Genomic DNA, 57671 nt, shown 5'->3' with positions numbered 1-57671 from the left:
ACCCCCGCCGCGTTCTATGGCCTGTTCACGCTGGCGGTCGCCAGGTCGCCCTCCCCCGAATATGCCCTTGCGACCTTGGCGGGCTATGGCGTGTTCGCCGCAACAGGTCCGGCCCTGTTCGGCTTCGGTGCCGGCGTCGCCATGGAGCGCGAGCAAGGTCTGATCGAATTGAAGCGCGTGTCGCCGATGCCGGCCGGTGCCTATGTCACGGCGAAACTGGTCGCCGCCGTCGCCACCACCGCGCTGGCGCTGGTGTTGATCGATGCGCTGGCGATCGTCGCAGGTGTCCGCTTGTCGGCGGCAAGCTGGGCCGCGCTGACCCTGCTCCATCTCGGCTCGGCGATCCCGTTTGCGCTGATCGGTTTCGGCACGGGCATGCGGATGAGCGGCAAGGGCGCGGTGGCGGTGGCCAACGCCGTGTTCCTCGGCGGATCGGTGCTGGGCGGCCTGTGGATTCCGACCGTCATGCTGCCTGGCTGGATGCAGACGCTGGGCCAGATCACGCCGTCCTACCATCTCGGCCAGCTCGCCCGCGGGATCGTCGGCGTCGATACGCTTGGCTCGTCCTTCGGCCATGCGACGGCGGTGGCCGCGATGACAGCCGGGGGAATCGTCTAGGCCTGGAGCGGATGGCGGCGGAGCCCGGCTTGACCGAACGCGCCTACAACGCCGACAGTGGCGCGATGCGCACGGCGGAACAGCGATGGTGGGATGGGCCATGGCCGTGGCTCGTCTACCTCGTCTTCCTCCCCCTGCCATGGCTGTGGAAGCGGCCCGACGCGGCGACGCTGATCGCTTCGGCGCTGGCAGTGGCGGTCTTCCTGCCCCTCTACGTCCTGGCGCATCGCTGGCAGGGCGGGAAGCTGTTCGGTGCCTGCGCCGCGATCACCGCGATCGGCATCGCCCTCGCCGCTTGGCCGGTTGGGTGGACCGTCTTCCCGATCTACGCCGCGTCGGCGATGGGGCATGCCCGTCCGCGACGCGTCGCGACCCTTGGCATCGCCGCGATCGCGGTGGCGACGACCGTGACCGGTCTTGTGCTGAGCCAACCGACTTTATGGTGGCTGCCCGGGGTGCTGCTCGTCGTCATGACCGGCGGCGGGACCATCTCGCGCGAGGCCTTTTACGAGCGCACCCAGGCGCTGCTCGCGACCCAGGAAGAGGTCCGTCGCCTCGCTGGCACGGCCGAACGCGAACGGATCGCACGCGATCTGCACGACGTCGTTGGCCGTACGCTGACGCTCGTCGCGCTGAAGGCCGATCTTGCCGGCCGACTGCTCGAGCGGGACATGGTTGCGACACGCGCGGAGGTGGAGGCGATCGCCGACGCCGCACGTGCTGGCCTAGCCGATGTCCGCGCGGCGCTGGCCGGGCAGGCTGGCGGTGGCCTGGCGCAAGAAGCCTCGGCGTCGATCGCCGCGTTGCGAACCGCCGGCGTGCACCCGACAATGAAAGGCGACGCCGCCGACATTCCTGCCAACGCCGGCGCGGTGTTGGCGATGACGCTGCGCGAGGCCGTCACCAACGTCATTCGCCACGCTGACGCCCGGCATTGCACGATCCATATCGTCGCAGACACAGGCCACGCCCGCTTGGTCGTCGAGGACGATGGCGTCGGCTTTTCCCGCAGCGAGGGCAACGGCCTGACCGGTATGCGCCAGCGACTGGTCGCCGCAGGCGGTGCCCTGCACCTCAGTCCTGCCCGACCCGGCACCCGCCTCGAAGCGAGCGTGCCGACATGACATCCATCCGTATCGTCATCGCCGAAGACCAGGCGCTCGTGCTGGGCGCCATCGCCGCGTTGCTCTCTCTGGAGCCGGACTTTACGATCGTCGGTCGCGCGGCCGATGGCGACGCAGCCCTCGCGATGGTGCGGAATCTGGCCCCAGACATCTTGCTGACGGATATCGAAATGCCGGGTCGAACCGGCCTCGACCTTGCCAACCGACTGGCCGACGAGCGATCGCGCACCGCCGTCGTCATCGTGACGACCTTTGCTCGGCCGGGCTATCTTGCCCGGGCACGAAGCGCCGGTGTGCGCGGCTATCTGCTCAAGGACGCACCGGTCGACGACCTGGCCGCCGCGATCCGCTCCGTCGCGGCCGGCGGTCGCGCGATCCCCGCCGATCTCGCAGCAGCGGCCGGTGAGATCGGTCGCGATCCGCTCACCGATCGCGAACGCGATACGTTGCGTCTCGCCGAGCAAGGGCTGTCGAACAAGAACATCGCCGATCGGCTCGGCCTGTCACCTGGGACCGTCCGCAATTACCTGTCCGACGCGGCAGGGAAACTCGGCGCGGCGAACCGCATCGAAGCAGGTCGCACGGCACGGCGGAACGGGTGGTTGTAGCCCATAAAGGCTCAGTCCCCATGTGCGGCCACCTCGCCGATCCCGGGCCTTTGTTCAACATGAAAATATGACCATCGCCGCTCGCCTCCCTCACGGACGGCGAGAGGTTCGAACCGACCACGCGCGCATTTGATCAGGGCGCGAAAGCGACGCCTGCCGCGCTTGAAGGTACACCGCTGACAGCGATGGGCTGACCCGAATTCAGGAATTCCGATGTGCTCGGCGCCCCCCTGAAAGCGGACGCGCGTTAATCATAACCTGGCCGCGATACGTTCAACCGCATGACCTTCACTGACCTTCACCTTCGACGACTATAGCCGTTCCATCCGGAGACCAGGGCGAAACCTTGTGCATGATCCGCTCGAAGCGATCCGAAGCGAGATGGTCGGCCAGCCATGATTGCAGCCGTGGCAGGGGCAAGGCGTCGAACCACCCCCGATCGACCTGGGCGAACTGCCTGATGAACGGTATGAGGGCGGCATCCGTGAGGCCCGCCTTCGTGCCGCAGAGCTGACCGCCTGCCTCGATCCGCGTCTCCAGAGCTTTTAGGAACGAGAAGCCGCAATCGCGATGCCGGACGGGATCCGAGCCGTGGCGATCGGGATATTTATACCGGTCGAGATGGTACTTGAACACGTCGTCGTTCGCCGCGACCAGTGCGGCATCGTCGCGCGCGAGCCAGTCTTCCGGGTCTCGGAACCGCAGCACCCACCGCATGATCGCGAGGCTTTCCTCGATCACCCCGCCCTGCGCCGTTACGAGCACCGGGACCGTGCCCTTGGGGGATGCGGCAAGCATTTCCGCAGGCTTGTCGGACAGCCTGACCTCCCGAAGCTCATGGCGCACCCCGCTGACGTCCAGCGCCAATCGCGCCCGCATTGCGAAAGGACAACGACGAAAGCTGTAGAGGATCGGGTCGGTCATCCCGCCGCCATAGGCCCCATTCCTTGCCGCAAAAATCCCCTGATCGGGAAGAAAGCCCAAGGATGCGTGTGGGATATGCGGATTGCCCTATCCTGGCGGCAATGGAATGATGTACTGATGCGGATACGAACATCAGCAGCTCTCGCCCTCCTCCTGGCGGGTCACGCGAACGCCCAGATCGTCGCCCAGCCTTCGGCCGGCCCCTATTCGCGCGCGGTGGCGGCCGGCTACAAGGCGGCCCTCTATTGCTCGGGGCTCTTCAATGCCGGGCGCACCCCGGCGCAGATCGATGCCGACGAACTGACCGGCATCTATCCCGATTATGAGAAGATCGTGCCGACGCTCGCCGCGCAGATCGACCGCGCGCATGGGTCCGTCGCCGTCGCCTTCGACCCCGCGCTGCCGCCGCGATACGCCATGTGGCGGCGCGGCCGTGGCTGCGTGACGCTGCCGATCGGCAGCCAGCCACCGGCGGGCACCGCATCGGCCGCGCCTCCACCGATTGCGGGCGCGGATCCCCGTCCATGGCCGCAGGGCGATGCCGGCATCGCCGCGCGCCCTGCCGCGCCGCTGAACGCGGCCGTCAGCAAGGCGTTCGCCGGTGGCTATGGTGCCGGCGCCAAGACGGTCGGCGTGCTCGTCGTGCAGGACGGCAAGATCGTCGCCGAACGCTATGGCCCCGGTTTCGGGCCCTATGTCTCGAACCGGACCTGGTCGGTCGGCAAGTCGATCGCCGGAACGCTGATCGGCGTTGCCGATGCCCGCGCCCTCCAGGCCCCCGCCGCCATACCGCAATGGACAGCAGGCGACCCACGGCGATTGATCACGCTCGACCACCTCCTGCGCATGGCGTCGGGCCTGCACAGCGACACCGCCGGCAACCGCACCGACGCCATCTATTTCGGCGGCACGGCCGTGGACGAGCAGGCGGCGTCCTGGCCCCTGGAGGCCCCGCCCGGCACGCGCTTCCGCTATGCGAACAACGACATCCTGCTTGCCGTCTATGCCACGCGACAACGGATCGGTGAGGACCGCTATCGCACATGGCCGAACGATTTGTTCGCCAAGCTCGGCATGGCGCATACCGTCGCGGAGACGGACTGGCACGGCAACTATGTCCTCTCCAGCCAGGTGTGGTCGACCGCCCGCGATCTCGCGCGGCTCGGGCTGTTCTGGTCGCAGGACGGGGTATGGGCGGGCCGGCGCCTGCTGCCGGCAGGCTGGATGCATACCATGACGACGCCGAGCGGACCGCAACCATCCAGCGGCCCCGGCTATGGCGCGACGATGTGGCTGTTCGGCCCCCAACAGGGGCTTCCCGAGGGCAGTTTCGCCGCGCAGGGCAATCGCGGGCAATATGTGATGGTTATTCCGGAGCGACATCTGGTGATCGTCCGACGGGGCGAGGATCCTGGCGCGGCCCGTTTCGACATCGCACGCTTTGCCGCCGATATCGCCGCAGCGCTGCCCTAGCGCCGCGCGCCCTCGCTTGGCGCACGACTGCCTCGTCAGCACGGTAGTTCGTGCCCGGTTAGCTGACAAGGGCTGCGACGCAGACGTCATCCGTGCCATAGCCACCCGCTAAGACCAACTGCCCAGCAGCATCCTCGGCATGGTCCGTCTCACCACCGCCAGATACCGGGTCAAATTTGTTCACGCCGCCGCGCCGGCTGCGCCATCAATATCAGCCTTCTGGCCCGCCTGCGATGTGGGTTGGACAGAGCTCTCGCTTTCGCGCGTGTCTCAATTGATCGGATCGCAGTCGCCGCCGCTGCTATCGCCGTGGCATGACGTCACGCCCCTTCTCCGGCGACCCGCCGCACGAAAGCCCGCTGACCGCCGATGAGCAGCAACGGATTGGCAGCCTGTTGTCGAGCGTTTCGACGCAGACGCTGCTGCAATCGCTGGTCTCGTTGTGCGGGATGAACGACGATGCGAGGCTCATCATCGGCGAGCTGGTCGCCCGCCTGCCCCCGGAACGGCCATCGGGCGACGTCGATTAATTGCCGGTCATGCCGATATAGCGGATCGCGGTATCGGTGCCCCCATTGCTGACCCGCAACGATCCGATCCGCGCGCCGCTTGCCGAGCGGACGACAAGATCGATGTCATAATCACTGCAATATTCCAGCTGGACGAGGTCGTTCATCGGATTTCCGGGGATGGTGTCCCACACCTCACCCGTGACGCGCAGACCGGAACAGCGGACCGCGCGGATGAACTGGCCGTTGCGGCGGCCGCGCAGCGTCACGTTGCGCAGCGTCACATTGCTGCAATCGGTCAGATAGGCGGTCGGCCCGTCCTGTGTCGCCGCGCCGAAATCCAGGTCGGCATTGGCGATCGTCACGCGATCGATCACGCACCCCTGCGCGACGCCGTTGTTCTGCATCACCAGCGGGCAGCCGGTCGGCCCCTGCGTAATTCGGCCCTTGATCCCGGTCAGCGTGACGTTGCGGATCGTCGCCTTTCCCGTCGTGGTACTCGTATAGAATTTGATGCACGAGAAGGCGGCGCTGTTGAGGGTCATCGTCGTCAGCGTGATCCGATCCATCACCGCATCGATCGATTCCTGGTTTTCCGAGGTGAAGGACAAGGCGTCGTCACCGCTCTGCACGGCGATATTCGATCCCGTGACCTTGCTGCACGCGCCGAAAAAATGAAGGCCGTCCGCGCCCGGCCGGGGGACGCCGGAATTGAGCGTCAGGCCGTTGATATGACCACCGGCGGCATTCTTGATCTCCATCGCGAAGCCGGTCAGCGGTCCCTCCGTCCGAACGCCGATAACGGTGAAGCCATCGGTGTCGACGATCCCCAGGCCCTTGCGCGTCGCACCGGCAGGGTCGGATGCCGCGCCGACAAAGGCCCCGCCTGCACCGACGATCGTGACGTTGTTGAGCCGTTTGCCCGAACGGTTGGTCAGGCAGTAAAGCGTGCCGACCCGCGGTCCGTGATCATTGTAAAGGTCGCCGCCTACGACGATCCGCGCGTTGCTGGCATAGCCTAGCCCGGTCGCGGCCAAGCGGTGACCACCGGGTGGAATCGTGAAGGGAAGACGGCTGCCAGCCGCGTCGTCGAGCGCGGCTTGCAGCGTGGCGGTCATGTCGGGATAGGCCATGGGGTTCGTCATTCCCCTGGTTAAGGGCACCGACGGTTAACGTTCCCCAACCACCACCCCGCTATCCGACTTTGTTACATCATTTGATGTATTTACGGGCGATATGCGAAAGGCATTAATATTCTGGCAACGCTGTTTGCCATCTTGGGGCGGCATGAAGTTCAACGACCTTCCCCAAGATCGCCGCCGGTTCCTGCGCCTTGCCGCCGGCTTTTCGACCGGCGCCCTGCTATCGGGATGCGGTGGCGGTGGCGGCTCCGACGACAGCGTGCCGGTGGTCAGCGCACCGGTCGCGGTGGTGCCCGCCGCGCCGCTTTCGGCCGCCGTCACACATCCGCTCAACCTCGCGCTGATGCTCGCCTATCTCGGCGCGCAATATCATGCGGTGGCGTCGCGGGGCAGCGGCCTGCCCGCGACGCTGACCGGCGGCACGGGAAATGCCGGGGCGGTGACGGGCGGACGGCGCGTCACCTTCGCCGACCCGATGATCGCGGCACTGGCGGCCGAACTCGCCGATGAAAAGGCGGCGCAGGTTGCCACGCTGCGCACCGCGATCGGTACGGCCGTGGCGGCGCAGCCGGCGATCGACCTGTCGACCGGCACGACCAGCGCCTTCGCCATTGCTGGCCAGCGCGCCGGCATCGTCGCCGGGGGACAGGCTTTCGATCCCTATGCGGGCGACACGGCGTTTCTGCTCGGCGGCTTCCTGATCGAATATGCGGTCGCTGCCAGCTATCGGACGTTGCTGCTTACCGGCGGCGATAACGCCGCCACCACCGCCGCATCGACGCTCCTGGCCGATGCGATCTATCAGGGCGGACTGATCCGGTCGCTGCTGGACCATCAGGCCGAGGCGAACCCCGCGATCGGCGCGGCGCTGACGCAAATGAGCGCGATGCTGACTGCGGTCGACGGCACCAATGTCGGCGACCAGACACTGAGCGGCAACGGCACGGGTGCCAATCTGCTCGACGCCGATGGCAGGCCGATCCCCTTCACGCGCGCAACGGGGCAGGTGCTGAATGCGCTCTACCTGTCGAACGGCGGGGCGGGTGGGTTCCTGCCGATGGGGGCGAACGGCGTCGCCTGACGCGCGATGCCGAACATGGTGTCGCCGCAGCGATAGAGGGCGAACGACCAGCCCTCTGCCACCCCGCACAGCGTGATGCGATCGCCCCGCCCCTGGAAGACCAGCGTATCGAGCGGCATCGCCAGCCCCACACCCAGCGCCTTGCCATAGGCCTCGCGCAGCACCCAGCGGCCAGCCAGCTCTATCAGCGGATCAGACGCCGCCGCAACGATCCGCCGTTCACACGGTGCCAGCCACGGATCGCCCGGGGCGGCGTTCAGCGCGATCCGCGCCAGCGTCTCGACATCCAGGCCGATCCGCCCCTTGCTCGCCACCATTTCGGCATGACAACCGGGCACGGCGCTGCGGCTGGCAATCCCCCCTGCCCGATCGATAGGTTCGTCGCCGAAGGTCAGCACCCCCTCCGGCAGCACCGCCCGCCACCCCCTGTGGTGCCGGACCGCGACCAGCGGCCGGACGCAGGGCGCCAGCGTGCCGTCCAGGTCAGCCTGCAGGGCTGTCGCGGGTCGGATCGGCACGGTCCGCCAACAGCGCCAGCCGGGGAAAATCGGCGATCATCACGATCCCGCTGCGCATCGTCACCAGTTTTTCGCGACGCAACTGCGACACGATGCGATTGATATGGACCAGACTAAGGCCCAGCAATTCCGCCAGCGTATCCTGCGTCAGAGGCATCGGGAAGGTGCCTGCATGGACGAAGCCGATCGCCGACAGTCGCTGGTGCAGTTCGAGCAACAGGTGCGACACGCGCTGCAACGCATTCTGGCAGCCCAGGCGAACGATATGGTCGAGCAGCCCCATCTCCTCCCCCCGGTCGATCGCGGCCAACGCGCGGACCAGCCCCGGATGATCGTCGGGTTGATGCCGCACCGCCTGCACCAGCCGACCGATGCCGATCGTCCGCACCGGGGTCAGCGCGACCACCGGGTTGAGCGCCAGCGGCCGCCGCTCGCCGCGATCGCCCATCATGTCGCCCGGCAGCAACAGGCCCAGCATCTGGCGGCGTCCATCGGGGAGGATGCGCGGCCGGCACGCCCAACCACCAACGATCAGCCGAGGATGCGGACTGCCATCCTCATGCGGACAGATGCTGGTGCCGGCGGCATGCGGCTTGGGCTGTTCGCCCAGCGACAGCACCAGCTCGATCTCGTGCGACGCCAGCGTGGTGAGATTGCGCAGCCGATACAGCAGCAACTCGGTGCTGAGCGCCCGGCCGGTGCCGCGCGGATCGGCGGGCGTCGCGACACTCACGGTCAATTCGCATAATAGGTGCTGTAGGAGCCCATGAAACGCGCCGGATCGCCATAACCCGATCGCGCCAGCGCATGGAGATCGACGCGGCTCAGCGCCACGCCGCTCACCTTGACACCCAACGTCTGGAGCAGATGGATCGCCATCTCGACCGCCGCATCGGGCGTCTTGCGCCAGCGCACCAGCAGCACCGTCGCGTCCGACTTCTTGGCGACCAGCCGCCCGTCGACCACCGGCAGCACCGGTGAGGCATCGAAGATCACGACATCGAACCGCGCCTTCAGATCGTCGATCAGCGTATCGAAGCTGCCATTCCCCAACGCCGCCGATCCACTGAGGCCCGCGCGCAACATCGGCAGGATGGTGAGCGGCGAGTCCACATCGGGCACCAACGCCTCGTCCAGCGTCGCCGCACCCTCCAGCACCTGTTGCAACCCGACCGCAGGCCGCAGGCCGAGCGCATTGGCGATGCTGGGGCGGCGCATATCGGCATCGACCAGCACGGTGCGAACCCCGCTCATCGCGACGATGCGGGCAAGGCCGATCGAGGCGGTCGTCTTGCCCTCGTTGGGAAGGGCGGAAGTCAGCGCGATCGTCCGCACCGAGCCGCTGGCGGCGGATTGCAGTACCGATGCGGCAAGGTTGCGATAGCCCTCGGCATAGGCCGATCCGCTATGGTCGACCAGCGCACTGATCGGGTCGCTGCCGCCGATATGGCGCACCGCCGAGCCGAGCGTCGGAAGACCCGCGAGATAGGGAAGCTGCAACCGCCCTTCCACATCCTCCAGCGTGCTGATGCCGTGATCGGTGCCCTGCCGCAGGAACACGACGCCTAGGCCGATCGCGGTCGCCAACAGTGCGCCGACCAGCAGGTTGATCGGCCGGTTGGGCGCGCTGGGGCGGGTCGGCACCGCCGCGAAACTGGCGACGCGCGCATCCGACTGGGTGGTAGCCCCCTGCGTCCCGATCTCGTTCAGCCGGGTGAGCAATTGCGCATAACTCTGGTGCGCAGTGTCGGAGCGCAGCTGCAATCCGCCGAGCGCGATCGAGGCGACGTTGTTGTTCACCACCTGCGCGCGCGCCCCCCCGGCGCTACCCGCCAGCGACCCGGTGCGGCGCGACGCCACCTCGCGCTGGGCTTCGAGGTTGGAGATGGTGCGCTTGATCTCGCCCTGGATCTGCGAATCGATATCGGCCACCTGTCGCTGCGCGGCGGCGAGCGGTGGATATTTCGCGCCGTATTTGCCATCCAGATCGGCGACCTGGGCGCTGACGACGGCGCGCTGACTGCGCAATTGCTGGATGACGGGCGAGCCCAGCGCTTCGCCGAGATCGTCCCCCTGTGAGCCACGGGCAAGCTGTTGGCGCGCCGTCTGCAACCGCGCCGTCGCCTCCGCCTCACCGGCACGGGCCAGCGCGACCTGGCCGTCGAGCGACGACAATTGCTGCTCGGCGATCGTGCCGCCCTGCACGCTCATCAGATTGTTGGCGACCTTGTAGCGGCCAAGGGCACTGTCCGCCGCCTCGACCTCGCGGCGTGCGCCGTCCAGTCGGCTGCGCAGCAGCGCCGCCGCAGCCTCGGAGCCCTCGCGCTTCACGGACCCCGACTGCCCCACGAAGGATTGCGCATAGCTATTGACGATCGCCGTCGCCAACTGGCGGTCGTGATGTTCGAACGACAGGGACAGGGCGAAGGTCTGCGCGGTACGATGCACGTCGATGCCCTGCACCAGCCGCTCGATCGCGGCATTGCGCCGCGCCGCCATGGGCACCGGCTTCGGCGTCGCCGCCAGCATCGGCGCGCGATCGAGGATAGGGGCGAGGACGGAGGGCGTCCGCATCAGATCATCGAACCGCGCATCCTCGGTCAGACCCAGGCGGTCGACGACCAGCCCGGCAAGCGTACGGCTGCGCAGCAGCTCCACCTGCGTATCGACGCTCGAATCCGCCGCCGGATCGCTCAACGCGCTCGTCCGGTCCGATCCGATCTCCGCCGGGCGCGGCGCGATCACCAACGTGGCCGTCGCGGTATAGCGCGGCGTCTGCGCCCAGGTATAAGCCGCCACCAGCAGCATGATCCCGCCAGCAACCGCCAGGAACAGCACCAGATGCCGGCGATAGGTCTTGATGAGGTCCATCATCCCGCCATGGGTTGCGGGGCGGTCCTGAACGGCGGGCATCGCATGGATGCCGTCATAACGTGCGGGCAGGCTGGCCATCGTTGCGGCTCCAATCACTTGGGGGATCAATTCTGAAAGGTCAGGGTTGCGGACACGCGATGGTCGCCGAAGTCCGTGACCCCGACGGCGCAGGTGCAATCACGCGCCAGATACCGATAGCCGAGCCGCGCATTCCAATGGTTGCGCGACAGATAGGTCAGGCCCGCATCGACATAAGGCAGCCGGTCGCGCCGCTCGATCCCGCGATAGGTGTCGCGGTAATAACCGACCTCGGTCGACAAGATGATGTAGCGCCGCAGTTCGTGATCGGCGCGCAGCGATCCGCCACGATGCAGCACCCCGCCGGTGCCGGGGACGCCGCTGTCCTGGATGCTGCTCTCCGCCGTCGCGGTGATCGTCCACAAACGGTTGGGGAAATAGACGAGCTTGCCCAGCGTCCCCAGCCCCGACAACGACTTGACCCCGGCAAGGTCGAAATTCTGATGGATATAGCCGACGCGCACGTCACCGCGCAGGAGCGACGTCACCTCGAAACTCGACCCGACATACAGGCCATAGCCCTTCGAATCGCGGTTGCCGGTGGTGGCGAAACGATAGTCGATCGTGTTGACGCTACCCGCGCCATAGATCGACACAGCCGGGCTCAACGCCCGCTCTGCGCGGACCAGCAACTGGTAACGGGTCCGGTCGCGGTCGCGGGTGAACAACGTGCCGCCGGCGGTGTCGGTCGTGTCGCGATAGCGCAGGTTCGCGACGTCGCCACGGACGATGACGCGGGTGCTGGCGCTTTCGATCGTGCCGCTCGCATAGGCGTTGAGCGCGTTATACTCGATCGGCTTGGCGGCGTTGATCGGCGAGTCGGCCGCAAAGCGCGGGGTGATGAACGTGCCGTAGCTGGCCCCGGCCGTCAGCGCGCTGAGCGGCCCCACCGCGACGCTGCCCTGCAATCCGGCCAGCCCCTCCTCGGTATTCTCGCTCGTATAGCGGGCGTAACGGCGTATATCGCCGCGCGCATAGGCGGCGACCTGATACGGCCCGCTGCTGGTGCGCACGGTCAGTTCCGGTCGGATGACGGCGGCGAAATCACTGCGCCGGTCGACGTTGTTGGCGAACAGGTTGGACGTATAGAGCCCCCCGATCGACAAGCCGGCAAACACGTCGAACGCACCCACCGTCGTGCCTTGCGCCGTGAAGGCGGGCAGCATGCGGTCGGCGACGCCCACGTCCCGCGAACGGGTGAAGACCGACTGGGCGGTGGTGATCGGCGGCTCGGGCGGCACGATCACGGTCGGCACATCCTGCACCAGCTGCGCCGCCGCTGGGCCCCCCGTTCCGCATACGAGGACCAGCAGCGATGCGCCGCGCGCCAGGCGCCTGATGTCCAGGGAAAGGATCAAAACCAGCGCTCCTTGATGCGGATCGTGTCGCCCGGGGCGACCATCGTCTTGGCCGTGACGTCTTCCGTCACCTCGGCGTCGGTGCCCGCGTGCTTGATGAGCACCTGCTTGGTCTTGGCGCGATAGGTATAGCCCCCCGCCTGGGCGACCGCGCCCAGCACGGTCAGCCCGTTGGCGAAGGGATATTGGCCGGGCTTGTTGACCTCGCCCAATATGTAGAACGGGCGGGTGGTCAGCACTTCGACCGCGACGCGCGGGTCCTTCACATAGCCGTCCGAAAGCCGTGCGACGATCCGGTCCTGCAATTGCGTCGAGGTGAGGCCGCGCACCTCGACCTCGCCGATCAGCGGCAGCGAGATGAAGCCCGCCCCCCCGATGGTGAATTCACCGCCCAGCGCAGGATCGCCGAACACCACGACGCGCACTCGGTCGCCGCCTGACAGCGCATAGGCATAGATGGGCAATGTCGCGGCCGGATCGGCGGGCGTTGCAGCGCTTGCTGGCACGCCTGTTCGTGCCGGGTCGCCGATCTGTGCCGCCACCGGCCAGGCGAATGGCACTCCGACGATCAATGCCGCCGCCAGCATGATTGCGGACGCACGGAACGGGCCTTGCGTGGACATGCGTTCTCCTTCGGCGGTCACCCGCCTTGCTTGAATGGTCAAATTTTCGGCTCCGCACGGAAATATTCCGCACGTCCAGAATTTACGCGATGATTACATCGAAACAAACGACGCTCGACGAGACGGCTGCTGGCCGCCCGGCTCGCAATTCAACTCTTATGATATGTCTAGTATGCGACATCCACCGGAGCGACATTAACTTATAATGCATTTTTCAAAATCGTTGACAAATCATTACATCATTAGATGTTTGTGGGGCCAGGTTGACCTTTGAAGGCTGCAAATCCCATCAATTGATGGGCTCATGCATGGCGAGGGCGCGTTTTCCTGCGGTTATCACCAGTCGTGAGGTGTCCCCATGATCGCCACCCGAAACCCCTCGCCCTATTTCCACGCCCGTCCCCGCCTGCTCCAGGCGGTGGATGTCACGCTCGCCTTTCTGGCGCTGACGATACTATCACCAGTCATGCTGGTGCTGGCGTTGCTCATCGCCATCGGCAACCGCGGGGGATCGCCATTTTATGGACATCGCCGCTACGGCAAGGAGGGGCGCACCTTCCTGTGCTACAAGTTTCGGTCGATGGCGCTGGATGCCGACGCGCGTCTTGCCCGACTCCTGGCCAGCGATCCGGCCGCGCGCGCCGAATGGCATCGCGACCACAAGCTGCGTCGCGACCCGCGCGTGACGACGATCGGCCGGTTCATCCGCAAGACCAGCCTCGACGAGCTGCCGCAGCTGTTCAACATCCTGCGCGGCGAGATGAGCCTTGTCGGGCCGCGTCCTATCGTCGCCGCCGAAGTACGCCGCTATGGCAAGCATTTCGCCGATTACTGCTCGGTACGGCCCGGCATCACCGGGATCTGGCAGATAAGCGGCCGCAACGACACCAGCTATCGCCGCCGTGTCGCGATGGACAGCCTGATGGCGCGGCGGATGTCGCCCCGTCTGTACGCCCGCGTGTTGATCGGCACGGCGCGCAGCGTGCTGACCGGCCACGGCGCCTATTGAGGACGAAGGACCGTGTCGTAGACCGCGGCAAAAGCGGTCGCGACCGCCTCCGGCGTGGTCCGCGCGATCACCCGGTCTCGCCCTGCTGGCGCGCCGGGGCGGCCCGTTTCGATCAGGCGCGTCATCCGCTCGGCCAGCGCCTCGACATCACCGGGCGGCACCAGCCAGGCGTCGTCGGCAATGATCTCCGCAATCCCGCCGCTGCGCGCGCCGATCACCGGAACATGCGCCTGATACGCTTCCAGCACCGTGCGCCCCAGCGGTTCGGCCCATAACGACGGCGCGACCAGCACGTCGATCCTGTCGAACAGGTGCCTCGGCGTCTGAAACCCCAGGAATTGGACCGGCAGTCCCTCGGCCAACGCCAGATAAGGGGCGAGCGGCCCCAGCGCGGCACCCGCGATTTCCAGTCGCCACCCCATCGGCGGCAACAGCCGCGCCGCCTTCAACAGCGTATCGACGCCCTTTTCCGGGCTGATCCGGCCGAGATAGCCAAAGACGATCGGCCCGTGGAGCGGCGGCTTGGCATAGTCCATAGCCACCCCCTCCACCTTCGCGGTGTTCCAGATCACCCGTCGCCGGTCAGCCGGGATGCCGTCGAAGAATCCATAATGCAGGTGGCGTGCCAGCACCTCCTCGCCGACCGCCGTCACCGCCGATACCAGCCGCTGGTCGAACTGCTTGGCGAAGGTCAGGATGCGGCATTTGAGGTGTCGGTGCGTGCACGGCCCGCTCTCGCGGTACATCGAACTGGCCGCGCATAGCAGGTCGAAGTCGCGCAACGTATGGACGATCGGAATGCCGCGCCGGTGCGCCGCGTGCCAGACACGCGTCGAAATATCGACCATCGAATGGGTGTTCACGATGTCGGGCCGGAAGGCGTCGAGCACGGCGCCGAAGCGCCGCTCAATCGCGAAATTCGCCTGTTGCTTGAACTTGGCCCATTCGCGCTGGCGAGGGGTGTGCTCCAGCCAGTCCTCCAGCCAGAAGTCGTTGCCGTGCGGCATCCGAAATACCTGCACGCCGTTCCGCTCCTCCTCCACGGCCTCTCCCGGCGTCAGGCAGGCGGCGGCGACGTCCCACCCGGCGGCGGCCTGCGCCTCGGCGAGCATGCTGACCGATCGCTCCGCCCCGCCGACGATGTGCGGCGGGTAGAGGCTGGACAGGTGCAGCACCCTCATGCCAGCACCTCGGCGTAAAGCGCGTCATAGCCGTCGAGCATCCGCGTCGGCGTTACCGCCGCCAGCACATTCGCGAACGCCGGTGGCTGGGGCAGCGCCTCCCGGCCCCCCGCCATCACCGCCGCCATCCTTGCCGCCAGCGCCGCCGCATCACCGGGCGCGACCAGCCATTCCTCGCCGACCGCCCCCACCAGATCGGCGATCGCGCCCAGCCGCGATCCGATCACCGGCACGCCGCACGCATAGGCCTCGACCACCGTCAGGCCGAACGGCTCGCGCCAGATCGACGGCACGACGAGCAGGTCGATCGTGTCGAGGAAGGCGTCGGGATCGGCGAACCCCAGGAATTCGACCGGCAACCCCTCCGCCAGCGTTCGATAGGCGGCATCGCCCTCCTGCGCCCGCCCCGCGACGCGCAGCCGCCAGCCGTACGGCGGCAACAAGCGACAGGCGGCGAGCAAGGTCTCGATTCCCTTTTCCGGCACCAGCCGCCCGAGGAAACCGAATGTGATGTCGCCACGCCGCACCGCTCGCGTCCCGGCGGCGGGAACATCGACCGCGTTCCAGATCACGCGCGCCCGATCGTCGCCCAGTTCCCGGAACAGGCCGAAGTGGCGATGCGTGGCGAGCACCGGGGCGGACACCGCCGCGACCGCGTCGATCGACCGCGCAAACCGCCCCTTCCACGCACCTGTGACCCGGCATGAGCTATGCAGCGTCTCGCACGACCGCCCGTTGCGGAACAGCGACGCGCGTGAACAGATCAGGTCGTAATCATGCAGCGTATGGACGCTCTTCGCGCCACTGGCGGCGATCGCCGACCAGATCATCGGGGGCAGTTCGACCATCGAATGGGTGTGGACGATATCCGGCCGGAACGCGGCGATCGCCCGTCCGAAATCGGCGGCGGCACGATAGTCGACCATCTGGCCCAGCTTGTTGGCGGTGCGCATCGCGCGCGGCGCCGCGAACACCTCCTCCATCCAGACGAGGTTACGGCTCCGCTGCGGCAGCACGACCACGCCATGCCGTTCGCCGGTATCTTGCGCTTCGCGCGTAAGATAGGCCGCACCGACCCTATGCCCGCGCGCGACCTGAGCCTCGGCGAGCATGGCGACCACCTTTTCCGCGCCGCCAACGACATGCGGCGGATAGACCGAACTGATGTGCAGGATACGCATCAGCGGCGCATGAACCGGCGGGCGGCGGGCGCCATCAGCGTCAGGTAGCGGTCGCCATATTCGCGCGACGGCTCGATCTCCGACCCCTCGTGCCATTCGTTGAAGCTGGTGACGAGCACCCAGTCGGCATTATGGCGGATCGCGGCATCCCACAGCGTGGTATAGGTTGCGCCATCGAACCGCCCGACGGTCGGCCTCGGTGCCGCTCGGCCCGGCACGCGCGTGTCGTCGAAGCCGGGAATCACGGTGGCGCAGAACAGCTTGCCTCCCGCCATCCGCCGCCAGACCGGATAGGTCCGGTCCGCCCAGGCCGCCATCTGCGGCGGGGTCATCCCTTTCAGATAGGGGGCGAGGACATAGACATGGATGCCGTCCATGAACGGCGCCCAGGCGGCGAAATCATCCGTCTCGCGCGGCGACACGTCACCGACCAGGAATGCCAGCCCCGCCGCCTTGCGCCAGTCACGCGCAGGCAGGTCGCGCAGCGCCTGGAGGTAGAGGAACAGTACCGGCCGCCCGGCGACCTGCAGCCAATTGCCATGCGCCCCGTAGGTCCGGGTCAGATAGGCGATATCCCGCGCCGCGCCTGCCGCACCATCCTTTTGCTGTTCCAGATAGACGGTGACATGCAGCCCCACCGCCGCCGCAGCGGCGAGGATCGCGGGCATCGCCTTGTCCTCGAACGACCCGATCCCCCACCAGCTGACGATCAGCGCGGTGATACCCGCCGCCTTCATCTGCGCGAAATGGGTGCGGATCACCGCCGGATCGTGGCTGTCATACAGGCCGAGCCGCGGATGGTTCAGCGTCGGGCTCTGGCGCGGCGCTTCGTTCTTCGGCCCCTGCCAGTGCGACCACTTCCCGCTGGTCGCGGGATTGCCGTACCAGGGGTAATAGAAGGCCAGCACCTGTCGCGGGTAGCGCCCTCCCCCCTTGCCGATGGCGGGGGCCGCCGCGAGCGCGATGCCGCCCGCCATGATGCTGCGTCGTGAAATCATGAATGCCGCCCCGTGCTGAAGGTCGCCGCCCGCGCCCGGCCCCAGGCCGAACGGATCTGCCCGCGATTGACGGCGAGCAGTGCGATCTCGATCGTCAAGAACAGCAGCAACCGGTTGATCTGCCCCGGCGCGGCGATACTCCACAGCGAGGCCTGCTGGACGGCGAAATAGATCTGGAGGAACGTCCAGACAGCGAAGAACAGGCTGAGCGGAAAGCCCGATTCGAACGCCCGCCGGAGGTACAGCGCGGCGAACGCCACCAACGCGCCGAGCAAGGCCATGATGACCGCGACTCCGGCATAGCCGAACATCACCAGCGCCATCGCCTCGGTCCCCATGGTCAGCTGCACCCAGCCCTGGTTCTTGCGGAAGCTGGCGGCAAGCTTGGAGGGGGAATAGCGCTCGATGAAATAATAGGTCTCTACGCCATTGGCGAAGGCGGAGGCGGGGGGCGACTTGTCGCCTAGCGTATCGATGTTGCGATCGACCAGATGGGCGTCCCAGTTGGTCATCCGCCGCGCGTCGCGGCTGGCGATGAACCACAATTCGCCTTGGCCCGCGATCCGTTCGCCGACCAGCGTCACCGTTCGGTCGAGCGGCAGGCGGCCATAGCCCGAATAGATGTACAGGGTCGCGCCCAATGCCGCGCACAGCAGCGCGCCGACCGGCACCGCCAGCCGCAGCATCGTCCCCGCCAGTCGTCCCTGCCGCGTGAGCAGCAGCGGCATTGCGAAAAAGGCCACTTCGGCCAAGATGGTGAAGAACTTGTCGCCGAACAGGAAATACAAGCCGGTGAGACCGAGAAAGGCCACGATCGCAGCGGTCTTGAGCAGCGGCTGATAGCGCGGGGCGAACGCGACTGCGCCAAGCATAGCGGCGAAGAGAAACTTGTTGTCGAGCAGGATCAGCACCAGCCCGCTGCTATATTCGCGACGATAGAGAAAGCGGTCGACCCCCGCCAACAGCGGAAACCCGCCCTGCAACCCGTGGAGGAAGGCGATGCCGCCCAGCGCCATGCAGAGCAGCACGACCGGCCAGCCGAGCCATGCGACCACCATGTCGAGCAGCGGCGCGCGCGCATAGGCGAGGACCGTCGCCTCGAGCTGGCGGAACACCAGCGCGAAGACGAGGAAGAACAGCGCGGTGAACGCCAAGAACGACGCGCTGGCATCGCCGGGTTCACCCAGCCGGTTGACCTCCGGCATATAGGCCCCGGCCTCGATCACCAGCAACGAGACAAGCGTCGCGCCGCGGGTGATGACCAGCGGCAACAGCAGGATCAGCCCCGCCGGACTGATCCGGCCCACCAGCAGCAACAGACCACCGAACAGCACCAGCGAGCTGCCAGAAAACAATATGTTCGGCAATGCCGCGGCGAGCGACCAATTGGCCGCAAGCAGTGCGACGAGCGTCACTATCGCACCCAACGGCAATGGCCGGGTCGACCGGGCGTCCTTGCCCGCCGCTTCGTCCATGGCGGCCGTGCCGCCGCTGTTCATTGCCCGGATCATGTCACCGGCGGTACGACCGCGACCCGCCGCCCGATGCGTCAAATGAGGCAAGGCCGCGCCCTCCGTCATGGTCAGGGCGGTGCCGCCCACAGGAGTAGCCGTCGTGCTCGGTAAGAATATTCTCTCGATGTCGGGGCTCAGTCTCTACCGCAACGCCATCCAGTTCGGGATGAACATCGCCATCGCCGCCTTCGTCGCGCCCGGCGACTATGGCCTGATCGTGTTCACCACGCCGTTCGTCGTGCTTGTCGCGATGCTGACCGACCTCGGCATGACCAGCGCGATTACCCGCGCGCCGACGCTGTCCCGCGACGAGGCGGGCGCGGCGATGGGGGCGATGATGACCGGCGGGGTTGCCTGCGCCGTATTGCTGGTCGCCGCCGCCTGGCCCTTGGAACGCGCGATCGGCATGGCGGGCCTTGCTCCCGTGATGGCGGCGATGGGGGGCGTCGTCGTGCTGTCGATCTCGGCGGCGACACCCCGTGCGCTGCTGGAGAGACAGCTTCGCTATACGCTGATCGCGCGGATCGAGGCGGGGGGCATTGCGATCGCCGCCGCCGCCGCGCTGGTCGCCGCCTGGCATGGCGTTGGGGTCTGGTCGCTCGTCCTCTATAATTTGCTGGTGCAGGCGATGCGGCTGTCGGCCTTTTGGTGGACGGCGCGGACGGCGTTGCGCCCCAATACCCGCTTTCGCCAGCTCGGCACGCTGCTGTCGTTCGGCGGCTGGGTCCTGGCGAACAATATTCTCAGCTTCCTGGCGCGCAACAGCGACAATCTGCTGATCGGCGCATGGCTGGGGGCGGCGGCGGTCGGCGTCTATGGCCTGGCCTATCAGTTCATGCTCGCGCCGCTGATGGCGATAACCTGGCCGACCAGCGGCATTCTGATGGCGACGCTGCGCGATCAAGACCCGCACGGGGCCCGCGCCCAGGCGATGGTGGAAAGCGTGCTCGCGGCGACCGCGCTCGTGGTCGTGCCGGCGATGCTGTACCTGACCTTCGGCCTGGCCTTTCCCGTCGCCGCGTTGCTGTCGCCGCGCTGGGCGGCGGTGCCGGGGATCGTCGCGTGGCTGGCCCCAGCTGGCGCGTTGCAGGCGATCGCATCGTATAACGGCGCGCTGCTGATGGTCGCCGGCCACGCCCGCGCGCAATTCGCGTTGAGCGTGGTCAACACCATCGTGCTCGTCGCGACCTTCGTCCTCGCGCTGCCATACGGGCTGATGGCGCTGGTCCATGCCTATACCGCCGCGATCACATTGCTCAGCCTGGCATTCATCGCGATGATCGTGGCGCTGACCGGACTGGGCCTGCGGCGGCTTGCCCATGCGCTGTTGCCCGCGCTGTTCGCCAGCGGCGCGGGTGTCGCGGCGGTGGCGCTGGGGATCGGCACGCATCCGGCGAGCTGGCCGGAGTGGATCAGCGCCACCGCGCTCTATGCCGTGGTCGTCCTCGGCAGCTATGCGTGTCTCCACCTCCACGTCCGACGCACCTTGGCGGTGCTGCTGGCACGCGACACCCCGCTGTCCGCGACGACCGACGCGCCGATTACAGGAACGTCGCCGGCAGGAACCGCCCCGTAGCGAATACCGCCTGGCTTTTGGCGGCGCGGAGCACGCCGACCGCATAGTCGCGCTTGTCCGCCTGCAACCGTGCATGGACCTGCGCGATCGTATCCTGCTCGCCGTCGCGCTCGGCATCGTCCAGCACCAGTGCGAAGTCGGGCGGCAGGTCGCCCAGCATCGACAGGATGCCGCCCCGCGAATGTCGCGGCGTGCCGCGTGGCCCGTCGCAGACGATCGCATCGAACCGCCGACCGGCCTGTGCCGCGTTCCAGTCATAGGTCATCATTGTCCGCCCGCCGACCCGCATCCGCCGCAACGGCGTCACTAGCACCTCATGGCCGACCTGGCCTGCGATCCGTGCACCCCATTCGGGGTCATTCTCCAGCGTCAGAACCTCGCCGACGCAACCGCGCCGTTGCAGCATCGCCCAGAGCAACGTGCTCTGTCCCGCGCCGACATCCAGCACCGACGCCGGCTGGAACTCCGCACCGATGCGCAGGATCAGGTATAACAGGCTGTAATTCGCCGCGCCGCCGGTCGGGAAGAAGCGGTCCTCCTCGCCCAGCAACGCCAGTTCGCGCAGAAACAGGTCGCGATAGATCGCCTCCAGACCGGGTTCGGGGGCAAAGGCATCGGCGCGGCCCGTCCAGTGCCGCCATCGTTGGCGCAAACTCGGCATCTTCATTCTCCTGATGGGGTCGCGGGGGCGAACGCGCCTTTGGGTGCAGGCCGCACGAACCGCCGCGCCAGGGCAGCGGTCATGGGTCGTTCGATCCAGCGGTGGGCGGCAAGCGCGACAAGGATCGCCACCGCGACCGTCGCGGCGACCAGCGGCCAACCGGCGGACTTGCGAACAAAGGGCAGCTTCTGCGCGAGCTTCTCGGTGGCTATCAACGCGAAGGGGTGGAACAGATAGAGCGAATATGAGGCATCGCCGATCCGGGTGAACGGCAGGGCAAGACGCGGAAGGCGCGGCTCCGGCCCCAGCACCGCGGCCGCCAGCACCACCGCGACCGGCATCCCTGCGAGCAGCACGCGCGGCCAGGCATTGGCGACGGTCGTGCCGATCGGTCCGTCGAAGATATGGGCGGGATCGGCCAGCAACAGCGCCGCGCCGCCAGCCGCCAACAGGATACGAACCCCACGCGGCAGGATGATCCCGCGCCCGACGAACGCACCCACCAGCATCCCCAGCCCGAAATCGAGGATGATCGGCCGCGTCCAGAACCACAAAGCCGACTGGCCCGGGAGGACGGTCCCCGTCACGACGCCAAGCCCCAGCAGGACGGCCATCGCCGCCAGCGCCCGCCCCCGTGGCAGCGTTACGACCAGCGCGAGCAGCGCATAGAACAGCATCTCGTAATTCAGCGTCCAGCCGAGGTCGAAGACGGGAAACAGCCGCCCGTCCCCATAGGTATCCGCGGGCATGAAAGCATAGGAGGCCAGGATCGCCGCCGCATCGGGAAAGCGGTCGCCCCCCTTCCACGTCGCGACCGCCAGCAATGCGAGGAACAGCGTGGTGACGAGCCAGTAGAGCGGCACGATCCGCACCAATCGCCGCCGCAGGAATTCCGCGCGAGCGCCGGGTCGGCCGAACAAGCGGGTCGAGGCGTGGACAATGATGAAGCCCGAGATCACGAAGAACAGGTCGACCCCCGCCCCCCAAGGCACCAGCGTCGATCGCGCGAAGCCGCCACCGGTCGGGGCGACGATGCCGACCACCGCGCTCTGGCTATGGCCGACGACGACCATCAGCGCCGCGACGCCGCGCATCACCTGCACGGTCCACAGCGTGTCCCCGCGCATCGGCGCGACCGCGCCGACCGGCCGCACTGCCTGCCGGCTTCCATCCCTGTCCCGGCCATCGCGATCCATGACGCCAACCACCACAGCGCAGCGCCGGGCTTCACCTCAAATGACGCAATGCCCCGCCCTTCCCGCCGCTAGATCGATCGACAGCCACCATCGCTTCGGGGACCGGATGAAGATTCTTCACATTGCCGAGTCCGCACAGGGCGGCGTCGGCACCTATCTCACCGAAATCCTGTCCGATCAGGCGCGCCGTTTCGGCGAGGCGAACGTTCGCGCACTGGTGCCCGCGCAACATGCGGCGCATCTGAGCGGCGTCGACCGCCGCCTGCTCGTCACCTGGCAACGGCGCGAGCGGTCCGCGTTCAGCATCCTGAAGCTGGCGGCGGCGATCCGGCGGCAGATCGCACAGTTCAGGCCGACGGTCGTCCATGTCCATTCCAGCGTCGCGGGCGGCGTCCTGCGGCTGATGTACGGATGGGGGAAACGCCCTCCCTTCCGCATCGTCTATTGCCCGCACGGCTGGGCGTTCGACCGCAGTTCGTCGGGGATGAAGCGACGTCTGATCGAACGGATCGAGCGCGATCTGGCGCCCCGCGCCGACCGCATCGTCCTGATCTCGGAACATGAACAGCGCGAAGGGCTGCGCATCGGCATCGCGGCCGAACGCATGACGCTGGTGCTGAACGGTATCGCCGACCTGCACAGCGACCGGCCCGCGCGATGGGTGGACGAGCGGGTGCGCGTCCTGTTCGTCGGTCGGCTCGATACGCAAAAGGGGTTCGACACCCTGCTCGACGCAGTCGCCCCAATCCAGGATCGCGTGACCGTGCGCGTTATCGGCAAGGCGGTGGCCGGGCCCGCCAGCACGCCGCGCCCCCATACGCCGCAGATCGAATATCTTGGCTGGCGATCTTTGTCGGAGGTCGCGACAGAGATCGCCGCCGCCGACGTCGTCGCCATCCCGTCGCGCTGGGAGGGGTTCGGCCTCGTCGCACTGGAGGCGATGTGCGGATCGTGCGCGGTCGTGGCGTCGGCCGTCGGCGGCCTGCGTGAAATCATAGTCGATGGCGTTACCGGCTATCTGGTTCCCCCCGACAGTCCCGAGCGGCTGATGCGCGCCCTTTCCCGGCATGACCGCGCGACTTGGCAGGCCATGGGCCGTGCCGGGCGCCTGCGCTACGAAGAGAAGTTCACCGCGCGTCGCATGAACGCCGAACTTGCCACCCTCTATGCCGACCTGTCTTCGCCCCCCGCCGCCGATCCGCAATATGATCCCGGAACGCCAGCGCTTGCGTAGCGGCAGGGTCGTCCTCCTGTCCGATTATATCGGTGGCGAGGGTCCGGGCAGCGGCGGGGCGGGCCATGCCGCGCTCGACAGCTATCGCGCGCTGCGTGCCGCCGGGGCGGATGTCCGCGCCGTCGCGGGTTTCGGCGGTGGCGGGGGGATCGCAGCGGACCGCTTCGCCTCCCTAGGCGGCGGCGACCTGCGCGCGGGAGGTGCCGGGGACATGCTGCGCGCGATCTGGAATCCCGCCGCACAGGCGGCGCTGGCAGGGGAACTCGCCGATGCCGACCCCGACACGACGCTGATCATCCTTCACCAATGGACGCGCTACCTGTCACCGGCGGCGTTGCGCGTCGTCGGCCGCTTTCCGGCAATGATCTACATGCACGATTACTTCTGGCCCTGTCCCAACGGCCTGTATTACGACTTCCAGCAAGCGCAGCCCTGCACGCGGCGGCCGATGCATGCGGCCTGCCTGACTGCGAATTGCGATCGCCAGGGCCGTGTCCAGAAACTGGGCCGCGTCGCCCGGCAGGCGGTGCGCCAGATTGCCACCCATGGCGATCCCGGCCGACGGCTGTTCCTCCACCTCTCCGAACATGCGCAGCGGACTGCGGCGCCGCTGCTCCAGGGCGAGCGCCACGCCATCCTGTACAACCCGCTGCCGCTCGGCGAGGCATGGCCACCACCGCCTCGCCCCCGGCACGACATCGGCTATTTCGGTCGGCTGGAAAGCGACAAGGGTATCGCCCCCTTGATCGACGCGATCGTCGCGGGCGGTCACACCGGCCTGTTCGTCGGCGAGGGCGCTCTGCAACCCCGCCTTGCGCAGACATCGGGCATCACCCACCATCCGTGGCAACCGCGTGACGCGATGGCGGGGGCGATGCGGTCGTGCGGGGTCGTGGTGCTGCCCTCGCTATGGAACGAGACATGGGGCCTGATCGTGCCGGAGGCGATGGCCGCCGGCGTGCCGGTGCTGGTATCGCAACGCGCGGGATCGGCCGAGTTGATCCGACGCTTCGGCGGTGGCCAGACATTCGATCCGGGGCGGCCAGGCGATCTGGCCGCGAAACTGACCGGAATGCTCGGCACGCCGCCCGTGCCGACCCGGCAACACGACGCTCTGCGCGCCTTCCTGTCGCCCGAACGACATGCGGCGCGCATCATGCAACTGGCCGAAAGCCAGTTCGGCCTCGACCTGCGCGACACCGCGCGCCGGGTCAGCGCGCGGGCTTCGCCGTCGCCAACAGCGTCTCCAGAATCGCCGCCAGCCTGCCCCCCGCCGCCGCCCAGGTGAACGTCGCCGCCCGCGCCCGGCCCGCCGCGATCTTCGCCGCGCGCCATTCGGGCCGCGCCAGCGTCAGCACGGCACGCTCCCACTCAGCGGCATCGTCCATGCCCGCATAGACGATCGCGTCGCGGCATATTTCGGGAATTGCCCCGGCGGGCGCCGCCACCACCGGACAGTCGCACAGCATCGCCTCAACCGGCGGCAGGCCGAACCCCTCGGTCCGCGACGGATAGAGCAGGCAATGCGCCCCTTCGTACAGCGCGCGCAGCCCCGCATCGTCCACCCCGCCGACGAAGACGGTTCCGGCAGGCGGATGCAGCCCCGCCGCTTCCAGCGTCGCGCGCGACGGTCCGATCACGACCAGCGGCAGGTCGATCCGCCCCCGCGCATAGGCCGCGAAGACCACCGCGACGTTCTTGTAATCCGCGACCGACCCGAACATCAGCGTATAGGCCCCCGGCACCAGTCGATGCGTCGTGAGCACGCCGGGGTCGGCCGCCGTCTCCAGAATATGGTCCGCGCCATTGTGCAGCACCTGCGTGATCGCCGCCGGCGCGATACCGAACGTCGCCAGGCTGTCGCGCGCATAGTCCGACACGGTCAGCACCACTCGGCTCGACGAAGCGCCGCGCGGCACCAGCAGCCGATATCCCCAGCGCAGCTTCGCCGAATAACTTTCGGGTGACAGGCGAAATTGCGCGTCATGCACCATGGTCAGCTTTGCGCCGTGCAGCCCCGGCGCCAGGTTGGCGAAGCTCGCCAGTACGCCGGTCCGCGCCGCGAACGGCAGGATCGCCTGTTCCCACAACTGGCTGTGTCCCAGCCGCTGCGGCACCGGCACGATCCGGGCGAAGGCCGGTGCCCAGGTGGGCCGCGCAGGCAGCAGCAGCCGCATGTCCCAGTCGGCAGGCGCTTCCCCAGCCACCGCCAGCGCATCCAGTTCGCGCAGCAGGCGGTCGGCGACGCGATGCACGCCGTTGGTGCCGCCCGCATAGAATTTTCCATTGAAGAACAGGCGTGCGGATATCGGCATGATGGTCGTGTAGCCATCGCGATCCCGCCACCATGCATCATTCGACGTATCGCGCCGCTGGCGATCCGCCATCAGCGTGGCGATGCGTGAGCCGATACGGCCGCGCGGGACGATGGGGGGCCCCATGCAACATGACGAGACGACGGCATCGACCGACACCGCCGGCTGGCGTTCGATTCCGCAGGTGTTCGCGGATCATGCCCGCCGCGACCCCGATACGCTGGCGGTCGAAGCGAACGGCGAGCGGCGCAGCTATGCCGAACTGGCGGCGCGGGTCGAGACATTTGCCGCTCGGCTCGGCACGGGTGCCCCGGAGCGGCTGATCGGGGTGTGCCTCGCCCGCGACGTCGACCTGCCCGCCTGGCTGCTCGCGATCCTGTGGGTCGGTGCGGCCTATCTGCCGATCGATCCGACGATCCCCCCTGCCCGGCTGGCCCCCATGCTGGAGGATGCGCAACCCGTGCTGATCGTCGCGAGCCGCCGCCATGCGCATGTCGTCGCCGATGTCGGCGTACTGGTCCTGATCGCGGAGGACGCGGGGACCGCTTCCGCGCCGCCCCCGCTCGCCACGATCACGGCGCGACACCTTGCCTATGTCATCTTCACCTCGGGCTCGACCGGCCGACCGAAGGGGGTGGAGATCGAACATGGTTCGCTCGTCGCACTGATGGCGACGATGGCGGTCAGCCCCGGCTTCGCGCGCGGCGAACGGATGCTCGGCCTCACTCGGGTCAGTTTCGACCTGTCGGTGCCCGACATGTTCCTGCCCTTCTTCACCGGCGGATCGCTGGCGCTGGTGGAGCAGGCGGTCGCGGCCGATCCCGAACGACTCGCCGCGGCCTTCGCGCAGTATCGCCCCGACCTCGCGCAGGGGACGCCGTCGACGTGGCGCGCGCTTCTGGAGCATGGCTGGACCGGCCTGCCGGGCCTGCGCATCCTGGCCGGCGGAGAGACGATGACCCGCGCGCTCGCCGACCGGCTGCTCCCCTGCTGCGGCGCGCTGTGGAATATTTATGGGCCGACCGAAACCACCGTCTGGTCGACCGCCTGCCGTGTCGAACCCGGTACGGGCCCCATACCCATTGGCTGGCCGCTGACCGGCATCGCGGTGCAGGTCGCGGACGACATGCTCGCGCCGGTCGCCGATGGCGTGGTGGGGGAGATCGTGATCGGCGGCGCAGGCGTCGCGCGCGGCTATCGCCACCGGCCCGAACTGACCGCAGAGCGGTTCGTCCGCCTGGCCGACGGCAGCCGTGCCTATCGCACCGGCGACCTCGGCCGCGTCGATGCCACCGGCGCGCTCTTTTGCCTCGGACGGCTGGACGATCAGGTCAAGGTTCGCGGGTTTCGCATCGAACTGGGCGATGTCGAGGCGGCGCTGGCACTCCATCCCGGCATCGCGTGGAGCGCGGTGCGCGTCTGGACCGATCCGTCCGGCGAACCGACGCTGGTCGGCTATGTCGTGCCTTGCGCAGGCACGGTTCTCGATACGCGCACGGTGAAGGCGTTCCTCGCCAGCCGCCTTGCCGCCTATATGATCCCCGACCGGATCGTCAGCGCGGCAGCGATGCCGCTGACCCCGAACGGCAAGGTCGATCGCGCCGCCTTGCCCAATCCCTTTACCACGGCCGCCGCCGCGACGCCGGTCGCGGACAGCGTCACCGCCCGCCTTGCTGCGATCTGGAGCGCATTGCTCGGCATCTCCGATGTTGCCGATGATGACGATTTCTTCGACCTCGGCGGCTATTCGCTGATGACGGTGCGGCTCGCCCGGCGGATCGAGGCGGACTTCGGCGTACGGCTCGCGCCGATCGAGCTGTTGCGCCATGCCACGCTGGCTGCGATGGCCGCGCGCATCGTGCAAGGCGAGGTCCCTGGGGCGGCGACGATGCTGCTCAACGCCGGTGGATCGCGCCCGCCGCTGTTCTGGCTAGACGCCGGGCCCCTCATGCGGACGATGGCGCGTGGACTCTCCACCGACCAGCCCTGCCTCGCGCTCAACACCGATGCGGCGGACGAGGCGGCGCTGGGCACGGGCGAGCTCTCGATACCGGCGATCGCCACGCGGCTGAAGCGGCGGCTGATGGCCGAGCAACCGGTTGGCCCTTATTATATTGGCGGCTGGTGCCGCTGGGGGATCGTCGCGCTCGAACTCGCCGCGCAACTGATCGCGGCGGGCGAGAGCGTCGCGTTGTTGGTCCTACTGGATGCCGAGCGGCCCGGCCACCGGCCCCGCCCCGGCCTGCGCACCCGCGTCGCGCGCCTGCTGCGCCGCCATGTGCCCGACGAAGCGACAAGTTTCAGCCAGCGGGTCGAACTGGCGACGCACGGCTATCGCCCCGCCCGTTATCCGGGCGATGTGCTGCTGCTGCGCCCCGCCGACAGCATCGGCGATGCCGGTTGGGGTGCCATTGTCGACGGCACCCTGCTGATCGAGCGGACGCCAGGCGATCACATCACGATGGTGCGCGGCACCCCCGTGCTGACGCTGGCCGCCACGCTCGACGAAGCGCTGTATTCCGCGCAGCAGCGCTGGGCCGAACCGGCCCGTTCGGTCGAGGCGGTCCGCATGCGTTGAGCCGGAGCGGCAGCGCTGCTCGACGACGTGCCCGACGCGCAGTCGCTACTTGCCGATCGCCGCTAGGACGCCGACTGGTTCAGGGATGCTCTGCAAGCCAAAGGCATCCAGCCCTGCATCCCAGGCCGGCGATCACGCAACGAGCCGGTTAGATACGACAAGCGGTGTTATCGAAGACGAAGCCGCATCGAGATCCTGTTCAGCCGCCTGAAAGACTGACGCCGCGTCACAACCCGCTACGATCACTGCCCTACCGCCATCACCCTCGCTCCCGCCGTCATATTCTGTTTTTAACCAACGAGCCCCCACCATAATTTTCATAGACTCAAATGAACGCGGCTTTTATTGCAATAGAGTTACTTTGTGATTGATATTTTCTACCATTTGGTTCGGAGTGTAAGACCGTAGGTGCGAGGATCTCCTAATGTGGCGGTAACGGCGCCTGTGTTATTGGCCGACAAGGACAGATAATAGGTCGAGTTCGTAATGTTCCGTCCCCAGAACTGGATGTCATATCGGCCATCGTCCGCTCTGATCCCGAATCTCAGGTTGACCAGCGCATAGGCCGGAATATCCGAATAGCGGCTCAGGCTGGCAGTGCTATTCGTCGCGGAGCGGTAGCTGTAATCCGAGCCTGCATAGACTCCGGCGCTGTGACCGAAGTTGACGCCGAGGGGCGCGCGGACCTCGCCCCCGGCCGAGGCGGCCCAGCGGGAGACGCCGGGCAGGCGCTGCCCACTCAAATCGCATACTGTCCGCCCCGTGATCTCGATCGGGCACGGTGCGTTGGCATAGGAGATGTAGCGGGCATCGTCATAGGTGCCCGATCCGTAGAGCGTCAGCCAGCGCGTCGGCGAGGCGCGCAGGTCCGCCTCGATGCCGCGGGTCCGTACCTTGGCGGCGTTGGTGAAGAAGCTCACGCCGTTGCGCTCCACGTCGACGATCGTCGTCTGATAATCTTTGACGTCAGTCCAGAAGGCCGCGACGTTCGCGGTGACCCGACCGTCCACCCAGGTCGTCTTGGCGCCAACTTCGTAACTGTCGATCGTCTCTGGACGAATGACGGGATTGGCGGCGAACTGGCCGGTGGTGGTGATGTTGGCAAGGTTGAGCCCACCGAATTTGTTGCCCCGCGCATAGGTTGCATAGGCAAGGACCGGTGCGGCGACCTTCCAAGACAAGGTCGCCTGGCCCGATAGTCGCCCGGCTTCGGTCCGCGCGGTGTAGAAATTCCGCACGCCATAGCGGGCGCGGATCGCCTGGGCCGCCACCTGTTGCGCCGCCGTCAGCCCAGCGAGCGATGCGCCGGTCGCGTCCTGATCGAAATAACCGGACTTGGTTTCGTAAGTATAGCGCAGGCCGGTCGTCAGATCGACGGCATCGGTGATGTGCCATATCGTCTGGGCGAAGGCGGCATAGCTGTCGGTGACGGGGCGTGAATGGCTGACGACGTCGTAGCCGTTCAGCGCGGCCGCGCCGACGGCCGTATTGGTGGTCGGAGGTAGAAACCAGTCGGCCGCGCGGCTGCCATAGCGGTTGACGGCCTCCGCCTCGATCGACTGATAGAGGTAATAGAGGCCTGCCACATAATCGACACGCCGCGCGCCATTGGAGGCGATGCGCAGTTCCTGGCTGACCTGACGCTGCTCGTTGCTCTGATGGAAATCCGCCCCTGCGTCGATGCTGGTGCCGTCGCCGTCATTATGGGGATACCAGTTCCAGGCCCGGTAGGCCGTGACCGACGTCAGCGTGGCGGGGCCGATATCCCAGTCCGTGGTGACGTTCACCCCGTGCTGGTTCATTCGGTAACGCGGATTGGCGTCGGTATCGGTCGTCCGCAACTCCGGGTTCGCCACGACCGGCGTATAGCCCAGCCGCACGGATCGGTCGTAATAGTTGTTCGCGAACAGGGCGCCGTTGTCGTAATTCCGAATGGCTCCAAGCAGGATGCTCCCGGCCGTGAAGCTGCTCTGCCGTCCCCAATCGCCGATAATCCGCAGGGTCAGCGTGTCGGTCGGTTTGTAGAGCAGCTGGCCACGCAGGTTCAGGTCGTGAAAGTCCTGACCAAGGCGCCCGTCGAACCGGTTCAGGGTAAAGCCGTCGCGATCGGTCTTCGACACGAACAGCCGCGCCGCCAGATGCTGCGACAACGGCCCCGAGACATAGGCATGGAGCTGGCGGAAATCGTAATTGCCCAGACTGGCATCGCCGCCCGCCTGCCAGTCGAATGTCGGCTGCCTGGTCGTCACCACTACCGCACCCGCCGAGGTGTTCTTGCCGAACAGCGTGCCCTGCGGCCCGCGCAGCACCTCGATCCGCTCGAGATCGGCGAGGTCGAACACGGTCTGGCCCGGTCGTGCAAGATAGACGCCGTCAAGATAGACGCCCACTGCCGGCTCCAGTCCGTCATTATAGACCGCGACATTGTTGCCCAGGCCGCGAATATTGATGCTGGTGTTGCGGGGATTGGTGTTGGTGACGACCAGGCTGGGGGTCAGTTGCTGCAGGTCGCGCAGGTTGAAGGTGCGGGTCGACTCGATCTGGGCCGCTCCGAAGGCGTTGATGGCAATCGGTACGTCCTGGCTTCTTTCCGTCCGGCGGCGTGCGGTGACCAGGACATCCTCGCTCGCACCACTATCCGGCACCGCAGCGGCCGTTGCCCTGCCCTCCCCGTTGGCGGCCAGCATGTCCTGTGCGGCGGCGGGCGTGGCCAGCACGACCGCACCGGCGAGCAACAGGGCGCGGCGGCGATGGGCTCTCGAAATCGGCATGGACATTCTCTCATGGCGGGGACGGACATGCGGCAGAGACCGCCCGCCTAGGGCTATGAAAGGACGTTCATGAAACGAACGAAGGAATTCCTATCGATCTAGTAGGCAAATTATCATTGTCGCCACGGTGCCAACCTTTATCCCGAGCGTGCGACCGCGCGCATGGTCGCCGACAATGGGAACAGACATGATCGGTGTGAGATTTCTGACGGTGGCCGCGTCGGCCCTGATCGCGGCCACTCCCGCTCTCGCCGCTCCGCCAGCATCAACCTCGGCTGCGGGCGAAGCGCAAAAGGCACCGAATGATGCGCCGAATTTCCTGATCATCGTCGCCGATGATCTCGGTTGGTCGGATCTGGGTGCCTTCGGGGGCGAGATCGCGACACCCAATCTCGACGCGCTCGCCCTGTCGGGGGTGCGCTTCACCGGTTTCCACACCGCGCCGACCTGTTCGCCCACCCGCTCGATGCTGATGAGCGGCGTGGACAATCATGAAGCGGGTCTGGGTACGATGGCCGAGCTGCTCGGTCCTGCGACGCGGGGGCAGCCGGGCTATGAAGGATATTTGAACGACCGGGTCGCCTCCATCGCCGAGCTGCTGCGCGCGGGCGGCTATGCGACGTTGATGGCGGGCAAGTGGCATCTTGGCCTGACGCCCGAGCGCGAGCCCGCCGCACGGGGGTTCGAACACAGCTTCGCCCTTCTGCAAGGCCTGTCGAACCATTTCGGCGCGGATCAGGACGAGGCTTGGACCAAGGCTGGGCTGGCGCCGAGTTACCGCGACGACGGCAAACCCGCCACATTGCCCAAGGGTCAGTATTCGGCGGATTATTTCGCCAGCCGCCTGATCGGTTATCTCGACGCGTCAGCCAAGGCCGGCGATCGCCGCCCCTTCTTCGCCTATCTGCCCTTCACGACGCCGCACTGGCCGCTCCAGGCGCCAGCGGAGACGATCGCCAAGTATAAAGGACGCTATGACGCAGGCTATGAGGCGCTGCGTGCCGAGCGACTGGCCCGGCAAAAGGCACTGGGCCTGGTACCGGCCGACGCCGTGCCGCACAGCGTCGAGCTGGCAAGGCCCTGGGCTTCGCTCAGCGCGGATGAACGGGCTGTCGAGGCGCGAAAGATGGAGGTCTATGCCGCCATGGTGGATCGCATGGACCAGAATGTCGGCCGGGTGATCACCGCGCTGAAGGCGCAAGGCCGCTATGACAACACGATCATCCTGTTCTTTGCCGATAACGGCCCGGAGGGGAATGTGATCGAAGCGCCCAGCCCCCGCTTCAAGGTCGGCTCGCCCGATGCCGCCCTGCCCCCGGCGCAGGCGCTCGGCATCGACAACAGCCTGGACAATATCGGCAAGCCGACCAGCTATGTCGGCTATGGTCCGGGCTGGGCCCAGGCCAATTCGGTGCCGTCCTGGCTGGTGAAGGGCTATACGACCGAGGGGGGCATCCGGGTGAGCGCCTTCGCGGCGGGACGCGGGGTGAAGGGCGGCGGACGGATCGCCAATGCCAATCTGGATGTGCGTGATGTCGCGCCGACCCTGCTCGACTATGCGGGCCTGCGTCAACCGAGCCGGTTCGCGGGCCATGCCATCCTGCCCCATGAAGGACACAGCCTGCGCCCGGTGCTGGCCGCCAGTGCTGACGGCATCCGATCCGCCGACGAAACGCTGGGCTACGAATTGTTCTTCCGTCGGGCGCTTCGCCAGGGGGATTGGAAAGCCGTCTTCCTGCCCAAGCCGACCAATCGCTACACGCGCGGCGGGGTCAGCACCGGGCGTTGGCAACTCTTCAACGTTGCTCGCGATCCGGGTGAAACCCATGATCTCTCCGCCGTCGAACCGAAGCGACTTGCCGACCTAGTCAAGGCCTACGACCTGTATGCCAAGGCCAAGGGGGTCGTACCGCTACCGGCCGACGCAGGGGCTGCGCCTGCTCCGGCGGCCCGACCATGAGGATCAGGATGGCGCTGCTGTTGGCGCTGGCCGCGTCCGGCGCGCTGGGCGCGCGAGCGCCGCAGCCCGGGCATCGCTGTCTTGCCAAGGATGCCATCGTCACCATCGCCGAGGGCGTCGTGCTGCTCGGCGAGGATGGCACGGATCGACCCGGGCGACCGGTCCGCGTGGCGGCATTCCGGATCGACGCGCATGAAGTGACCAACCACCAGTTCGGGGCCTTCGTGGCGGCAACCGGATATCGGACACAGGCCGAACGCCAGGGCGCATCTGCCCTGTTCGTCGCGCCGACCGAGCCGGTTTCCCTCGACAATGCCGCGCGCTGGTGGCGGTGGACGAAGGGTGCGGATTGGCGTCATCCCAGGGGACCCGGCAGTGACCTTACCGGCCGCGCGGACGAGCCGGTCGTCCATATCGATCGCGACGACGCCGCAGCCTATGCCCGCTGGGCTGGAGGGACCCTGCCCACAACCCAACAGTGGGAGCGTGCGGCGCGCGGCAATCAGAATGCCACCCGCGACCCGGTCGACTGGGCGTTCGATCACGGCAAGCCACGTGCCAATGTCTGGGAAGGCGTCTTCCCCATGCGCGACACGGCCCAAGACGGCTATGCCGGGATCGCGCCGGTGGGATGCTTCGAGGCGAACGACCTGGGGCTTTACGACATGGTCGGCAATGTCTGGGAATGGGTCGCAGGCGATCAGAATATCGGCTTGATCAAGGGTGGTAGCTACCTCTGCGCGATGAATTACTGCGCCAACTTTCGACCGGCCGCCTATCAGGCACAGGAACACGACCTTCCGACTTCCCATATTGGGTTCCGCGTCGCTTATCCTATCAAAGGTCGGCAGCGCGGGTGGGCCTTGCACTAATATTGAATCCATACCGGGACGTTCGGCCGACAATCTGCGGTTCGCGAAACCGGCAGCCGCTCAGATGTTGCCGATATGTTATCGGGGTGTCAGGCTGCTGAGCGCCTTGGGTCGGCAGGCAAGATATGGGGCCGCCAGAAGGTGGCCGAGGTTTCGTGGGCGCGAATGTGAGGTGGGGATTTGAGTGATCCATCGTCGTTGACGGAAGGGCGCAGTCGGCTGCGGCGCCTGAACATTAATTTGCTCTATGCACTGGATGCGCTGCTACATACGCCATCGCTGACGGCGGCGGCACATTCGATCGCGATCAGCCAGCCGGCGATGAGCGCAAAGCTGCGCCAGCTACGCGAGCATTTCGGGGATGAACTGGTCCTGTTTGGCGAGCGGCGCCAGCTGACGGCACTCGGCGAGGCGCTGCAGCAGCGCGTTGGGCGGTTGCTGCTTGAGGTGGATGACACGTTCAACCTCACGCTGGCGTTCGATCCGGCGACCGCGCGTCAGACCGTGACGGTAACCGCGCCCGAGGTCGTCGAGCTGATGTTCTTCAGCCGCATCGTTCCGCGACTGCGAGCGGTGGCCCCAGATATCACGTTGAAGATGACGCCCTTTGTCCACGGCTCTGCACAGCGTCTCTTCGACCGGGGGGTCGATGTCGCGATCGTTCCGGAGTCGATGGCCGATCCCGGTCTGTGTGCCCTGCCGCTGATCGACCACGCACCGGCCGCTCTCGTTTGTGCGTCGCATCCGCTCGCCAACCGCCGCATCAGCAGGGAGGAGTTCCTGGCCGCTTTCCATGCGGCGGTCCATGAGGAGATGGAGCGCGCGATCTTTGGCGACTTCGCCGCCGACAGTCCATTCGCGCAGCGACGCGTCGCGATACGCACCGGGCTTCATTCGATGCTGCCTGCGCTGGCACTCGGATCGGACCTCATCGTCACGACCAGCAACTGGTTCGCCCAACATCAGGCGGCGATTTTGCCGGTGGTCATCCCCGACCTGGATTTTGCGCGTCCGTCTAGCGGCCTTGTCGCCCAATGGCAGCCCTATCGCGATAAGGAACCCGTCATCCGCTGGCTGGTCGCCGAACTGAAACGCGGGGCAACCGGGATCGGCCAGCCGATCGACGTGGCGTTATAGGGGCATAACCAATTACAATTTGATGACGCTCCGGGGTGGGCGCAAGTTTCGTTTCGTCGAGGAACAGGATCGCAGCGGAGCCAAGCTCCGCGACAATCAGCGGCCGGCTTCGACACCGCAGAGTGAACCGTCGACGGACCAGGGCCGACGACGATCGACCGTTCCGCCGGGTGGCGGGACTTTTAGTCATGGCTGTGATGCGTCGCATGTGTGACGCGCATCCGACACGGTGTCCGCATGGGCATGGGAGCGCGTAGCCGTGGTGCCGCAAGAGGGGGGTATTACATGGTCCGTCGTCGTGCAGAATTGGGTATCCGGGGTGCCGCGATGGCATTGATGCCCATGCTCGCTTTGGGAGCGCCACAGGCGTCGTTCGCGCAAGGCCAGCGTATCTCGCTTCCCGCTATGCCGCTGGATGAGGCGCTGGCGCGGATCCGGCAGCAGACCGGTTCGACGATCGAAGCCGATCCCGATGCGATCCGCGGGTTGACCGCCAGGCCGGTCGCTACAGCGCGCGATGCGATGGCGGCCGTCCGGCAGGCGACGCGTGGCCTCAGGGTCACGGTCAGCCGGGGTGCCGAGGGCAATATCCTCGTCCTCAACGACATCGTCGTCGTCGCGCATCGCGACGAGGCGGAAACCAATGTCATGGTGCGTAGCACGACCACCTCGACGCGCACCGGCGAATCGCTGCGGAACCAGCCGCGCAACGTCCAGGTCCTGTCCGCCAAGCTGCTGGCGGAACAACAGGCACAGAGCCTGCCCGATGCGCTGCGCAATGCGGGCGGCGTCACGGTCAACGCGGCGACTGTGCAGGGCGGCGTCGGCTATACGGTACGGGGCATGTCGACAGGCGGTGCGGTGAACGGCCTGCCGACCCCGTCCAGCAGCAGCTTTGCCGCTGGCAGCACCCAGCCGATCGCGAATGTCGAGCGGCTGGAGGTGCTGAAGGGCCCCGACGCCATCCTGCTTGGTGGCGACAGCCTGGGCGGGACGGTCAACATCGTCACCAAGAAACCCAGCGTCGACGAACGGCTCTATGTCTCCAGCGAGATCGGGTCGTTCGGGTCGGTGCGCGGCACCGTCGATGCGAACCGCTCGATCTCCGCCGACGACAGCATCAGCGCGCGCGTCATCGCGACCGCCGCCACCGCCGATCGCAACTTCGGCGGCTATCGCGGCAACGAGGATTATCTCTTCGCGCCGTCGATCCGGTACAAGAAGGACGGCACCGACATCATCCTGGGGATCACGGCGGGCAACCAGATCTTCGGCATGGTGCCCTATACGCTCTATGACACCACGAAGAAGGCACCGGTCCCGATCGCCGACGGCGTGCCGCTGGTCGGCGGGCGGAAGCAATATTCGCAGATCAAAAGCACCATCTACGACGCGCAGGTCAGCCAGGCGGTCGGCAACTGGCTGACCGTGGTCGGGCATTGGCAGCATCAGAACACCGATCTGTTCATCAGCCAATACTCGCCTTTCGCGCTGCTCGCCCCGAACCTGCTGCTCATCAGCAGCAGCGGCGTGAAGCAGCAGGGCACGAACGACGCGGTCGACGGCTATGCCCGAATCGCGGTCAAGACCGGCCCGGTCGAGCACAAGCTGGTGGCGGGTGCGATGGCGACGCGTTTCGACTCGTCCGCCGACGCCACCAATTCGGGTTCGATGTTTCCCTATAATTACGTCACCGAGACCCCGGCCCTTCGCGCCCTGCCCACCACCTATTTCCGGCAGAGCAGCGGCGTCGGCACGCAGACATCCTATTACGGGCAATATCTCGTGAAATACTGGAAGCTCGCCTTCCTTGCCAGTGTGCGCAGCACATCGTCCGACGCCATCTCGAACATCCGCAACCGCCCGAGCGCACGCTATACGTCGAACAACGCCGTCACGCCCAGCTATGGCGCGGTGGTCGAAGTGACGGACACATTCTCGGTCTATGGCTCCCTCGCCTTCGGCTTCATCCCCAGCTACCAATATGACCGGTCTCTCAACCTGCTGCCCGATACGCGGACGCGCAATGCCGAGACGGGGATCAAGCTGGATCTGTTGGACAAGCGTGTCCTGCTGAACGCATCCTGGTTCCGTCTGAGCCAGAGCAACTTCAAGGTTCCCGACCCGCTCAACCGGCTCTATTTCATCAACCTTCCCGCGCAACTGGCACAAGGCGTCGATGTCAGCATTTCCGGCGAGCCTTTGAAGGGATTGCTGGTCAGCGGATCTTTCACTCGGACCGAATATTCCATGCTGACCGCGGGCAACAGCTCGCTGGGCAGTACCGTGGTGCTCCAGCCGCGCGACCAGTACAGCGCCTATGCCTCCTACAAGCACAAGGTCGCCGACGACGTGACCGCGGGGCTGGGCGCGGGCGTCTATGGACGGTCGAGCGCGGCGATCGACATGGCGGGGCAATACTGGATCGGCCCGGCAGTGCAGACCGATCTCAACACCTTCCTGACGGTGGGCAAGCTGGACTTCAACTTCGGCATTCGCAACCTGTTCGACCGCAAGAATTATCAGCCTACGATCGCCACCACCTACGTCCCGCTCGGTGAGCCGCGCACCTGGCGTCTGACCGTCGGTTATCGTTTCCGTTGACGAAGGCACTTTGATCGATGCTGCCCCAACCCGTTCCCTCCGGTGAGTCCCGTCGCGAGACCGGCCTCGCCCTTCCGCAACCGGCCGGCGAGCGGTGGCGCCACGCCTTTGACCTCCTGCGCGATTACTGGACATCGAAGGACTGGAAGTTCGCCTGGGGCGCGTTGATCGTCCTGATGGCGTTCCAGTTCGCTGGGGCCTGGCTGTTCGTCATCATGAACCGGTGGCAGCAGCGTTTCTTCGACGGGGTCGAAAATCGTGACGTGGCGGGGTTCGCCTCGCTACTCACCGCGTTCATCGGCATTCTGGCACTGCAGATGGTCTTCGTGATCCTCGAGCCTTATATACGTCGGATGCTGTGCCTGCGCTGGCGCATCCATCTCACCGAAACTTATCTGGACCGCTGGCTGTCGCGCAATCGCTATGCCGAGATCGAGCGGCTGCGGATGATCGACAACCCCGATCAGCGCATCGCCGACGACATCAAGTTCGTCGCGGACCCAGAAGTCGGCACGCTGTCGATCCTGACGAGCCTCGTCTACTCCATCGTTTCGGCGATCTCGTCGATCATGATCCTGCTCGAAACGTCCGGACCGATCCGGTTCGCGTTATTCGGCTGGCGGGTGTCGATCCCCGGCGGCACGGTCGTCTATGCCGCGCTGTATGTTCTGGTGAGCAGCGTCGTCATGGTCCTGCTCGGCAAGCCCTATATCCGGGCGATGATGGGGTGGCAGCACCGCGAGGCGGATTTCCGCTCCAACCTGATTCACGTCCGTCGCAACGCCCCGCAGATCGGACTGGCCGATGCCGTGGCGACGGAACGCCTGTCGCTACGCAGCGCCGTGCAGAACGTCTATCTGACCTCGCGGTCCGTCATCCGCTCGCTGATCGGGTTGAATGCCGCCAATGGCCTTTACGATCGGCTTGGTTCGATCATTCCGCTCTTCATCCTGGTGCCGCGCTATTTTGCCGGGGCCATCACCTTCGGCCAGGTGATGGGCGGTCGTGACGCCTTTCAGCAGCTCGTCCCACAGCTCGGCTTCTTTGTGCACCTCTATCCACGGATCGCGACGCAGATCTCCTATATCAACCGTCTGAAAGCGCTGGACGACGCGATCGATCATGAGCGTCCCATGGGCATAACGGCAAACGTTGGAACGTCGGAGGGCATCGCCGTTGCGACCGCAGGCCTCCTCATTCGCCGCCCACATGGCGAGCCGCTGGTCGAGGTCGGCGACTGGCAGGTCCGCACCGGCGAACGCTGGGTGATCCGGGGGCCGTCAGGCGCAGGGAAAAGCACCCTGTTGCGCGCGCTTGCCGGGCTGTGGCCTGATGGCGTCGGCCAAGTCGCCCTGGCGGATCGCAGCGCCGCGATGTTCGTGCCGCAGCGCCTCTACCTGCCGCTAGGCACGCTGAAGGCGGCGATCTGCTTCCCCGATGCGCCAGAGGATCACGACGACGCTGCGATCGCCGCGCTGCTCGACATGGTCCACCTGTCGCACCTCGCCGACGACCTGCACGGCTTGCGCATGTGGTCAGAAGAGCTGTCACCCGGCGAGCAGCAGCGGGTCGCCCTGATGCGCATCCTGCTGCAAAAGCCTGATCTGCTGATCCTGGACGAAGCGACGAGCGCGCTTGACCCGGCGAACACGCAGCATTTCCACGACCTGCTCGGCCAGCATCTGGGCGACGTGACCATCATCAGCGTCGTCCATGACGAGCGGCTCCACCGCTATCACGACCATGCGCTGGTCATTGCCGATGGCCGTGCCACGGCGGGACGTCTGGAGCTGCAAGCATGACCCGCCTGCTCGCCATCGACATCGCAAAAATGGAGGACGTCGCCGCGCAGGCGATCGAGATCGCCCGCCGGATCGGCGCGGACCATGCCGTCGCCTCGGCCAACGCCAGTGCAGGTGTCCGCGTGACCGCACGCAACGGCGCGACGGACACCGCGCTGCGCGACGCGGGACAGGGTCTGACCATCACCGTTTATCGGGGCACGCGCGGCGGCACGGTCGGCACGGCGGCGCTTGACCCGGCAGCGCTCACCGAAGCGGCGGAAGAGGCATTCGCGATAGCCGCACTGGTCGGCGAGGATCCCGATGCACTGCCGCCGTCCTTGGCCGACATGGCGGTCGACACGCCGTTGCCGCCGATCGACGCACCCTCGGGCCACGACGTCGCGAGCCTGCGGACGCTGGCGCTAGAGGGCGATGCGCGACTGCGCGCGGGGGCGCAGCCGGGGGTGACGCTCGAAACGGTGACAGCGGGCGTCTCGTCAAGCGAGGGCGTCTTTGCGTTGGCGACGAGTGCCGGTTTCTGTCGCGGACAGCGCTACTCCAATCACGGCCTCTGGCTGGTCGCGCTTGCCCGCGGTGCCGATGGCGCGATCAATGACAGTGCCGACAGCTTCGACCGGCGCTTCGACCGGCTGATACCGGTGCCGATGCTGGCCGATCGCGCGGTAGCGCGCGCGACGGGACAACTCGGCGGGCGTGCCGTCCCAAGCCAGAAGGCGCCTGTGCTGTTCGAGGCGCGTGTCGCCACCGCACTGATCGGCAGCCTGGTCAACGCTCTCTCCGGCAATCCCCAATGGCGGCGCGCGACGTTCCTGCCCGATGCGATGGGCCGGACAGTCGCGGCCCCGCATCTCGACCTGGACGAGGACCCGTTCGAGCCGTTCGGCCCGGCCAGTGGCGGTTTCGACCGTGAGGGGATCGCCGGACAGCGCCGCACGATCATGCGCGCGGGGACGGTCGAGGGGCTGTTCCTCGGCACACGGTCGGCGCGGCGGCTGGGGATGCCGTCGACCGGCAATGCCGACGGCCCATGGAACCTGACACTCTCCAGTCGGGCCGAGCGCGGATCGTTCGCGGACCTGTGCCGGCGCATGGGCCGTGGCCTGATCGTCCGCCGCCTCAGTGGCGGCGCCGTCGATCCGGTGACGGGCAACTGGACCCATGCGGTCGCCGGCACCTGGGTAGAGGATGGCGTCCCCGTCCATGCCGTCACCGATGTCACCGTCGGCGGCAACCTGCGCGACATGCTGACCGGAATCGTCGCGGTCGGTGACGATGTGGAACGGCGCGGTGCCTATTCCACCGGATCGATCCTGATCGACGCCATGCAGATCGGAGGCGCGGCATGACCGGGGGCACACAGATGGACGCAGTCGCCGCCCGTATTCTGGCGCCGTCGGGACTCGACATCGGCAACCTGTCGCGCACGCTCGGCGGGCTGGCGAGCGCGGGCACCGATCTTGCCGACCTGTTCTTCGAAACGCGGCGCACGCGCACCTTGCGGCTGGAGGACGGTCGCGTCGCGGGTGGATCATATCAGATCGGGCAAGGCGTGGGTGCGCGGGCAGCGCGCGGCGGGCAGGTCGCCTTCGCACATTCGGCGGAGATGAATGCGTCCGCGCTCGCGACCTTGGCGGAGGCGGTACGGGCACTCGATGGCGGGCATGGCGGCGAGATTGCCGTACCGATCACCGGTACGCCGCCGCTGCACGCTCTTTACCCACCGGTCACGCTCAACACGCCGGGCAGCGCCGCGCCCTGGATCGCCCTGCTCGAGCGCATCGACGCGTTGGCGCGCGCTGCCGATCCGCGCGTATCGCGGGTGGACGCATTCCTGCGGATCATGGACCAGACCATGCTCGTCGCCGACCTTGACGGCCGGATCGCGGGCGACGTGCGACCGACGATGCAGTTGTTCGTCACCATCGTCGCCGAAAGCGGTGGTCGCCGGGCACAGGGGCAGGCGGGACTGGGCGGGCGCCATGGTATCGAGGGCGTGAGCGAGGCGCGGCTCGACGCGCAGGTCGCCAGTGCGGTCGAAATGGCCTGCATCAATCTCGATGCCCGGCCCGCGCCATCGGGCATGATGCCGGTCGTCCTCGGCCCCGGCTATCCGGGCGTCCTCTTCCACGAGGCGATCGGCCATGGCCTGGAGGGCGATCATCATCGCAAGAACCAGTCGGCCTTTACGGGACTGGTCGGGAAGCGGATCGCGGCGCCCGGCGTGACCGTGGTCGATGATGGCGGCCTCCCCGGTCTGATCGGATCACTCGGCATCGACGATGAGGGCGCGGAGGCCGAGCGGACGACGCTGATCGAGGACGGCATATTGACGGGCTTGATGCAGGACCGGCTCAATGCCGGGCTGATGAATGCGCGCCCGACCGGCAACGGGCGGCGCCAATCCTATGCCCACCTGCCGATGCCGCGCATGACCAACACCTTCCTGCTGTCTGGCGAGCACGCGCCCGTCGACGTGATCGCCTCCGTCAAGGATGGGATCTACGCCACGGCCTTCGGCGGTGGGCAGGTCGACACCGTCAGCGGCCGGTTCAACTTCACGACGACACAAGCATGGCTGATCGAGAATGGCCGCATCACCGCGCCGGTCGAAGGCGCGACGCTGATCGGCGTCGGCCTCGAGGCGTTGAAGCAGATTTCCATGGTCGGCAACGACTTGGCGCTTGATGACGGGGTCGCCAGCTGCAGCAAGGATGGCCAGCATCTCGACGTCGGGGTTGGCCAGCCGACGATCCGGATCGACGCGATGATGGTCGGTGGCGCGTCCTGAGCATGTGCCATCCGAGCCTATTTTCCTGGAAAGAGAGACATTCGACGTGACCCTCATGACCTCCGACCACACCCCTTCGCTGGCATCGATCGACTCCGCTGCGGGGGATCGTCTTCAGCTTCTGGTGTTCAGCGCGACCTGGTGCGGCCCGTGCAAGGCGATGGCACCTGCGATCGACGATATCGCGCAGAACTACGCCGACGATCTGGTCGTCGCGAAGATTGATATCGAAGCGTCGCCGGACCTTGCCCAGGCATTCGAAGTGCGCGGTGTGCCCACGCTGATAACGCGGCGCGGCGACATGGTGATTGACCGCCATGTCGGCAGCCTCACCCGTACCCGGCTGGCGATGATGATCGACGATGCGCTGGACCAAGATGGGGCTTCGCAATGAGCGAGACTACGGCCTCTCCGGCGATGACCGCGCTCCGCCGGACATTGGGTGTGAGGGACGCCGATCCCGCAGCGGTCGGGTCGGATGACACCACCCGCCTGGCCTGCTGGATGTTGACAGCGATCCGGCCATGGCCCGAAGCCGCAAGCGAGGTTTTCCAGAGCCTGGTGTCCGCCCACCGCGAAGGGCAGGATGATCGTGCCTTGTGGCGGACGCTTCGGCGCGCCGCCGTCACGCTGGGCAACGATGCCGACGCCCAGGTTCGCGCCTATGGTCAGGTCGCCGAGGCGGCGGCCTGGCCGCTTGGCACCGCGCAGGCAGGGCTCATCGAAATCATGCACGCGATCTGTCAGTTGCGAGCGAAACAGGCCGCTGCCGCCACGGGGTGGACCGAGCAGGACGAACAAGAGGCCAACACGGTTCTCAGCACGATCGCCGAGGGCGACGGTACAGCCCGCCCCGCCCGTGATCAGATACCGGAGCTGTTCATGATACAAGACCCGGTCTTGGAAAAGCGCTTCTCGATCAGCTTGACGGCCGCCAACGCGGCTTTCAGTCGGTTCCGCGCCGAGGTTGCCGCTTGGATCGACGGCGCAACACTTTGAGGTGTTTAATCCCACGGTGTGAAGGTACGTTTGACCATCACGCATAGCGGGAGGAGCTATGGGGCAGGTTTTACAGGAGAGACCTAGCATTACAGTTGCGTTCTTGATCGGACATGTGAGCGTTGTGCGGCGGCTTGGTGGGCGCGTCCCAATCGGCCGACGCCGGAGTGAGTTCGTCGGCCACGGCGGTGACCGTTTCCGGCGGAACGGTGGGGTCGCTCCACCCATGCAGCATCAGGACGCTCGCCGCAATTGGCGGCTGTTATTCTAACGCGGGCGGCTGCAATCCGCCGTGGAAGGTGATCGCCGTACGCACGCCGTGCGCCCCGGCACGCACGACATCGAGCGCGCACGTACCGCCGAAGCAATAGCCGACCACCGCCATGCATTCAGCATCGACGCCGCCCCACCCTGCGGTCGACGCTCCAGCGAGAAGCCGACGCCGGAGGACCGCGCTGTCTTCCATGAGCGGGATCATCAATGCGCTGTTGCACCATGCACGTCCCCTCGGCGGCTCTCGCCATAGACATCGAGGGCGAACACCACATAGCCGAGCGCGGCAAACCGCTCCGCCGTCCGCATCGTTGGCTCAGTCAGCTCGCTCCAGTCGTGACACAGCAGAATGCACGGCAAGGCCGCCCCGGCATCGTCCGGGCGAACGAGATAGTCTTCCATGAGGAAGTCACCATCTTGATACTCATAATGCCCGTTTTTAATGTCGCTTTCCATGTCCTGAAGGGCGACATTGCCGACAATCAGCCAGCAGTATTGAACGAAAGCGATATCGCGGTCGTCACAGGTAGATGCAGGCCGGCGAACTGAACCGCGCCGGGTTTGCCGGAGGCCGTTGGATGGGAGTCATGCTGCCATATCGACGGTGTTCGCGGCAGCATGGTATTGCTCTTGGGCCTCGGCGGCCGGAATGTTGCCGATAGGCTCGAGTAGCCGGCGATGATTGAATCAGTCCACCCATTCCAGCGTGGCGTACTCGACCGGCTCGAAGCTGCGCCACGGCCCACGGCGATAGATGACTTCGGCCTTGTAGAGGCCGTTGATGGTTTCCGCCAAAGCGTAGTCATAGCTGACGCCGACGCTGCCGACCGATGGTTCGATCCCGGCTTCGGCAAGGCGCTCGGTATATTTGATCGACACATATTGGCTGCCGCGGTCGGAGTGGTGAACGAGACCACCACCCCGCATCGGCCTTCGGTCATGCAGCGCCTGCTCGAGTGCATCCAGGACGAAACCATCATGCGCGCTCCGACTGGCGCGCCAGCCAACGATCCGGCGGGCATAGGTGTCGATGACGAATGCCACGTAGACGAACCCCGCCCAAGTCGCGACCTAGGTGAAGTCCGACACCTAGAGCATGTTCGGTGCCGGTGCGCGGAACTGCCGGTTGACCCGGTCGAGCGGACACGGTGCCGCCTTGTCGCTGACAGTGGTGCGCACCGGCTTGCCGCGGATCACGCCAGCCAAGCCCATCGCCCGCATGAGTCGGGTAACGGTGCAACGGGTGATGTCGCCCCCTTCGCGCCGCAGCTGTCACCAGACCTTGCGGACGCCGTAGACGCGGAAGTTCTCCTCGAACACGCTGCGCACCTCAGGCGAAAATTTGTTCGTCGTCTTGCTCGTCATAGCCCCTTCCTCTCAGGAGTTGGGGCCTCCGACAAACCCGGCGCGGTTCAGGCCTTCGGGGCGCGCCTTCGTGTCGATCACGCAGATCCGTCTGACAACGCCCCCAGAGCGGATGATAAGCGGTGCGCCCGCGTAGAAGCGGAACGCCCGCTCGCCCGCTACCAGCGGGTTCGCCGTAGTGCGGGGATCGCGCGTCAGGTCGGGAACAACCAGCATTTCGGCTTCGTCCACGTCGATCTGACATACCGACTGGGCAATCTCTGTCTGACATACGTCGAGACCCACACGCGCCTTGAACCGCTGTCGATCGTCATCAAGCAGGCTGATGAGCGCGATCGGCGTGTCGCAGGTGCGAGACGCGATGAACACGATGTTGTGGAACGCCTGCTCTTCAGGAGTGTCGAGTACCTCCAACTCCTTCAACGCACCCGCACGGCGCGAAGCCTGACTTTGCGACAATACCCCGCCCTTCCAACCGCTTGGCCACCCCCCCCGGACTTCCGATCCCGCATAGCCTTAGCCGCGTTCAGGGTGCTGAGATACGTCTGATTAGTAAGTGAACAGGCTAGTCGGGCAAGAGCTCGAACCCGACTTTGCCAAAACGCGAAACGACGACGGGGAAGCGGCTGGCGTCGACCCCGTTGGCGTCCACGCAAGGAGGCATTTTCTCAAATTGGTTCCCGATTGCTCTTTCCCAAAACTATACCGCAGAGAAGGAGTTATCTGCCATCACTTCGCAGGCAAGGCGACTTGGGAGCGGCCGTCGCAAAGCGCTATTGGGAGGACGCGGCGGCCAGCCTCGAAGCGATCGGCACTGAAGAAGACGACCCAAAGGCGGCGCTGCGACGCTACCCAGAGGTGTTCCGCCTATCGCTCAAGAACGAGAACCGCTTGTGCCTGGGTAGCTTCATGTCGGCAGAGCACGACGATCTTCCGGAACCGGTCATGAAAGAGGTACAGGCGTTCACCGACGTCAACGTCCCGTGGCTCGGCCGCATGCTCAGCTCGGCAGGGATCGTCGGCTCTGACGATGGAGCCGAAACCAAGGCGCGCGCGATTTTCGCCTTGATCGCAGGCGCCCAGTTGATGGCCAGGAGCCGTTCCGACATTACGTTGTTCGATACACTCGTCGAGGCTTACCAATCAACCGGGCTGCTTCCAGCATAACGGACGCGATCTGCGGTAAAGCAGCATACGCTTGCGTCGAAACCGAACGGTTACGACGCCCGCTTTATCAGCCGCTTACTGCGGCAGTGACCCAAGTGATGTTGCTCCTGCATTGAGCGCGGCAGGAGGCAGGCAGAGCATCGGGACTCCATCAGAAGGAGCCTGCCATGACCACCTTCGTTTCTGTTGCCGTCAGCCCGCTACGCCAGCGTCTCATCGACGAGATGGAGATACGGCGCTTCGGCCGTGAGATGCAACGCAACTACATCCGCGATGTCGGCCGGCTCGCGACGTTCCTGGGGCGCTCACCGGACACCGCAACAGCGGAGGACGTCCGGCGCTTCCAGATCGAGCAAGGCGAGCTGGATGTCCCGGCGCCGACCATGAACGCCATCGTGTCGGCGCTGCGATTCGCCCCGCCTGCCGTTCGGTACCGGCTTCAATTGGACCTCTCCGTTCGCTCCACTTCGCATCGATCTGGCAAAGGCAATTCTGAAGCAGCACGGCGACGACACGAAGCTCGTCACCTTCAACGTCGGTACACAGCTCTGAGATGGGACTGTCGATGAGAATGTAGCCGCCCGTTACAAATCCATACAAGGCCTGACACCCTCGCCGTATTCGGTCGATCAGACGGTTCCTAAGCGGGCACATCTGATCGGAGCGTTCGATGTTGCCCTTGCCCCCGTACCGGAATGCCTGTCTCCATGCCGCGCGCGGGATGCGCGCCCTGTCGGCGCGGCCTATGCGGTCGCCCGCCTGCCTCGCCCTGTTGCTCGCCATGTCGGCGTGCGGCGGTGGCGGCGGTGGAGCGGGACAGCCGCCGATGGCCGAGGCCGAGGTGGGCGTCGTTACGCTCACGGCGCAGCCGGTGACGACCACCGCCGAGCTGACCGGCCGGACGAACGCGACCAAGACCGCCGAGGTGCGCCCGCAGGTCGACGGCATCATCAAGGCGCGCCTGTTCGAGGAAGGCTCGGTCGTCCGCGCCGGGCAGCCGCTCTATCAGATCGATCCGCGCGTCTACCTCGCCGCCCGCGACCAGAGCGCCGCGCAGCTGGCGAACGCGCAGGCCGCCGCCGTGACGGCGCAGGCCAAGGCCCGTCGCTACGGCCGCCTCCAGAATGCCGATGCGGTCGCCCGCCAGGACGTCGACGACGCAGTCGCCGCGGCGCGCGAGGCGGAGGCGAGCGTCCGGCAGTACCGCGCCGCCCTGAACAGCGCGAACGTCAATCTGGGCTTCACCCGCATCGTGGCACCGATCAGCGGCCGGATCGGTCGTTCGCTCTTCACGCAGGGCGCCCTCGTCACCACGGGCCAGACCGACGCCCTGGCGACGATTTCCCAGCTTGACCCCATCTATGTCGATATCCAGCAATCCTCCACGGCGCTGCTCGACCTGCGCGCGAACCTGGCGCGCAACGGCATGTCGAAGAGCAAGCCGAAGGTGCGATTGATCCTGGAGAATGGCCGCCAATATCCGCTGGAGGGGACCATCGAATTCGGCGAGGTCACCGTCGACACCAGCACCGGCACGGTAACGGTCCGCGCACGCTTTCCTAACCCGGAAGGTCTGTTGATGTCGGGCATGTTCGTCCGCGTGTCGGTGCCCCAGGTCACCATCCAGAACGCCATCCTGGCCCCGCAGCAGGGCATCACCCGCGATGCCAAGGGCAATGCGACCGCGCTGGTGGTCGATGGCAACAACAAGGTCGTGCAGCGCACGCTCGTGACCGGTCAGGCGATCGGCAATCGCTGGCTCGTCACCTCCGGGCTGAAGGCGGGCGACCGGCTGATCGTGCAGGGCACCGACAAGGCGCAGCCCGGCGCGACCGTGAAGCCCGTTACCGTCAAGCTCGGGAACTGACGCGATGGGCATCAGCCGTTTCTTCATCGATCGCCCGATCTTTGCCTGGGTGATCGCGATCGTCATCATGCTGGCGGGGATCGCCGGCATCATGAGCCTGCCAATCGCGCAATATCCCGACGTCGCACCGCCGACGATCTCGATCCGCGCGACCTATAACGGCGCTTCGGCCGAGACACTCGAAACGAGCGTCACCCAGGTCATCGAGCAGCAGCTGACCGGGATCGACGGGCTCCAATATTTCTCGTCCTCGTCGGACAGTTCGGGTTCGGTGACGATCACCGTGACCTTCACCAAGGGCACCGATGCCGACACGGCACAGGTGCAGGTCCAGAACAAGGTCCAGCAGGCCGAGGCGCGCCTGCCCTCCGCGGTGACGCAACAGGGCGTGACGGTCACGAAATCCAACAGCGACTTCCTGTTGATCGTCGCGGTCTATGACAAGACCGACAAGGCATCGGCGTCCGACGTCGCCGACTACCTGGTCAGCCATTTCCAGGACGATCTGGCGCGCGTCGCCGGTGTCGGGCAAAGCTCGGTCTTCGGGGCGCAATATGCGATGCGCATCTGGCTGGACCCGGCGAAGCTGGCGGGCGTGCAGTTGATGCCGTCCGACGTGCAGAGCGCAATCCAGGCGCAGAATATCGACGTGTCGGCGGGCCAGATCGGGGCGCAGCCCGCGGTCAAGGGGCAACAGCTGAACGCGACAGTCCGCGCCAAGTCGCGCCTGCAGACCCCTGAACAGTTCCGCGACATCGTGGTGAAGACCGGCACCGACGGTTCAGTCGTGCGACTGGGCGACGTTGCCCGGGTCGAGCTGGGCCAGGAAAGCTATACCTCCTCGGCCGAGCTGAACGGCCACCCGGCGGCGGGCATGGCCATCCAGCTGGCCACCGGGGCCGATGCGCTGGAAACCGCCAGCGCAGTCAAGGCGCGGGTCCAGGAACTCGCGGTCGGCATGCCCGCAGGCTACACCATCGCCTATCCGCGCGACACCAGCGCGTTCGTCAAGCTGTCGGTGAAGGAAGTTATCGAAACGCTCGCGATCGCGGTCGTGCTGGTCGTGGTCGTGATGTTTCTCTTTCTGCAAAGCTGGCGCGCGACGCTGATCCCCGCCATCGCGGTGCCGGTGGTCCTGCTCGGCACGTTCGGCGTGCTCGCCGCTCTGGGCTATTCGATCAACACGCTGACGCTGTTCGGCATGGTGCTGGCCATCGGCCTTCTCGTCGACGATGCGATCGTCGTGGTGGAGAATGTCGAACGGGTCATGGACGAGGAAGGGCTCGGCCCGCACGATGCGACGCTGAAGTCGATGGGCGAGATCGGCTCCGCCCTGGTCGGCATCGCACTGGTGCTGTCTGCCGTCTTCCTGCCCATGGCCTTTTTCGGAGGCGCGACTGGCGTCATCTATCGCCAGTTCTCGGTCACCATCGTATCCGCGATGATCCTGTCGGTGATCGTGGCGCTGGTGCTGAGCCCCGCGCTGACCGCGACGCTGCTCAAGCCGAACCAGGTCGAGGCGTCGAAGCGTCCCGGCTTCTTCGGTCGCTTCAACCGCTGGTTTGACCGCTCGACCGATCGCTATGTCGACGGCACCGCGCGGGTCGTGTCGCGCTCGCGCATCCATCTGGGCGTGTTCGGGATCATCCTGGTCGTGATGGGGGTGCTCTTCGTGCGGCTGCCGACCAGCTTCCTGCCTTCCGAGGATCAGGGGCAGATCATGATGATGTTCACGCTGCCCGCCGGCGCCACCGCCGAACGCACCGATGCGGTGCGCGATCAGATCCAGGACTATCTGACCAAGAACGAGTCGAAGAACATCGTCAGCACCTTCAGCGTGACCGGCTTCGGCTTCAACGGGTCGGGTCAGAATACCGGCCTGGCGTTCGTCAGCCTGGCCCCCTTCGACGAGCGCAAGGGGCGCGATCAGAGCGCCGATGCGATCATCGGCCGTGCGATGCAGGCACTGTCCAACATCCGCGACGCCACGATCATCCCGTTGAACCCGCCCGCGATCTCCGGCCTGGGGCAATCCAGCGGCTTCACCTTCGACCTGCTGAATTCCAGCGGCATGGCGCGCGACAAGTTCGTGGCGCTCCGGGACAAGCTGGTCGCGGCGGCCAACAAGGATGGCAAGCTCGCGCGCGTGCGGGCCTCGACCCTGCCGGACACGCCGCAGCTGCGCATCACGCTCGACGACGCCAAGCTGGCGGTCCTCGGGCTGACCGAGGACAACGTCACTAACGCGCTGTCGGGCGCGTGGGGCGGCGTGTACGTCAACGACTTCGTCGATAGCGGCCGGGTGAAGCGCGTCTATATGCAGGGCGACGCCCCCTACCGAATGCTGCCGAGCGATATCGACGGCTGGTTCGTGCGCACCTCGTCGGGAACGATGGTCCCGTTCTCTGCCATCGCGACATTGTCCTGGGAAAAGGGACCGACCAGCGTCGGGCGGTTCAACGGCCGTTCCTCCTACGAAATCCAGGGCGAGGCCGGGTCGGGTGCGAGTTCCGGCGAGGCGATGACCGAGATGGTCAAGCTGCAGCAGCAACTGGCACCGGGCACCAGCTATGCCTGGTCGGGCCTGTCGTTCCAAGAACAGCAATCGAGCGGCCAGGCGCCGATGCTCTATGGCCTGTCGATCCTCGTCGTCTTCCTCTGCCTGGCGGCCCTGTATGAAAGCTGGTCGGTGCCGTTCGCGGTCCTGCTGGTCATCCCGCTGGGCGTGATCGGCGCGGTGCTGGCGGTCACGGCGCGGGGGCTGGACAACGACATCTATTTCCAGGTCGGGCTGATCACCACGATCGGGCTTGCCGCCAAGAACGCGATCCTGATCGTCGAGTTCGCCGAAGAGGCGCGGCGCGCGGGCAAGGATATCGTCCACGCCGCGCTGGAAGCGGCGCGGATGCGCCTGCGGCCAATCCTGATGACCAGCATCGCCTTCATCTTCGGCGTCGCGCCCCTGGCGTTGGCGAGCGGAGCGGGCGCGAACAGCCGCATCGCCATCGGCACGGCGGTGATCGGCGGGATGCTGACCGCCACGGCCCTGGCGATCTTCTACGTCCCCATGTTCTTCGTCGTCGTCACGCGGCTGTTCCACCGCAATGCCCAGACGAATGCCAAGCCCCAAGGAGAGGAATCATGATGCGGCTTCGCGGACTCGCGCTGCTCGCCGGTGTCTGCTCGCTCGCCGGATGCGACATGGCCCCTAAATATGTCCGCGCGGTATCGGACTCGGTGCCCTCGCAATGGCCGCAGGGCGCCGCCTACCCCCCCGCCACCGCAAGCGAGGTAGGCATGACGTGGCAGCAGCTCGTCGTCGATGCCAGGCTGCGGCGGGTGATCGATGCGGCGCTGACGCACAACCAGGACTTGGCCGCTGCCGTCGCCAACGTCGCCGCCACACGGGCGCAATATCGCGTGCAGCGCAGTTCCCAGTTTCCGACGCTGTCGGCCGGTGCCAGCGCCTCCGTCCAGCGTCCGATCGCCGGGGGCCAGGACGGCACGACGACCGCGACGAACGTCTTCTCGGCGGATGTCGGGATCAGCGGGTTCGAGATCGACCTGTTCGGGCGGTTGAAGAACCTGTCGCGCGAAGCATTCGAACAATATCTCGCCAGCCAGAGCGGCGCGCGTTCGACCAAGCTGAGCGTCGTCGCCGAGACGGCCACCGCCTATGTCACGCTGGCGTCCGATCGCGATCTGCTGGCGGTCGCGCAGCGCCAGGTGGCGAGTGGCCAGCGCAGCGTCGCGCTGACCGAGGACCTGCACCAGAACGGTATCGTCAGCGGTGCCGACGTTGCGGATGCGCAGACCATCCTGCAACAGGCGCTGTCCGACGTCGCCACCTATACCACCCAGGTCGCCCAGGATCGCAATGCGCTGGAACTGCTGGTCGGGCGTCCGGTGGACGACGCCGATCTGCCCGCCTCACTGGCCGATCTGGAGAAAGGCATCGGCGTGCCGCAGGCCGGGCTGTCGTCCACGGTGCTGCTCGCCCGGCCCGATGTGGTCGAGGCCGAACATCAGCTGAAGGCAGCCAATTACGATATCGGCGCGGCGCGCGCCGCCTTCTTCCCGACGATCTCGCTGACCAGCCTGGTCGGTCTGGCCACCAATGCCCTGTCGAGCCTGTTTTCGGGATCGGGCAGCTACTGGTCCGCCGCGCCGAGCGTCAGCGTGCCGATCCTCGGCGGGACCAATCGCGGGAACCTCGCCTATTCCCAAGCCCAGCGCGACTATTACCTCGCCACCTATCGCAAGACGGCCCAGACCGCCTATCGCGACGTCGCCGATGCCCTGGCGCGTCGCGGCACGATCCAGGCCCAGCGCGAGGCGCAGGCCCGGCTGGTGGCTGCAGCACAGAAAAGCTACGGGATCAGCGATGCGCGCTACCGCGAGGGGATCGACAGCCTGATCACCGCCCTCGTCGCGCAGCGCACCCTGTATTCAGCGCGACAGACCGCCACCACGACCACGCTGGCCGACCTGTCCAATCGCGTCGCCCTGTATCTGGCGATCGGCGCCGACCAAAGCCTGTGACGCGGCTTTTCGCCAGCCCGGGCTGGCACGCCGGTACGGAGAATGGCTAGGATGCCTGCCGAAGCCGACGCAGCGAAGGAGGAGTCCATGTCCGCCACACCGCCCCATCTGCTCGTCGCCGACGACGATGCGGACATTCGCGAACTGGTTCGCGAGCAGCTGGCGCGGGAGGGCTTTCGGCTGAGTTCGGCGGGCGACGTGGCGGGGATTCGCGCCGCCGTCGCCGCCGACCGGATCGATCTGATCGTCCTCGACCTGGGGCTTCCCGATGGTGACGGGTTGCAACTGTGCCGCCAGCTGCGCGCCGAGGGGTTTGCGGGCGGGATCATCATGGTCACGGCGCGAGACGGCGCGATCGACCGGGTGTTGGGACTGGAACTCGGCGCTGATGATTATCTGACCAAGCCGTTCGAACCGCGCGAGCTGACCGCGCGGGTCCGCAACCTGCTGCGCCGCATGCCCACCCGCCACGCCGAGCCGCGTACCGCGCGGTTCGGCGGCTGGACGCTGGACCTGTTCAAACGCCGGCTGATCTCTCCCGACGACAGCGTGGTGATCCTGTCCACCAACGAATTCGACATCCTGCGCGTCCTGGTCGATCATGCCGGTCAGCCGATCTCGCGCGAGGAATTGCTGCCCCAGCGGGCGGCGACCGCCGCGTTCGACCGGGTGATCGACAATCAGGTCAGCCGCCTGCGCCAGAAACTGGCGCCCGACGGCGAGCAGCTGATCCTCACCGCACGCGGGCAAGGCTATCTGCTGGCCGCCGACGTGCAGTTCGAATGAACCGTCTGGGACGCTTCTTCGGGTCGCTGGCGGGGCGCATCGCCCTGCTGCTGGCCGGGGGAACGATGCTCGCCGTCGCGGTCTCGCTCTTCGTTGCCGAAAAGAGCCGCGACGTCGACTTTCGCCGCATCCAGGGCGAACGGGTGCTCGCCAGCGCCACGGATGTCGTCGCGCGCCTGAAACGCGACAGCGATCGCACCATGGGCGCGCTGGCCCATGACCAGATCATCGGTGCGACCCTGGTACGCCAATCCGTCCCCGCATCGGCGATCAGCCATGCCCCGGACAGCCAGCAGGCCGAACGAGCCGCCGCGATCGGAGCGACGCTGGCGCGTGTCACCCCGACCGTCTGTATGAAGAGCAACCCGTTCTGGCGGCGCGAGCGGGTCGCGGGCTTCGAACGGCTCGTGCCGCCCGATTGCTGGATGTTATCCGTCCGGGTGGCGGGGACGCCGGTCATCATCGCGCTCGACCTGCCGCCGGTGCCCAAGCCCGCAAGCTCGTTCGCCGCGCCGCTGTTCCTCCTGATGATGGCGGCGTCGTGCATCGGGTTGTCGCTGGTCGCCGGGCGGATCGCGACCGCGCCCTTGCGCCGTCTGGTCGCCGCCTCCCATGCCTTTGCCCGGTCGATCGACGCCGATCCGGTGCCCGAGACCGGCCCGATCGACGTGCGCGAGGCGCTGGCCACGTTCAACGTCATGCAGGAACGCGTCCGGTCGGGGCTGGGCGAACGCACCCGGTTGCTCGCCGCGATCAGCCACGATCTTCAGACCCCGCTCACCCGGCTGCGCCTGCGCCTGGAGAATGTCGAGGATGCCACCCTGCGGCAGCGACTCGTCGGCGATCTGGCCGCCACACTGGCCATGGTGCGCCGCGGCCTGGAGCTGGCGCGCGGCGCCGACAGCGCCGAGGCCTGGTCGGTGGTCGATCTCGACTCGCTGCTGTCGAGCATGGCCGACGATGCGGTCGATGCGGGGCACGACGTCCATTTCGCGCATGGCTGCGCGGCACGGGTCCGGGTCAAGCCCGACGCGTTGTCGCGATGCCTGGGCAACCTGCTGGACAATGCGGTCAAATATGGTGGCCGCGCCGAGATCGCCTGTACGAAACAGCAGGGCGAAGTGCGGATCACGATCCGCGATCGCGGCCCCGGCATGGAGCCGGAACTGCTCACGCGCGCGTTCGAGCCATTTATCCGCGGCGATGTCGGGCGCGCGACGGGCGAAGGCACCGGGATCGGCCTGGCCATCGCACGCGCACAGGCGCAGGCGATCAACGCCACACTAACCTTGACCAATCATCCAGGCGGCGGACTGGAGGTCGTTCTTGTGCTATAGGTGGCTCCGTCAAACCAGATGCACCGGCTGGTAATCGGGGCAGGGCGGGCCGGGGTCATGCCCCCTCCGCGCAAGCCAGCCTCGCCGTTCCGCTACTTCAACTCCTCGCCTGAGGTGATCCGGCTGGCGGTGCTGATGTCCTCACGGTTTCCGCTCAGTCTGCGGAACGTCGAGGACCTGTTGTTCGAGCGCGGGATCGACATCTGCCACGAGACGGTGCGGTTGTGGTGGAACAGGTTCGGCCCGCTGTTCGCCGGAAACATCCGCGGCCAGCGGGCAAGGCGGATGCGCGGTTTTCGTCTCTGCTCTGGCACTTGGACGAGATGGACGTGAAGCTGAACGGCGAGATGGTCTGCATATGGCTAGCGGTTGATTACGAGGGGTGAGATGTTGGAAAGCTACATCACCGTGGACTGGACCGCAGATGATTACTGGCGTTGGCAGGCGACAAGGCCAACGCTCTCGGCCTGGATCAAGCGGATGAATGATGGGGGTGTGCTGCCGGTGAGCGGCACCGACCTGACGAAAGAGTGGATTGCATCCGGCGAGGAGCTGCACCAAGAGCTTGAACTGCTCGCGGAAGCTGGTCTGTCGCCCAATCAGATCCTGCGCTTGACCGGGGCGAACGCGGCTGAAGCTCTTCATCGAAGTGACGTGGGGGTTATTGAGACAGGCCGGCGCGCGGATCTCGTGCTGCTCTCGGCCGATTCTGGCAAGCCGATCTCGAACACTCAGTCGATCGTATGGGTCATGCAGGGCGGTCGCATAGTGCCCCGCGCCTCACCCAAACTGTGACTGTCCTTTATCAAGCTGCGCAGTTAGTACAGCTTCCCGTGTGGGAACCCGTGACGGAAATGTCGGGCCGCCAATCGCGCTGACGGCCGCCTGCGGGGTCCACTTTCCCGAAATCTGTTCCCGAATGCATTTTCCCGCAACTGACATGTGAAGACGGAAAAACGGGAAAGCCGCAACCGCCCCAGGTCGCGCGTCTCGGAAGCGCAATCGGCATGGTGAGCGGCAAAGATAGACCACGTCGCGATCGGTGACTCAGCCGCTACGAAGAGCGACCAGCGGACGTTCACACACCCGGACCGTGACAATTGCCTTCCGATAGATATCATCTTTTCCCGCTTTAGGCGGGATGACCCATATCCGGACGTTTATGGCTTCTTTTTAGCTCCCGGCTTCCTGCCATCCGTTCATGTTCGCCGAGGAGAAGTAGCTGATACTTCGCTCTGCTCACTGGCCCACGAACTTCCTCAAAAGGGGCCGCATTTCTATACTTTTATCGCGGTTCTCATGTCCGTTACCGCGATGGTGCTACGATCCAGATTGCGCCCATGCTCAGATATCGCTATCCGTTGCACATGGGTAATACAGTTGGTGTGCTAAGGCAGGTAGTTTACGGCGGTTTAGTCGCACTGGCAGCTTGCGCCTCGATGGCGGTCGCCATGATGAACACCCCGCTTCCGGATATGACCACCACCCTTCGCGACCAGCGGGTAGAAAGCGCGTCGGTCGCCGTAATCCGCGCCGGAAAAATTGTTTCGACCGGGGCTTGGGGCATGGCGGGACCAAACCGCGCGGCGACGATTGCCACCCCGTACAATCTTGCGTCGCTGACGAAGCCACTGACGGCGGAGGTCATCCTGCGACTGGTGTCGGCGGGCAAGCTGTCGCTCGACGAGCCGATGGACCGCTACTGGAGCGACCCCGACCTGTCGCGCGATCCCCGGCGGATGAAGCTGACGGTCCGCATGGCACTGAGCCACCGCACCGGGTTGCCGAACTGGCGCGATGCGAAGGGGCTGGCGTTCGATCATGATCCCGGCACGACCACGAGCTATTCGGGCGAGGGGTATCAATATGCGACACGCTACGCCGAGCACCGCACCGGGCAATCGTTCGAGACGTTGGGCGGCCGCTGGCTGTTCGGCCCCGCCCACATGCGCGCCTCGGGCTATGTGTCGGCGCAAGGCGAGACGGTGCCGCTCGCCGTGTCCTATGACGGCGCGGGGAAGCCGCTGTCGGTCGAGCGGGTGACGCGATACAATGCCGCCGATCTGGCGCATGCGACGGCGCGCGATTATGCGCTATTCCTTATCGATGCCCGCAACGACCGGGCACTGGTCGCATCCGTCGCGGCGGAGCGCAGCAAATCGCAGGCCGACCTGACGCCCGAACTATGTGCCGGATCGAAAGCGCCCGCCTGTCCGCCGTGGACCGGCTTCGGTCTCGGTTGGCAGCTCCTCGGCTTCCCTAATGGCACGACCATGCTCCACACCGGCAAGGACGCCGGGGCCTTCACCTTCGCTGCGATCGATCGTGCGAGCGGCGACGGCATCGTCATTCTGACCAACAGCGACAACGGGTGGCGAGTCATCCTGCCCATCCTCGAACGCACGGAGAGCGATCCGAAGTTGATCGCCTTCCTCCGTGGCCAGATGAACTGACAGGACCAGGAGCATGACGATCGCCATCGCCGTTGCCGCAGGTTTGCTCGCGACGTCCGTTCCGACCTCGGCGGATCCGTTGACGATCGAGATCGGCGCGCTCGATACGAAGGTGTTCGACGCATACAACCGCTGCGACCTGCCGACCTTATCCGAGTATTTCGATCCGAAGGTCGCCTTCTATCACGACACCGGCGGTGCGACGTTCGAGCGGGACGCGATGGTTGACGGCGTTCGCAAGTACATCTGCGGGAAGATGAAGCGCGAGTTGATCCCGACGACGTTCCGCGTCTATCCGATCAAGGACTATGGCGCGATCGAAGAAGGCGAACACCGTTTCTGTGAGTTGGCGACAGGACGATGCGAAGGGATCGCCAAGTTCGTGATGGTCTGGGCGAAGCAGGATGGCACCTGGCGGATCACCAGGGTCCTCAGCTATGGGCACCGCGCCGCGATGAGCCTCACCCCATCTTAGGTCCGGTCTTTATGAGAAAACCGGCTCTCTTTTTCATCAGGGCAGGCATGCCTGCCCTGATGAAAAAGCGCGCTCCATCGGGGTCTGGTTGCCGAGG

47 protein-coding genes and 4 pseudogenes (1 of these 51 running past the window's edge) are annotated in these 57671 nt (G+C 66.3%); 32 read left to right on the top strand and 19 right to left on the bottom strand.

The features are described 5' to 3' along the window. The 3 genes in view from U1703_RS14900 to U1703_RS14890 are tightly spaced (at most 29 nt apart) and all read left to right on the top strand, a layout consistent with a single transcriptional unit that may run on beyond the window. A protein-coding gene (locus tag U1703_RS14900) for an ABC transporter permease (RefSeq protein WP_332786306.1) crosses the window boundary here: on the top strand, window positions 1–618 show its 3' portion. 105 nt of this gene lie to the left of the window's left edge; 618 of the gene's 723 nt are visible here — the last part of the coding sequence; the start codon falls outside the window, past its left edge; the stop codon is at window positions 616–618. 29 nt (window positions 619–647) lie between these two features. Further along, window positions 648–1742, top strand: coding sequence for a sensor histidine kinase (locus tag U1703_RS14895; RefSeq protein WP_332786305.1), 1095 nt, complete (start codon window positions 648–650; stop codon window positions 1740–1742). Then, window positions 1739–2350 carry a response regulator gene (locus U1703_RS14890; protein ID WP_332786304.1) on the top strand — a complete coding sequence of 204 codons (612 nt, stop codon included), beginning with the start codon at window positions 1739–1741 and terminating at the stop codon, window positions 2348–2350. The genes U1703_RS14895 and U1703_RS14890 overlap by 4 nt, the downstream gene beginning before the upstream one ends. A 288-nt stretch (window positions 2351–2638) precedes the next feature. On the opposite strand, the gene U1703_RS14885 is transcribed toward U1703_RS14890, so the two are convergent. Then, a complete protein-coding gene (locus U1703_RS14885; RefSeq protein WP_332786303.1) occupies window positions 2639–3274 on the bottom strand; it encodes a glutathione S-transferase in 636 nt (211 codons plus the stop codon). A 117-nt stretch (window positions 3275–3391) separates the two neighbouring features. Between U1703_RS14885 and U1703_RS14880 the strand changes: the two genes are divergently transcribed. Continuing rightward, window positions 3392–4747 carry a serine hydrolase domain-containing protein gene (locus tag U1703_RS14880; RefSeq protein WP_332786302.1) on the top strand — a complete coding sequence of 452 codons (1356 nt, stop codon included), beginning with the start codon at window positions 3392–3394 and terminating at the stop codon, window positions 4745–4747. Window positions 4748–5061: 314 nt separating this feature from the next. Continuing rightward, window positions 5062–5277, top strand: coding sequence for a hypothetical protein (locus U1703_RS14875; protein ID WP_320450795.1), 216 nt, complete (start codon window positions 5062–5064; stop codon window positions 5275–5277). On the opposite strand, the gene U1703_RS14870 is transcribed toward U1703_RS14875, so the two are convergent. Continuing rightward, window positions 5274–6401, bottom strand: coding sequence for a hypothetical protein (locus U1703_RS14870; RefSeq protein ID WP_332786301.1), 1128 nt, complete (start codon window positions 6399–6401; stop codon window positions 5274–5276). The genes U1703_RS14875 and U1703_RS14870 overlap by 4 nt on opposite strands. A 142-nt stretch (window positions 6402–6543) precedes the next feature. Here U1703_RS14870 and U1703_RS14865 point away from each other — a divergent pair, with 142 nt between their 5' ends. After that, window positions 6544–7479, top strand: coding sequence for a ferritin-like domain-containing protein (locus U1703_RS14865; RefSeq protein WP_332786300.1), 936 nt, complete (start codon window positions 6544–6546; stop codon window positions 7477–7479). Here U1703_RS14865 and U1703_RS14860 read toward each other — a convergent pair. Genes U1703_RS14860 through U1703_RS14840 form a run of 5 tightly spaced genes read right to left on the bottom strand, consistent with a single transcriptional unit; the run spans window position 7419 to window position 12930 of the window. Further along, complete coding sequence (locus tag U1703_RS14860) at window positions 7419–7997, bottom strand: 4'-phosphopantetheinyl transferase superfamily protein (RefSeq protein WP_332786299.1); 579 nt, start codon at window positions 7995–7997, stop codon at window positions 7419–7421. The genes U1703_RS14865 and U1703_RS14860 overlap by 61 nt on opposite strands. Beyond that, window positions 7963–8730 (bottom strand): Crp/Fnr family transcriptional regulator, encoded by a 768-nt coding sequence (locus U1703_RS14855; RefSeq protein WP_332786298.1) that lies wholly within the window; start codon window positions 8728–8730, stop codon window positions 7963–7965. Before U1703_RS14855 ends, U1703_RS14860 begins: the two co-directional genes overlap by 35 nt. A 2-nt stretch (window positions 8731–8732) precedes the next feature. Next, window positions 8733–10949, bottom strand: a complete 2217-nt coding sequence (locus tag U1703_RS14850) for a GumC family protein (RefSeq protein WP_332786297.1) — start codon at window positions 10947–10949, stop codon at window positions 8733–8735. Between the two features lie 26 nt (window positions 10950–10975). Further along, window positions 10976–12307: an outer membrane beta-barrel protein gene (locus U1703_RS14845; RefSeq protein WP_332786296.1), complete on the bottom strand. Its 1332-nt coding sequence runs from the start codon at window positions 12305–12307 to the stop codon at window positions 10976–10978. Beyond that, entirely contained in the window at window positions 12304–12930 is a 627-nt protein-coding gene (locus U1703_RS14840) for a polysaccharide biosynthesis/export family protein (protein WP_332786295.1), read from the bottom strand. Before U1703_RS14840 ends, U1703_RS14845 begins: the two co-directional genes overlap by 4 nt. A 358-nt stretch (window positions 12931–13288) precedes the next feature. On the opposite strand from U1703_RS14840, the gene U1703_RS14835 reads away from it, so the two are divergent. After that, complete coding sequence (locus U1703_RS14835; RefSeq protein WP_320450787.1) at window positions 13289–13939, top strand: sugar transferase; 651 nt, start codon at window positions 13289–13291, stop codon at window positions 13937–13939. Here the strand turns inward: U1703_RS14835 and U1703_RS14830 are convergent. The 4 genes from U1703_RS14830 to U1703_RS14815 are packed head-to-tail and all read right to left on the bottom strand — an operon-like array spanning window position 13933 to window position 18810. After that, window positions 13933–15120 (bottom strand): glycosyltransferase family 4 protein, encoded by a 1188-nt coding sequence (locus tag U1703_RS14830; protein WP_332786294.1) that lies wholly within the window; start codon window positions 15118–15120, stop codon window positions 13933–13935. The two genes, U1703_RS14835 and U1703_RS14830, sit on opposite strands and share 7 nt — an antisense overlap. Then, window positions 15117–16301, bottom strand: coding sequence for a glycosyltransferase family 4 protein (locus U1703_RS14825; RefSeq protein ID WP_332786293.1), 1185 nt, complete (start codon window positions 16299–16301; stop codon window positions 15117–15119). The genes U1703_RS14830 and U1703_RS14825 overlap by 4 nt, the downstream gene beginning before the upstream one ends. Then, window positions 16301–17299 carry a glycoside hydrolase family 71/99 protein gene (locus tag U1703_RS14820; protein ID WP_332786292.1) on the bottom strand — a complete coding sequence of 333 codons (999 nt, stop codon included), beginning with the start codon at window positions 17297–17299 and terminating at the stop codon, window positions 16301–16303. The genes U1703_RS14825 and U1703_RS14820 overlap by 1 nt, the downstream gene beginning before the upstream one ends. Then, window positions 17296–18810: a DUF6418 domain-containing protein gene (locus U1703_RS14815; protein WP_332786291.1), complete on the bottom strand. Its 1515-nt coding sequence runs from the start codon at window positions 18808–18810 to the stop codon at window positions 17296–17298. The genes U1703_RS14820 and U1703_RS14815 overlap by 4 nt, the downstream gene beginning before the upstream one ends. Before the next feature lie 103 nt (window positions 18811–18913). Between U1703_RS14815 and U1703_RS14810 the strand changes: the two genes are divergently transcribed. Beyond that, window positions 18914–20389 (top strand): oligosaccharide flippase family protein, encoded by a 1476-nt coding sequence (locus tag U1703_RS14810; protein WP_332786290.1) that lies wholly within the window; start codon window positions 18914–18916, stop codon window positions 20387–20389. Here U1703_RS14810 and U1703_RS14805 read toward each other — a convergent pair. Together U1703_RS14805 and U1703_RS14800 are read right to left on the bottom strand one after the other, a co-directional pair. Beyond that, a complete protein-coding gene (locus tag U1703_RS14805) occupies window positions 20355–21050 on the bottom strand; it encodes a small ribosomal subunit Rsm22 family protein (protein WP_332786289.1) in 696 nt (231 codons plus the stop codon). The two genes, U1703_RS14810 and U1703_RS14805, sit on opposite strands and share 35 nt — an antisense overlap. A 2-nt stretch (window positions 21051–21052) precedes the next feature. Then, window positions 21053–22204 carry an acyltransferase family protein gene (locus U1703_RS14800; protein WP_332786288.1) on the bottom strand — a complete coding sequence of 384 codons (1152 nt, stop codon included), beginning with the start codon at window positions 22202–22204 and terminating at the stop codon, window positions 21053–21055. Window positions 22205–22352: 148 nt separating this feature from the next. Here U1703_RS14800 and U1703_RS14795 point away from each other — a divergent pair, with 148 nt between their 5' ends. Both U1703_RS14795 and U1703_RS14790 read left to right on the top strand, forming a co-directional pair. Next, on the top strand, window positions 22353–23480 hold the full coding sequence (locus U1703_RS14795) for a glycosyltransferase (RefSeq protein WP_332786287.1): 1128 nt from the start codon (window positions 22353–22355) through the stop codon (window positions 23478–23480). Next, window positions 23473–24768: a glycosyltransferase gene (locus U1703_RS14790; protein ID WP_332786286.1), complete on the top strand. Its 1296-nt coding sequence runs from the start codon at window positions 23473–23475 to the stop codon at window positions 24766–24768. Before U1703_RS14795 ends, U1703_RS14790 begins: the two co-directional genes overlap by 8 nt. Here the strand turns inward: U1703_RS14790 and U1703_RS14785 are convergent. Then, complete coding sequence (locus tag U1703_RS14785; RefSeq protein WP_332786285.1) at window positions 24692–25921, bottom strand: glycosyltransferase family 4 protein; 1230 nt, start codon at window positions 25919–25921, stop codon at window positions 24692–24694. The genes U1703_RS14790 and U1703_RS14785 overlap by 77 nt on opposite strands. Here U1703_RS14785 and U1703_RS14780 point away from each other — a divergent pair. After that, window positions 25908–28373, top strand: a complete 2466-nt coding sequence (locus tag U1703_RS14780) for an amino acid adenylation domain-containing protein (RefSeq protein ID WP_332786284.1) — start codon at window positions 25908–25910, stop codon at window positions 28371–28373. The two genes, U1703_RS14785 and U1703_RS14780, sit on opposite strands and share 14 nt — an antisense overlap. Window positions 28374–28376: 3 nt before the next feature. Then, a pseudogene (locus U1703_RS14775) lies at window positions 28377–28667 on the top strand (transposase family protein); the annotation flags it as partial. A gap of 83 nt (window positions 28668–28750) precedes the next feature. Here U1703_RS14775 and U1703_RS14770 read toward each other — a convergent pair. Further along, the gene (locus U1703_RS14770) at window positions 28751–31144 is read right to left on the bottom strand and encodes a TonB-dependent receptor (RefSeq protein WP_332786283.1); all 2394 of its coding nucleotides are present in this window, start codon (window positions 31142–31144) and stop codon (window positions 28751–28753) included. 187 nt (window positions 31145–31331) lie between these two features. On the opposite strand from U1703_RS14770, the gene U1703_RS14765 reads away from it, so the two are divergent. The 9 genes from U1703_RS14765 (at window position 31332) to U1703_RS14725 (ending at window position 43309) form a co-directional block, all read left to right on the top strand. Continuing rightward, complete coding sequence (locus tag U1703_RS14765) at window positions 31332–33104, top strand: arylsulfatase (RefSeq protein WP_332786282.1); 1773 nt, start codon at window positions 31332–31334, stop codon at window positions 33102–33104. An 8-nt stretch (window positions 33105–33112) separates the two neighbouring features. Next, window positions 33113–33976: an SUMF1/EgtB/PvdO family nonheme iron enzyme gene (locus U1703_RS14760; RefSeq protein WP_332786281.1), complete on the top strand. Its 864-nt coding sequence runs from the start codon at window positions 33113–33115 to the stop codon at window positions 33974–33976. A gap of 180 nt (window positions 33977–34156) precedes the next feature. Next, complete coding sequence (locus tag U1703_RS14755) at window positions 34157–35113, top strand: LysR family transcriptional regulator (RefSeq protein ID WP_332786280.1); 957 nt, start codon at window positions 34157–34159, stop codon at window positions 35111–35113. 285 nt (window positions 35114–35398) lie between these two features. Then, complete coding sequence (locus tag U1703_RS14750) at window positions 35399–37717, top strand: TonB-dependent siderophore receptor (RefSeq protein WP_332786279.1); 2319 nt, start codon at window positions 35399–35401, stop codon at window positions 37715–37717. Between the two features lie 17 nt (window positions 37718–37734). Then, entirely contained in the window at window positions 37735–39519 is a 1785-nt protein-coding gene (locus U1703_RS14745; RefSeq protein WP_332786278.1) for an ABC transporter ATP-binding protein/permease, read from the top strand. Then, window positions 39516–40868, top strand: a complete 1353-nt coding sequence (locus U1703_RS14740; RefSeq protein WP_332786277.1) for a TldD/PmbA family protein — start codon at window positions 39516–39518, stop codon at window positions 40866–40868. The genes U1703_RS14745 and U1703_RS14740 overlap by 4 nt, the downstream gene beginning before the upstream one ends. Next, the gene (locus U1703_RS14735) at window positions 40865–42310 is read left to right on the top strand and encodes a metallopeptidase TldD-related protein (RefSeq protein ID WP_332786276.1); all 1446 of its coding nucleotides are present in this window, start codon (window positions 40865–40867) and stop codon (window positions 42308–42310) included. Before U1703_RS14740 ends, U1703_RS14735 begins: the two co-directional genes overlap by 4 nt. 55 nt (window positions 42311–42365) lie before the next feature. Next, window positions 42366–42704: a thioredoxin family protein gene (locus tag U1703_RS14730; protein WP_332786344.1), complete on the top strand. Its 339-nt coding sequence runs from the start codon at window positions 42366–42368 to the stop codon at window positions 42702–42704. 23 nt (window positions 42705–42727) lie between these two features. Beyond that, window positions 42728–43309 carry a hypothetical protein gene (locus U1703_RS14725; RefSeq protein WP_332786275.1) on the top strand — a complete coding sequence of 194 codons (582 nt, stop codon included), beginning with the start codon at window positions 42728–42730 and terminating at the stop codon, window positions 43307–43309. Window positions 43310–43571: 262 nt separating this feature from the next. Here the strand turns inward: U1703_RS14725 and U1703_RS14720 are convergent, their stop codons facing one another. From U1703_RS14720 to U1703_RS14705, 4 genes and pseudogenes are all read right to left on the bottom strand, one after another. Next, a complete protein-coding gene (locus U1703_RS14720; RefSeq protein ID WP_332786343.1) occupies window positions 43572–43775 on the bottom strand; it encodes a dienelactone hydrolase family protein in 204 nt (67 codons plus the stop codon). A gap of 11 nt (window positions 43776–43786) precedes the next feature. Beyond that, entirely contained in the window at window positions 43787–44038 is a 252-nt protein-coding gene (locus U1703_RS14715; RefSeq protein WP_332786274.1) for a dienelactone hydrolase family protein, read from the bottom strand. A 129-nt stretch (window positions 44039–44167) separates the two neighbouring features. Continuing rightward, window positions 44168–44914: pseudogene (locus U1703_RS14710) on the bottom strand (IS3 family transposase); the annotation flags it as partial. 45 nt (window positions 44915–44959) lie between these two features. Further along, window positions 44960–45370, bottom strand: coding sequence for a GAF domain-containing protein (locus U1703_RS14705; protein ID WP_332786273.1), 411 nt, complete (start codon window positions 45368–45370; stop codon window positions 44960–44962). Window positions 45371–45697: 327 nt separating this feature from the next. Between U1703_RS14705 and U1703_RS14700 the strand changes: the two genes are divergently transcribed. The 11 genes and pseudogenes from U1703_RS14700 (at window position 45698) to U1703_RS14650 (ending at window position 57574) form a co-directional block, all read left to right on the top strand. Beyond that, window positions 45698–46114 carry a TetR/AcrR family transcriptional regulator gene (locus tag U1703_RS14700; protein WP_332786272.1) on the top strand — a complete coding sequence of 139 codons (417 nt, stop codon included), beginning with the start codon at window positions 45698–45700 and terminating at the stop codon, window positions 46112–46114. Window positions 46115–46543: 429 nt separating this feature from the next. Then, window positions 46544–46666 (top strand): annotated as a pseudogene (locus tag U1703_RS14695) (BamA/TamA family outer membrane protein); the annotation flags it as partial. A gap of 118 nt (window positions 46667–46784) precedes the next feature. Continuing rightward, window positions 46785–47981 carry an efflux RND transporter periplasmic adaptor subunit gene (locus U1703_RS14690; protein ID WP_503676841.1) on the top strand — a complete coding sequence of 399 codons (1197 nt, stop codon included), beginning with the start codon at window positions 46785–46787 and terminating at the stop codon, window positions 47979–47981. Window positions 47982–47985: 4 nt separating this feature from the next. After that, on the top strand, window positions 47986–51126 hold the full coding sequence (locus U1703_RS14685; RefSeq protein ID WP_332786271.1) for an efflux RND transporter permease subunit: 3141 nt from the start codon (window positions 47986–47988) through the stop codon (window positions 51124–51126). Next, window positions 51123–52523, top strand: a complete 1401-nt coding sequence (locus U1703_RS14680; protein ID WP_443025817.1) for an efflux transporter outer membrane subunit — start codon at window positions 51123–51125, stop codon at window positions 52521–52523. The genes U1703_RS14685 and U1703_RS14680 overlap by 4 nt, the downstream gene beginning before the upstream one ends. A gap of 87 nt (window positions 52524–52610) precedes the next feature. Continuing rightward, window positions 52611–53309: a response regulator transcription factor gene (locus U1703_RS14675; RefSeq protein ID WP_332786270.1), complete on the top strand. Its 699-nt coding sequence runs from the start codon at window positions 52611–52613 to the stop codon at window positions 53307–53309. After that, complete coding sequence (locus U1703_RS14670) at window positions 53306–54646, top strand: ATP-binding protein (protein WP_332786269.1); 1341 nt, start codon at window positions 53306–53308, stop codon at window positions 54644–54646. The genes U1703_RS14675 and U1703_RS14670 overlap by 4 nt, the downstream gene beginning before the upstream one ends. Window positions 54647–54703: 57 nt before the next feature. Then, window positions 54704–55054: pseudogene (locus U1703_RS14665) on the top strand (transposase family protein); the annotation flags it as partial. Continuing rightward, the gene (locus tag U1703_RS14660) at window positions 55034–55441 is read left to right on the top strand and encodes an amidohydrolase family protein (RefSeq protein WP_443025818.1); all 408 of its coding nucleotides are present in this window, start codon (window positions 55034–55036) and stop codon (window positions 55439–55441) included. The pseudogene U1703_RS14665 and the gene U1703_RS14660, both read left to right, overlap by 21 nt. Window positions 55442–56121: 680 nt before the next feature. Next, complete coding sequence (locus U1703_RS14655) at window positions 56122–57099, top strand: serine hydrolase domain-containing protein (RefSeq protein ID WP_332786266.1); 978 nt, start codon at window positions 56122–56124, stop codon at window positions 57097–57099. Between the two features lie 13 nt (window positions 57100–57112). Further along, entirely contained in the window at window positions 57113–57574 is a 462-nt protein-coding gene (locus U1703_RS14650) for a nuclear transport factor 2 family protein (protein WP_332786265.1), read from the top strand. The last annotated feature ends 97 nt before the right edge of the window (window positions 57575–57671 follow it).

Source organism: Sphingomonas flavida (genome assembly GCF_036663655.1).
In the GTDB taxonomy this organism is placed as follows: Bacteria; Pseudomonadota; Alphaproteobacteria; order Sphingomonadales; family Sphingomonadaceae; genus Sphingomonas.
The sequence above is the reverse complement of the archived record's forward strand: the minus strand, read 5'-3'. Positions and strand labels throughout refer to the sequence as shown.

Excerpts from the sequence above, each read along its gene's own strand:
- U1703_RS14795 (WP_332786287.1), top strand. The coding sequence starts at position 22,353 with ATGAAGATTCTTCACATTGCCGAGTCCGCACAGGGCGGCGTCGGCACC.
- U1703_RS14735 (WP_332786276.1), top strand. The coding sequence starts at position 40,865 with ATGACCGGGGGCACACAGATGGACGCAGTCGCCGCCCGTATTCTGGCG.
- U1703_RS14825 (WP_332786293.1), bottom strand. The coding sequence starts at position 16,301 with ATGCGTATCCTGCACATCAGTTCGGTCTATCCGCCGCATGTCGTTGGC.
- U1703_RS14745 (WP_332786278.1), top strand. The coding sequence starts at position 37,735 with ATGCTGCCCCAACCCGTTCCCTCCGGTGAGTCCCGTCGCGAGACCGGC.
- U1703_RS14685 (WP_332786271.1), top strand. The coding sequence starts at position 47,986 with ATGGGCATCAGCCGTTTCTTCATCGATCGCCCGATCTTTGCCTGGGTG.
- U1703_RS14725 (WP_332786275.1), top strand. The coding sequence starts at position 42,728 with ATGACCGCGCTCCGCCGGACATTGGGTGTGAGGGACGCCGATCCCGCA.
- U1703_RS14820 (WP_332786292.1), bottom strand. The coding sequence starts at position 17,299 with ATGATTTCACGACGCAGCATCATGGCGGGCGGCATCGCGCTCGCGGCG.
- U1703_RS14770 (WP_332786283.1), bottom strand. The coding sequence starts at position 31,144 with ATGCCGATTTCGAGAGCCCATCGCCGCCGCGCCCTGTTGCTCGCCGGT.
- U1703_RS14830 (WP_332786294.1), bottom strand. The coding sequence starts at position 15,120 with ATGAGGGTGCTGCACCTGTCCAGCCTCTACCCGCCGCACATCGTCGGC.
- U1703_RS14865 (WP_332786300.1), top strand. The coding sequence starts at position 6,544 with ATGAAGTTCAACGACCTTCCCCAAGATCGCCGCCGGTTCCTGCGCCTT.
- U1703_RS14765 (WP_332786282.1), top strand. The coding sequence starts at position 31,332 with ATGATCGGTGTGAGATTTCTGACGGTGGCCGCGTCGGCCCTGATCGCG.
- U1703_RS14690 (WP_503676841.1), top strand. The coding sequence starts at position 46,785 with ATGTTGCCCTTGCCCCCGTACCGGAATGCCTGTCTCCATGCCGCGCGC.
- U1703_RS14740 (WP_332786277.1), top strand. The coding sequence starts at position 39,516 with ATGACCCGCCTGCTCGCCATCGACATCGCAAAAATGGAGGACGTCGCC.
- U1703_RS14670 (WP_332786269.1), top strand. The coding sequence starts at position 53,306 with ATGAACCGTCTGGGACGCTTCTTCGGGTCGCTGGCGGGGCGCATCGCC.
- U1703_RS14885 (WP_332786303.1), bottom strand. The coding sequence starts at position 3,274 with ATGACCGACCCGATCCTCTACAGCTTTCGTCGTTGTCCTTTCGCAATG.
- U1703_RS14780 (WP_332786284.1), top strand. The coding sequence starts at position 25,908 with ATGGGGGGCCCCATGCAACATGACGAGACGACGGCATCGACCGACACC.
- U1703_RS14650 (WP_332786265.1), top strand. The coding sequence starts at position 57,113 with ATGACGATCGCCATCGCCGTTGCCGCAGGTTTGCTCGCGACGTCCGTT.
- U1703_RS14715 (WP_332786274.1), bottom strand. The coding sequence starts at position 44,038 with ATGGAAAGCGACATTAAAAACGGGCATTATGAGTATCAAGATGGTGAC.
- U1703_RS14870 (WP_332786301.1), bottom strand. The coding sequence starts at position 6,401 with ATGACGAACCCCATGGCCTATCCCGACATGACCGCCACGCTGCAAGCC.
- U1703_RS14675 (WP_332786270.1), top strand. The coding sequence starts at position 52,611 with ATGTCCGCCACACCGCCCCATCTGCTCGTCGCCGACGACGATGCGGAC.
- U1703_RS14660 (WP_443025818.1), top strand. The coding sequence starts at position 55,034 with ATGTTGGAAAGCTACATCACCGTGGACTGGACCGCAGATGATTACTGG.
- U1703_RS14875 (WP_320450795.1), top strand. The coding sequence starts at position 5,062 with ATGACGTCACGCCCCTTCTCCGGCGACCCGCCGCACGAAAGCCCGCTG.
- U1703_RS14850 (WP_332786297.1), bottom strand. The coding sequence starts at position 10,949 with ATGGCCAGCCTGCCCGCACGTTATGACGGCATCCATGCGATGCCCGCC.
- U1703_RS14720 (WP_332786343.1), bottom strand. The coding sequence starts at position 43,775 with ATGGAAGACAGCGCGGTCCTCCGGCGTCGGCTTCTCGCTGGAGCGTCG.
- U1703_RS14880 (WP_332786302.1), top strand. The coding sequence starts at position 3,392 with ATGCGGATACGAACATCAGCAGCTCTCGCCCTCCTCCTGGCGGGTCAC.
- U1703_RS14760 (WP_332786281.1), top strand. The coding sequence starts at position 33,113 with ATGGCGCTGCTGTTGGCGCTGGCCGCGTCCGGCGCGCTGGGCGCGCGA.
- U1703_RS14785 (WP_332786285.1), bottom strand. The coding sequence starts at position 25,921 with ATGGGGCCCCCCATCGTCCCGCGCGGCCGTATCGGCTCACGCATCGCC.
- U1703_RS14730 (WP_332786344.1), top strand. The coding sequence starts at position 42,366 with ATGACCTCCGACCACACCCCTTCGCTGGCATCGATCGACTCCGCTGCG.
- U1703_RS14815 (WP_332786291.1), bottom strand. The coding sequence starts at position 18,810 with ATGATCCGGGCAATGAACAGCGGCGGCACGGCCGCCATGGACGAAGCG.
- U1703_RS14805 (WP_332786289.1), bottom strand. The coding sequence starts at position 21,050 with ATGCCGAGTTTGCGCCAACGATGGCGGCACTGGACGGGCCGCGCCGAT.
- U1703_RS14750 (WP_332786279.1), top strand. The coding sequence starts at position 35,399 with ATGGTCCGTCGTCGTGCAGAATTGGGTATCCGGGGTGCCGCGATGGCA.
- U1703_RS14840 (WP_332786295.1), bottom strand. The coding sequence starts at position 12,930 with ATGTCCACGCAAGGCCCGTTCCGTGCGTCCGCAATCATGCTGGCGGCG.
- U1703_RS14890 (WP_332786304.1), top strand. The coding sequence starts at position 1,739 with ATGACATCCATCCGTATCGTCATCGCCGAAGACCAGGCGCTCGTGCTG.
- U1703_RS14655 (WP_332786266.1), top strand. The coding sequence starts at position 56,122 with ATGACCACCACCCTTCGCGACCAGCGGGTAGAAAGCGCGTCGGTCGCC.
- U1703_RS14835 (WP_320450787.1), top strand. The coding sequence starts at position 13,289 with ATGATCGCCACCCGAAACCCCTCGCCCTATTTCCACGCCCGTCCCCGC.
- U1703_RS14680 (WP_443025817.1), top strand. The coding sequence starts at position 51,123 with ATGATGCGGCTTCGCGGACTCGCGCTGCTCGCCGGTGTCTGCTCGCTC.